A 57,671-nucleotide genomic window follows, 5' to 3' on the forward strand; every position below is an offset into this window, starting at 1 on the left:
CCGGTTGCTTTGCCAAGGCGTTTTGCTTTTTCAAGTACCGTTTCAACATGGTCGCCGTTTGGGTTGATGCCAATCACCTCCGAAGCTGTGTAGATCCCTGTAGCCAGCATAGTGGCTGAACATGCAGAATCGACAACAATCGCATCTTCGGGATGGGTTAAAGATGAGCCAATTACCCCTTCTTCAGCGAGTTTATATAATGCAGTGGTTTTACCTTTGTAGATAGAGTGAGGCGCATTATTTGCGTATGTCTCTAACAATCCAACTTGCTGTGGGCCCATACCGTCTCCAATCATTAGGATAACGTTTTTGATTTCTGCCGATACGACAGAGAAGGAAACCGTAGAAGTTACCGCTGCTAAAACGAGAGGTTTGAAGATGTGCTTCATTATATATTCCTGAGTTATAAAGGCGGAGTAAGTTAAGCATTGAGATGTGGTATTTTTGTTACAGTCACAAAAAATTCATATTTTATTGAGTTTATTTATCCTTTGAGATGATTAAATATGAACATGTCTCGCGCTATATGACTGAAATATCACAGAAACGAGCATCTAGAGGTTGCTAGGGTATAATTACTCAGGATAAGGGAGGTGGCTGGGCGGAATCTTTAAAATATTTATCGTTATAATAAATATTTTTTGTTGTACTCATTCCGATCTCTAACTTAATCTCAACTATAGTATTACAGGTAAAAGTAATAGCAATTAGGTGCTCATTGTCCACATCAATCAGATGCGATAATGGGTCTCCTTGAAAAACAATGTTGTTATCTATTTATTTAGAAGCGACGTGTTTTATATGTGTAACAGTTATTCTTGATTTATTCAGGTACTAAAAATGGCTAAATGGGAACAGTGGTTAGGTAACGGCTCTCAATCAAAAGAGAAATTTAAAACCAAAAATCATGATGATTTTTTCGATGTTTCTACCTCAGGCAAAAACAAGAAGCGTAGGAAGAGTCATAAACAGCGTTCTGATTACAATGAAATGGACGACTACATCATGATGTGACAGCTTTTCTCACTCATCCGTCATTTAAACCGTCAACAAATCAATCCAATGAAGGAGGAGAGTGGTTATAAGACCCCTCTTCCTTATTTAGTTTTGATAGCATGACAGCTTTGAGTGCTTGTTTAAGGCCACATAAGTGGCCTTTGCTATAATATCTGTAAAGAATGCCACACGTAGTATTCTTGCTTAATGACCAGATTGTCATCCCGGTTGGTATTATGCAGTTCTGAGGCTATTTAATTGAATGCATCATGTAATCGAGAACCGGGTCATCTTTGCGCTTTATATCTAATGCTTTAGGCAAAAAATCTGGTTTGTGTAAAATCTCGCGGGCAATAAGTTCATCCAGCAGTGGTTTGAATTCAAAGCTAGTCTTGCCGAGAAAAAGTGCGGTTAAATCTTCATTGTGGTGACAATTCAATGCATCGCGCAATCCCTTCAGGTAGAGATAGTCTTTAGTGAATCCACCCCCACGATAAGCACGAGCCGCGACAGTAAAGGCGTTGTCATCACTGAGTTTGTAGTCGTGCTTTAGTGTATGGAACGTTTCACCAAACGTTTCACCCTTCACCATCATATTGACGGCAATGACCCGTAAGGCCAGCGTTTTTAATCGCGACAGCGAGAAGCTCCCTGACAGGTGCTCGCATAATATAGCCAACCCTTCTTGGGTATGGGTATTTCCCGGAAACCCTAATTTTAATATTTGTAGCGGCTGCTTTTCGGCATTGATACTTGTTACCATGTGCACCCCCATCTCATGATGGATCAAGGCATTAAGGTCTTTTCTACCAAACATAACGTTAGTATTAACCTTGAGCGTCTTGCCACTCACCATGGCCCGGGCGATGAGTTTGTTAGAGCCGATCACTTTGCAGCTAAATCCATACTCATCAGCAGCCTGACGGAATTCAGCCATTACCTCTGACGGCGTGAGGTCATACGGTTCCAGTTCCTCATATTCTGCGGCATGCATGATAAACTTGGCATTGGCAATATCTTGGTCATCCGGCTGGCCATAATAACGCAGCGAATTATACAAAAACTCTTCATGGCCAATACTGGTTAATAAATCAATACGTACCGCCAATTGATCGATGACTTTTCGATACAGTTTTTGGATGTCGGCATCGCGGATGTCGTCAACCGGCAAGCGGTAGAGCTTTTCCCTGAACAGGTAAGGATCGATATCCAACTGTCGGTATGTAAAATGCGGCTGGTATGTGTACGGTTTGGTTAAAAAGCGCCGCTTTTCCTGACGTAAGTTAGTCGGGTTGATGTAATTGAGTGTATTGAGGCCTTTGGCTAAGCTGTACAGCTGCCGATCGACTTTACGCACTTCCGAGGGCAGTTTTGAAGACAGAATATGACCGCGGGTAATTTTTTTTGCACCAGATGTATTACGTAAGGTGAACGCAGCGTGTTCGCTGATCACCGTTTTCAGGCCTTCCTTCAGCTTTTCGATCACCAAGGGATAGCTTTCACCTCTGGCTTCATCCATATAGATCTTTTTGATTTCCAAAGGCAGAATCAAAGTCTTGGTGAAATGCTGTTTGATAAATGTGGCCTGATAGCCCATCCCCTGAAATACGTCATTTTCACTGGCGATCACTTCCAGGTTAGGCAACGCTATACCGCCAAGGCGGGAAATGAAGTCGTTAATCGCCTTATGCCAGCGACGGGTATTGACCTGTTTGGTACCAACATTGAAGGTCGGGGCCAGTTTTTCAATACGCTGATAGTTGTAAGAGTGGAGATCGTACAACAGACAAATCCCAAACTCTTTTTCCAGTGTCTCGACCATGCACTTGATAATGCGGTAGTAGCGGGCGTGTTTACGCTCACTATGAACCCGTTCGAGGGTGCTGAGCGGTGAAGTCCAAACCTCTTTGCCCCATGCCTGTTCATAGACGCAATTATTCGGGGCACGATTTAAATCGTACTCATAGCGAGAGTCTTCGCCCTGAAAAACGATCGGCAATGAAGAGATAAAATCGCCCGTGTGGGGATCTTCCTCAAAGTAGCGTTCGCTTTCTGTTAATGCACACTTTGCCGCAAGGTCATCGCGCAAGCGATGACCGTGGTGAATAGCAGTCGCAACATACGGCTGATATTCAGTAATGCGAATAGTAAGGCTGCCATCGTCAAGCTGGGCTTCAAACGGAACCAGGTTCTGGATTTTATCCAGAACCTCCTGCTCAGTAAGCGTCAGCATCTTCGATCACTTTACGGAATTCGTTTTTACGACTGATCACCAACTCTTTGGCGTTGACGACACTTTCTGTAAAATCGATTACTTGGCGCTGCAACTTGGTACGGTTAAGGCGGTTGATACGGGTAATGCCACCTGGGCTTAAGACGTTTACTTCTATCAATTTACCATTGATCACATCCAGGCCGACAAAGTACAGGCCGTCACGCACCAGTTTAGGTCCGATATGCTTACAAAGGCGTTTTTCCTGCTTGGATAAGATGTGTTTAACTTCCTTGCCACCGGCGTGGATGTTAGATCGCACATCACCTTCGGCCGGTACACGACGCATGGCACCAATTGGCTCACCGTTGAGCATCATAATGCGCACATCGCCTTGTTCTGCGCCTTCAACATAGTCCTGAAGAATCACATAGTTCTTTTCGTCGCCGATATAAAAATCAAGGAGCGATTTCACGCTGGACTGGGCGCTTTTTTCTACCAGGATAACACCACTACCACCGTAGCCGTTGAGCGGCTTCATGATCATACGCTCATTCGTATTCTCGGCTAGTACCCGCTCTAGGTAATCACGGTTTTTGGACACGTAGGTGGCCGGAATAAATTCGTTGTGTGGATCGTGCAGCGACGCGGTATAGAGCTTATTGTTGGCAACGCGTAAGCCATCGATATCATTCATGATAAAGACGTCACCACGAACCGAATCAAGGAAGTTCAGCGCCATAGTATCTAACGGTGGATTTGCACGCATAAAAATGACATCAAATCCGGCCAGTGGCAGCTGCGCTTTTCTGAACTCAACATGGCGGTAGAAACTTGGAATGTTATTTGAGATTGGATCTGACGATTTTTTTATGACCTTACAAAAAGCGATTGCCGAGCTGTCACGCATCGTCAGATTGTTAGGCGTTGTAATTGCTACAGTATGTCCACGGCTGACCGCTTCATGGATCATGCGCAGAGTAGAGTCAGATTCTGGCTCTACTCTGTCCCATGGGTACATTACAAAGCAAAATTTCATAGAGGTATTCCAAGCATTAGTTGAGGTGTGGCCCGATGATTAACTCGGTCCTTAAATAAATCAGACATAGTGTGATCATGTCTGTTTATGTGATGTCTTACATTCAGAATGGTTTGTCAGGGTATTTATACCTCGTCAAACTCTATGTCTGATTCGCCGTAGCTTTCGTTGCTATTGCGCTGGGTGTTACATAAAGTATAGGTTATTGACTTATTTTGTGTTTTGTTCAGGTATTTAAGCCAGCATCTTGCATAATGGGAAGTCACTTCCTGTTGACCTGTGATCTCTTTGACGAAATTCACTTCTGATTCTTCAAGCGGTGTGATCTGCCTTTCGTACAGGGCTTTCATGGTCCGGCCAAAATTTTCCAGTATGTCGGCTTCATTGATAGTGAAATCTCCACTTCGGTTGAATCCCCGAGGGAAATTTTTATCGTCGTAAAATTTACCTTCGCTTCTCATTTGTGCCATTCCTATAAATATTTTGCAGATATTTAATCCAAACTGTATTTTGTGTAAAACAAAAACTTTTCGCGTTAACGATAAAAAAAATTTATCAGCCGATTGAAGTGCCGCGCTGTATGATGTCGTTAGCTTTTATCTTCTTAATTTCGAGAGAAAATTTTGGATACTGAACTACTCAAGACCTTTCTGGAAGTGACAAAAACCCGTCATTTTGGCCGTGCAGCAGAGAATTTATACCTGACTCAGTCAGCCGTGAGTTTTCGTATCCGGCAGCTCGAATCACAACTCGGAAACCCCCTGCTCACGCGCCAACGCGGTAATGTTCAGCTAACCGGAGCGGGTGAACGCCTGCTGCCTTATGCGGAAGCCATTTTACAAACTTGGGGCAGGGCTAAGCATGATGTCGCGCTGACGGAAAACTACAACATCCAAATTGCCATCGGAGCATCTTCATTGTTTTGGGAGTTTGACGGAATCTCCGATTGGATAAACCGCATTTACGGTGCGGTACCGGGGCTGGCTTTGCGTTTGGAGTCGGTACCACGGCATGACTTATCAAAGTCGCTGCTGGAAAAAAATATCGATCTTTTTATTACCAGTGAGCCACCAAAAGTTGAGAACTTCAATGTATTGAAAGTTCGTGATTTCCAACTGCAGTTGATCACTCATCGTCCGAATTGCAATATGGATGATCTGCGTGACATGCCTCTTGTGTACCTGGATTGGGGGACCCGTTTCGCGATTGAACACGGTCGAGTGGCCGAATTGCAACGCACTCCGATTTTGCACACCCACTCTTCCCGCATGGCACTGGAGTATATTATTGCCAATGGCGGTGTAGGTTACCTGCCGGCTCCCGTGGTCAGCCAGAGAGTGGAAGATGGCGAGCTGTATCTGGTGCAAGGCGCTCCTCTCATGGAGCAGGCTTTATATCTGGTTTGGCGTGAAGATAATGAAAAGCAAGAGTTGATTAAAGATATACTGGAAGTGCCACTGAAAATGGTTGCGGCAAGTGTGTAAGAGGCATTTACTAACGGCTGAAGCGTTGATATTGCGGCTGATAATACCGGTAATATTGCCATCCGACCCAGAGTACTAAGCCGGTTGCTACGGTGATCTCAAAGATCCCCAGCTTTTCCAGCCAAGCCCATTGCGGGTAGTCGATGACCAGCCAAGTGGTCAGGTGGTCAATTGAGACGGCGCTGATCACTGAAGGAAATGTAACGGCCGCGAGTGATGGCTGAAATTTTTGTTTGAGCAGATCCAAATAGCACAGATAGACCAGAATCGTCATGGTAATACCCACACCCGCCAAGGCGCCGGTCAAAATAGGATCGGGTTGTTCAATATTCAGCAGATAAGCGGTTAATGACAGATTGACCGGGGCAGCCATGATAGCCAGGGTTGGTCTGGCCGGGCGGGGTAAGCGACCGGCAAAACAGAGCCGGTACAACACAACAGGCAGCATAATAAAGTAGATAGTAATGCAGATTTCTGTCATCGCCAGAGCAAAATCGGTGTGCCCTAACTGGGGCCCTGCAAAGGAACCACTGATCGCGCCGACCGGATACAGAAACCAACTCGGATACAAGTGGATTAGCCGAAATTTTTGCAATTGAAAGCCGAAGAACAGTACCAGCATAGCAAAATGTAAAAATAGTGCCGGGTACCAAAGTAGACGTGCGCTTTCAACATGGATGGAAGAAAGGTAATCAGACAGAACCAGCAGAGTCATGGTCATCGGAGCCATCAGACTACCATACAGCGGATGCCGTAAATCCTGAATAAACAGCTGAGGGTTAAAGGTATATTTCAGAACAACAGGAATGAGTAAACAGAGACCAATTAAGGCACAAGCACCGCGAATGGCACTCGCGCTATCCGGTAAGAAAAGTGACCATGCCAATCCCATTCCGGTGACTGCGAGCGCCAATGCCGCTTGTGCTGTGGGAATCGTTCGAAAAGCATTACCTATTGCTGCCATTAACCTTGTGCCTCCTCGTTACCGGTCGAAATTCAACCAGAAGCTTACACTATAAAGGCAATGCAATGCTCTTGGAGAGTTCAAAAAATAATAAGATTGGGCGTTGTAAGGATGGAAAAACATTAATAGGCGTAAGTTAATGAATCTGATAGGCATGTTGATTGAATTTGAATTGCGCTGGTATTTATGTGAACTGGCAACAAGAAAATAATTTGCGAAAATCGAAAAGTAAGACCATATTTAATATGAAGCCTGTGTTGAGTAATTATTAATGCTTTAGATTCTCGGAGGAACAGAGCCGTATTCGTTATGCTCTAGAATGCAGGTTTCGGGTTGCCGCTGATATCGAGTCAACGAGCGACTTGTGACAAGTAAATGTAAAAGCGTCTAAGTGAATACTTAAATGTTAACAATTTGGTTAGTGTCACCATAAATATTGTTTTAAATATTTTTTCTTCGCCAGAACAGAAGAGTTCGATGAATCCTATTGAATGGTATCGAACACGGCAAACTCAACGTAATGAGTGGCGAAGTTCCAATAGACCGTAATAACCTTGTGTGTGCTGAGTAAGTAGACAAAGGTAGGTAAAGATACAAAATCAAGCCGCACTGCAATGGTGCGGCTTTCTTTGTTATAAGTGTTTTATTTAATCTGCAATGATATAGCTTTTTTATTATTCACAATCATGGGTAAAAATGCAGCCTAGTGCTTTTTGTCATACCGGCATTCGCATGGGACATGCTATGTGGAACAAGAATTTTCATGGATTTCATTTCCGTCCTCGGAGATAGTGCAATATTCTTATTTTATATATTGAAAATATTATCTTGTTGTTTTTTAATGTATAAGTTGGTTTATCCACAAAAACAGTGGGTAACTCACTGCAAGCAGATTCACCGTATTGGGCGAAATTTAATCTATCCGGTGTCTCCGTCTGAACTATTCATCTGAAGGCATTGCTGAATAAATCAGAATGGTTAAGCATCTTGAGGTTACTTCGGTATATCTCTTTGTCTCTAATGGTGTTGGTATTTATGATTTCATTTTAGTGGGTCATTTTAAGGTAAAAGAATAAAGAGTGCGTGATTTCAAGGAACAGGTGGTTTGAGGGGAGAAAGCTATAATGTTTAAGTGGCATAGGAAATAGTCATACTTTAAGTATGGTTACCGAGCCTGACGGCTTATGTACGGATATAACGAAAGAAAGTATGTTAAAAATAAACCAGCGGTATTTATGAGTTGAACTGCGGTGTTCATTGTCGAGAAAATGACCATTTCCGTCAATATTTCGACAGTATTTGCGCCAATTCATCATTCGTTGCTCTTATTATTTCCCCGACATTGTTATTGATATTAATTCGAGTGCAGTTCAGTAGTGTGAATAACGATCTTTTTGTTCAGAAGAGCCATTTTTATTAATACCACTCAAACCTGCAACAGGATTTCATCATAATGAGAGCTTACGCACTGATATATTTATGATTTTAGTTAATCATAAATAAATGCTATTTCTGCAATTTTTCAATGAGTGGGCATGACCATCCAACAAGTAATTAATTTTAATGATGCACTACTGTCCAAACTTGAGGCTCATTTTGGTATCACTCGGCACATTAAAGATGGCGGTTATATTTTACCTGATGGCCGTTTATTGAATTTGCAACGATCTGACATGGAGAACCGCCAGTTTCACCGGGCAGTAGCGGCATTAATGCCTCAAGAGATGGTTGGGATTATTGATGAAATCACCATTGTTAATCTCATGGCATCGACCGGGGCAATCCGTTATGAATCGCGAGGGCGGGTGCATGTTGCGGTAAAACCGACTCAGTTACAGCGGCGTAAGTTGTTCGATATAATGAAATACAGTGTACATAGTTACCGTGTGTTAGTGTCTGATCTAAATGGTGCCACGATCGGCGATCAAACTTTTCAGTCGCCTCATGCTCACGAACTGCTGAATTTTTTTAATCGTTGTTTCAGTGGTGAGCAGAAACAATATCGTGATGATGAGTTTTGCCTTCGCGAAGAGCTGGATGATTACACCTTTACGTTCCGTCCGGAACAGCGCCAGATTGGCCGTTATCAATCAAGCACAAAGACATTCATTATTTTGCCCGAATTCGAAGGATCGCTTGCCATGTTCAAACAGCAAGTTGAAAAGCGACAAAGACAAGAAAGTTTTGTTGAATAAGGGATTAAGAGGCCGTTTACTTTCTTGTCTGTTTTTGCTTAATACGTTCGACATGGATGATCAATGTATCAACTGTTTCCTTCAATAAATCAAGCTCGTCAATAGTCAGATCATTCAATTGTTCGAGGTTGTATTCGATGGTATCAATTATCCTTTTATGAGGTCGCTGCATCGGCCTCATGAAATAGGTGGTAACCGTTGCAACGATAGCCCCAAAGAACAACGTTGAACCAATAACAATCCATAATCCACCGATGAACTGAGCCATACTCGATATCGGTGTATCCGCTATTCCTGCAGTGGTAAATGCAGCGACGCACCAATACAGCGCATCTCCATAGGTACGGATAGAGGAGCCTTCACTGTTCAATTCTGAAAAGTACACCGCACCAGAAAAAATGAGCCATAGCACAATCAATAGCACTAACATTTCCGAGAAAGGGGTGTGAACCGAGATATCTGTCATAAACCGTTTTAATCGCGTCGGTGGCTTTGATCTTTTCATCGTTCATCACCTTAAATAGGAAGAGGGATCGTAAGTGCTATCTCTTGAAAGGCTAACCAAGCAGTCTCTGGCGGGGCACTGCGTTCGTCATGATTTATCCCCTAGCTAGATTATTATGGCCCCAATCAGAAAGATCTGCTTTCAATTTTTCAATAACTTAAAGAGTCGGAATACCTCCTCTGTTCACAAACTAAATTCATCAGCAGTAATCAGCAAGTAACCAGCAGTTTTTGGCTAGTTATCTTGCTGTCCGCCATCCAAAATAGACACCAACAAGCGGCTTTTTATTGTTTGTCTGAACGAGATGACGGCGATAGATAAACAATAAAGGTTAAGAGTAATATCAATAAAAATCAGATGGATAAGTTCGACGGATGTTTTTTCTTCGGTCGAAGTCTATCCGTTTTTATCAGTATATTGTGATCTTGTATAAGGGATAAAAATGCTTACTGGATATTGGTCTGTCGATGTGTTTATTATTGCCAATCTGTTGCTATGGGGGATTGTGGCCATCATTTTTGGCTATCAACATACAACGGGCGGTGGAATGCTCAATGACCAATCAAATAATAACGATCGAAGAGGTGAGTCATGAATACCAAAACATTAGGTTATAGCACCATGATTGTATCGGCAGCCCTCATGGGTTGTGTCGGATTGTTTGCCCGTAATATCAACACCAGCGGCGATGTTATCGCCTTTACCCGAATGACTGTCGGTGCGATTTGTGTCTTTGCCCTGATGTTCCATCAGCAAAAAACCATGCAGATCAAGTCAACTAAACTAACGCCGTCAGTTATTGCCAGCGGCGCTTGTTTAGGGCTTTGCTTGGCGGCATATGTTTCATCGACGCAGTATACAACACTGGCCAATGCGGTATTCCTCATTTATACCGGCCCGGTATTCTCAACCATACTGGCGGCTATTTTCCTGAAGGAAAAAATATCGAAACTCACTGCTGGCTTATTAACCGCAGTTTTTATCGGCTGTTTATTCATTATCGGTATCATTAACTATGATTCGACAAATGGTCTGACCGTGTCACTCTCCTTTTCAAAAGAGAATTTTATCGGTGATATGTTAGGTTTGGCATCCGGAGTTGGCTACGGCCTGTATTTGTTCTTCAGCCGCTACCGTACTGATGTCGGCTCTGATTCTCGTTCGTTCTATAACTTCTTATTTGGCGCGATTGCCATTGCACTTTGTTTTACCGTTAACCCGCCGTCACTTGCAAAGATGGATACCAGCTCTTGGGTGTGGTTGATCTCGATGGGTATTTTCATTGGCTTTGGCGCGCTGTCACTTCTTACTATTGCCGCTAAGCACCTTAAAGCCGCTGAACTTGCTTGTGTCTCTTATTTTGAAACCGTTGTGGGGGCGGGTATCGGTATCAGCATGTTTGGCGAATCGCTTACGGCGTTGCAAACGCTGGGAGGAGTGCTTGTCATCGGCGGTGGTATGGGTGAAATTGTGCTATCGATGGCGAAAAAGCACAGCACTGCAAAACAAGCTAAAGCCACCAGCCAACAATAACCACGGAGGTTACGATGGCCATCTTATTAAACTGGGCGCTGCTAATTGCCACTGTGATCATCATGATCGGCTTAGCACTGTACAGTAACAAGATTGTGCATTCGAGTAAGGGTGAAGGTGGTTTTCTATTGGCAGCCAACAGTTTGGGGCCCTTCATTGGAGGGGCCACCATCGTGGCGACAGGCTTTTCCGGCTGGGGATTTATGGGCTCGCCAGGTGTGGCCTATAAATACGGAGCGATCGAGCTGCTTGGAAATTTCTTTTTTGCCCCTGCAATGGTTTTTGCTGTTCTGTTCTGTGCCCGTTTCCTGCATCAAAAAGCGCAGGAGATAGGTAGCTTAACGCTACCGGAATACGTTGCTTACAGCCATGATGGGCCAGACTCGGTTAAGCGGATCACCCAGGCCTTCGTGGCGGTAATTACCATCATACTGTTGTTGGTCTTTCTGGTCGGTCAAATCAAAGCATTAGGGCTTTTGGCGGGTCCCTGGCTTGGTATCGATCACAATACGGCATCACTGTTAATGATTGCAATCATTGTGGTTTATACCTCAATTGGCGGGTTAGCGGCGGTCGCATTTACCGATGCTTTTATGGTTGTCGGGATGTGCATTTCGGCACTGGTCATTGTCTGGGCAATTTTTTCTGATATGCCTGTTTACGAGCTATTAGATAACCTGAATGCGATTGATCCCGATTTGCTGGCTCCAAGCGATTCCGGGCCTTATGGATCGTCGGTCTGGCACGTGTTGATGGTATTGCCCTACGCGTTTATTTACAGTGCGACTTTACCATATATGTCTGTTCGTTTTATGGCCTTATCATCCAAAACCAAATTACACCATATTGCGGCTTACATGACCCCGATGGCTTGCTTACTGAGTTTGGTACCCATAGCAGGGCTTTATACCCGGGTTAAAGTGCCGGGGCTGGAAAATCCAGACCAGGCAATGCCGACATTTTTAACCACGTTTCTGTCGCCAACTGTCTCAGCAGTGGTGACGTTATTTATCCTCTTTGCGATGAAATCAACCACCAACTCGGTATTGCATTCTATCGCCGGCTCGGTTTCTCATGATCTGCGTCAGGCTATCTGGCCCAATTGTAAGCTCTCCGGTAAATCTCTGTTGTATCTGAACCGTTTAGCTGTTTGGGTCTTGGGCGGGGTGGGGTTCGTTATTATGTTATATGCGCCACCGTTTATGCTATCTATGCTGGCTATTTTAGGTTCAGGCACCCTGATGGCGGCGTTGGTTGCTCCGACACTATTGGCTCACTTTATTCCTTCTAATATCTATGCCGCATTATTCTCTATAGTGATTGGTTTCGTGACGGGATGTACGCTTTTCCTTCGTTTTGATCTTGGCTGGGTTGAAGCGCCAATGTACGCATCAATATTGGCGTGTTTTTCATACTGGCTGATTGCCAAAGCATTTCAACTTCATGCTATAGGGCACAATGTTATCTCACGCTAATTTAAATAAAAATGAATGAGTGAAAAATAAAGGCTGGTCATTTTAAATGCCAGCCTTTATTAATAGGAGCGTGATGTGCTCAATAGTTCATCATGAAATATATGGGTAATCGTTATTCGTATTGGTCAGTTGGTTTTGTAATTGTCCTTCAACAGAGCGATGCTGGCCAATATTATGCCGCATATCGATATGACTGGAACGATACTCCTTGGGGGTTAACTTGAGTAGACATTTGAATTTAGAATTAAAGTTAGATAAAGAAGAAAAGCCCACTTCTGCACCAATATGAGCAATACTCCAGTCAGTGACGACCAAATAGCGTGCTGCCTGCCGCACCCGTTGTTCAATAATATATTGGCGGAAAGTGATCCCCATATTGGCATGGAAAAAACGGGAGAAGGTACTTTCGGCCATATGTAATTGTTCGGCAACGATTGAAACAGATAAAGGCTCAGCTAAATTATTAGCAATATACTTCAATGCAATCTGAACCCGATCTTCGATTCTCTGACTATTCTTTATCTCAAAACTGTCGGCGAGAAAACTCATTGTGGGTTGTACATGAGACAACTTATGAAGCAAGCTCAGCAGGTTCAGTACCTGTGAAAATTCAAACGTATTCTCCAGCATTTTCAAAAAGGTATAGATGTTTGAACTTGCAGGTATATCAAACAACATACCGCTACGTGATTGATCTAACATTTTTTTAATGTTGCTAAATTGCACACTGTCGACAAATGTCTGTCCTAGCGCATTCAACCGAAAGTGGAGCTCATCACAGCCATGCTCAGCCCCCTCTTCGAGCGAGCCTAAGACTATACGGAAAGGATTAAACGGCGCGAGTAACACGAGTTGCCCGGGCTTAAGACTATAGTGTGATGTACCTAAGTGCAGCGTACATTCACAATGGCGTGGCCAGACCAGAATGTAATCTGCTGCAAAAATCATATGCTCTGTTTCTTCTACCTCTTGAATATCAAACATAAGAAATTCAGGTGTATTGGCCTTAACGCGCTGATACATATTCTCTCCCTCGATCTACCTCCTTACATCGTCGCTGTAGACCAGGATAAAAACCACATTGAAAATTTAGAAACGTGATATCAAACCACATAAACGCCATCGATAGTATGCTTGTGTGACATATGTGAGTTGTACTTTTTGTCTCGATAGCAGGGCAGAGATCACATTTTATAAGCATCAATAATTATCTATTTATTATGACGATAAACGAAAGCATAAATCAGCCATTTGTCAGCATTAAATGACTATATTTCATCACACTAAGGCGGCATATTATAACCATTGAAGAGCAAAAATATTCCAGGCTCATCAAGCATAAAGATTAAATCCATATTGTATTTATATGTAGGTATCAAACATCTAATTATTAATTAAAAATTAGAAAGAATTAAAAACAGCCATCAGACTGCTTATATTTTATTGGGAGATGGTTATTAATGTACCTATTTAATTATTCATGTTAATTCTCTTGGAGATTATAAAATGAGTGTTTCCAACGATCTATATCCAAATGCTTCAGCGCCTCTTGAAAGAAAAGATAGTGGTGTTCCCTATGTTCGTCCTGGCCTCCATGTTGAATCTTATAATGACTTCGATCCTCTACGTCATGTCATTGTTGGTATTGCCGATAACCAGCATATTCCAGAGGCATGCCCGGCAAGTAATGAAAAAATCCCTGCGGACTCTCCGATGCGTGGAGGGAAAGCTGGGCGCCGGACTCAAGAGTCGATTGATCGTGCTAATGAATGTTTAAACGGCTTTGCCAAGCAACTGGAAGATCGTGGAATTATTGTCGACCGTCCGGGAGCAGTTGATTGGCATCAGCGCATTACGACGCCAGATTTCACCATCAGCTCTGGCTTTGGCGTTATGCCGCCACGAGACTGCTTGTTAACCATGGGTAAAAGCATACTGATGGCGCCGATGAGTTTCCGTAGCCGTTATTTTGAATATCTCGCTTATGTTGATTTACTGCGCGAATATTTCGAATCTGATCCTGAATGCTTAATTGAACAAGCGCCACGTCCTCGTCTTTCTGATGATAGCTTCCGGATGGATTATGTTGCCGCTTATGAACATCTTTCCGATGCAGAAACCATGGCACGTTCGCTGCGTAAAGAATACAGTACCAAAGAGACTGATATTCTTTTTGATGCCGCTGATATCATGCGCTTAGGTAAAGATATCTTTGTTCAGCATGGACTGACAACGAACTTAGCCGGTATTCGCTGGATCAAACGTCGTTATGAACCTCAGGGTTATCGTGTTCACACTTTGAGCTTTGAAGATAACCACCCAATCCATATTGACGCAACATTCTGCCCGCTTCGTCCGGGACTTATGTTGCTTAACCCCAATCGCCCATTATTCAAAGGCCAGCGTGAGATCTTTGAAAAGAATGACTGGGAAATTGTTGAAGCGGTTAACCCTGCGTGGGATAACCCACCGCCGCTATGTTACTCAAGCACATGGCTGTCAATGAATACTCTGATCCTTGACCATAAAACCGTGTGTGTCGAAGCATCGGAAAAAGCCCAGCAAGAGCAGTTTGATAAGCTTGGTTTTGAGGTTGTTCCGGTTGATTTGCGTGACGCTTATGCCTTTGGCGGCGGCTTACATTGTGCAACGGCTGATGTATGGCGTGAGGGTACGTGTGAAGATTACTTCCCGAATCAATTTGCAGGCGCGCACGATATCAGCCACTGGGAATACTAACGAATTATAAAGCGTCTCCTTTAGGGTATTCTATTGGATGGGAATAATCCTAAATATCGACAGAATCCGGGATCACTATTGATCCCGGATTTTTATTTATTTTGTGTCTGCCAGGTGGTGGAGTGACGCTGTCACTTTTTGAGGCTCTGATGCCTGAAACCTGCCAGTTAGAACAGCATACAGATCACAGCCAGATCGGCACGTAAAACGGAACGATGATCAAGGTGTAAGGTCGAATTGTAATTCTGTGTGCATCGCAGCATGTAAGGCGATACGGTGCACCCATTAAACCAGTGCAGAAATAGAGAATTACCTCCCTACTCTTGGATAGGCAACAAACCTATGCCGACTTTTACTATTAAAGCGTAAAGTAATTGTACTTAAGTTCACCGAGATTAGCGGATGATACTTGCGAGGTTAATTGCTTGAAATCGGCAATGATCAGCTTCAGAGCGGCTAAAACCCTATAAAGGTGTAACGCTTGTTCCGCGGTCAAAGAAACCAGTAATACGGAATCTGTATTAATATTCTGCATGCTTTTGTGCAAGTGTAACTGCAACTGCTCTAATTTCTTCTCCAGCGGTTGAAGATGGTCAATATCACCGCTACGTTCCAGTATCTCTGACAAGCCCATAATCGTGTCAGCAAGTAGTTTGGTCATTTGGGGACCTGCGCCCTGTGATAACCACTTCGTATAGCCATCCTGAAGAGAAATCAGTCGTAAAGTAATGGTATAGAGTTTGGGTATGATCGGAGCAACCTGATCTTTATCAAGCGCTGGATACCTTGACCAATCAATCCGCGTTACCGCTTGATCTGCCAGCATCACTGAGCGGAGCGGGCTCTGACCAAGCAAGAGTTGACCACAAACGCGGGTTAATAAGTTCCCTTTTTTTGCACGCAGGCTCAGCCGGCGTAGTTGCCAGGTGAACAGATGGTGTAACAGCTTTATATGGCGGAGAAATACCCGCTCCGGCAAGCTGGAAAACAATCCGTGGTTGAAGAAATAAATCACCAACATGGCCACGCCGATCAAAAACAAGAGCAGCAGAGTGCCTTGAATATCATATACAGGCTGTAATTTGAGCGCCCCCATTGTTATAACGATCAAGAGCTGTGACCCAAGCATCCGGGACAACACCTGCTGAGGCTGATAAAACCAATACCAAATTGCAAAACAATTCAGAAAATAAAAAGCGCCCAGCTGCCACACCTCGGTAAAGTAGGGCATCACGAAGACAAACTGCAGCAAAATAACGCAGGACCAGCCGATGATGCTAAATGTGATAGCTTTAATATCACAAAAGGGCATTGATACCACCACACTCGCTAAGATAACGCCCAGCATGACAATCATCGAACCACCCGTCATCGGGATCAATAACCACAAGCCAATAAAAACCCAGATCATAACCCATGCTTTGAAAGCCTGACACAGACGTTCACAGTCCAGCGAACCACGCCACGAGGACGCCTTCGGCATGACGGCGACATCCAAAGAGTTAAGCGCCAAAGCCGCAGACAAGGTGAGCAACATATCGCGGCTCAATAGCTCTAAATCATTCAGTACCTGCTCCAGTTGCAACACTGCGCCATGCTGTTGGGGATCCTCCACCATTTCCTTTTGCAAAGTGATGATCATGGGATCCGGATTATCATTCTGTCCAGTTCCCCGGAGCGCCGCTTCTGCACTCATAAAGCGTTGTTTAATTCTAGCCAGCAGGGCCTGAATATCCTGCTGGCTAGGGGTGACCACCGACGGATCCAGCAACTCACAGGCCTCGGACAGGTGCCCGCAAAGAAGTGCCCACTCACGGGTTTGTGTCAAGAAACCGTTCCAGGTCTTGGCCTCGCTCGCGATGTGGTAACTGTCGACCATCGCTGCCGGAAGCAGATCCTCAAGCCGGGTCAAAAACTTCAACCCGTCACCAAATCCAAGCCCCTGTAAAAGCATATCTTTTCCAGCTAAAGCTTCAGCCGTTTTAGCTATCTTATTCTGCTGATCAGTAAAGAAATTCAACAATGTTGCATGTAATCCCTGTCGGCTGGATGTCGGCCAAACCAGACTGAAGACCAAGGTAAAACAGATGATCCCCAGAACCGTCTCCTGCAAACGCAGCACTGCTACCGTAAATGTCAGCTCCCCCGACAGTTTTCCCATGACCACTATCAGGGTGCACACAGTCAGAGCCATCGACCAGATATACCCCGTACGGGGGTTAGCCTGCAGATAGACACACAATGCGGCGAAGAAGGTAAAGCTAAGCAGAAACGGTAGTTGCTGCTGGGCAAAGAAACCGACAAACAGAAAAGCAGATATAACCCCGATCAGCGTCCCAACCAATCGATGGCGCCCTTTGCGCAGCGAGTGGCCGGTTGTTTCCGTCACCGACATCACAATAACCGCGATTCCGGCCCAGTATGGCTTATCCCAACCCAGCCACAAGGCACTCACCATCGCCAAGGTTAATGCCAGGGCAACTTTCAGCGGTAGTTTACTGCGGTTGCTAATCATTGTTCCTCCTTGTTTACGGTTGCTCGGTACGAGGATGCTTGATGATCATCACCGAAGCTGAAGTGCCGACCCTAAGCTGCACATTCTCTGGTATCGCATCAAGCTTGATCCGTACCGGGATCCGTTGTGCCAGGCGGATCCATTGAAAGGTCGGACTGACATTTGGCAACAGATCGACGCCGGTACTACCGTCTTTATGTGCAATGCCATACCCAATGCTCTCCACCCGGCCCTTTAGCGGTTGGTCCGGATATGCCATCAAGGTCACCACCGCCAGCTCGCCCGGGCTGACATCATGGATATCGGTCTCTTTAAAAAAGCCTTCGATCCAAAAGCTATCTCGGTCGACCAACGCCAAAGATGGCTGATTGGCTACAACCTGACTGCCGTTACGCAGTGTTAAGTTTGTCACAAATCCATCCGTCGGTGCCTTCACTTCGGTAAACGCCAGATTAAGAGCAACCTGCTCGACGGTGGCACGGGCAACCATCACTCCCGCTTCTGCGGCTTCCACCGCCTTGTTAACATTGATCAAGGTCGATATCGATACCGCTCCAGAACCGCGTTTATGCAGCGCCTGCTGGCGTCGGGCTTCATCCTGTACTTTGGTCAATCCAACCTGGGCCTGCACCAAACTGGCTTTAGCCTGGTTAAGGGCAACCTGATAGGTCCGCGGATCTATTTCGAACAACGTCTCACCTGCTGAAACCGCCGAATTGTCCTTTACTTGCAGCGAAACAATCGGACCCGTCACCCGAGGCGTGATTTGGATAACCTGCGCCCGGACCTGTCCGTCTCGGGTCCAGGGATTTTCGAGGTAATGCTGGTACTTCCAGCCAATAGCAGACAGGGCGGCCAAAACAAGAACCGCCGTCAGGAAAAAGCGTTTTAACACAGGCATACTCACAACAGACAATTATGAAGGAATGAAAAAGATGCTAATTAGCACGGTATAAATCACGGTCAGCGATAACTCGACCAGAGGCGGAATAACAAAAAAACGGTGCCAGCGTAATTTGTTCATCAGGCGGACAGTGAGTGACGTTAAAACCAAGCCGATCAATGCGGCGACCAGCAGCGGTGGAACATAGAGATCGCTCAGGGCAATCTCTCGCGGGGCAGCAGACAAAAAAGTGTTCATATTCACCAAATCAGTTCAACAGCTCATATTCACCACCGGTGATTAATTATTACCCAGCCAGCATAGTGAATATAAAGTGTGATGATACTCACGGATTTACAGGTAATAAATAGGTAGAAACGATACACTATCAAAACTGACAGTTTCGAATAAAGTACGTTATAGGTCTTACACAACGACCAGAGTAAACAGAGGACAGGATGGATCGACTAACCAGTATTGAGGTTTTTGTACGTGCCGTAGAATGCGGCTCGTTTGTCTCTGTCGCTGAAGAGAAAAATCTCAGCGCCCAGATGGTCGGTAAGCATGTCAGGGGACTTGAAACTTTGTTGGGTACCAAGTTACTGAATAAATCTACCCGGCACCAAAGCCTTACCCCGGCTGGCGAACAATATTATCGCCGGTGCAAGAACATTCTGGCGGAACTGCACGCCGCAGAGGAGGACATCCACCGTACCCTGAATGAACCCTGCGGTAAATTAACCGTCGCATCAGGTGTCAATTTTGGTATCAGCAGACTTGCCCCGATAATGGCAAGATTCCACAATGACTACCCCAAAATGAACATCGATGTGTGCCTGAGCAATCATTCCATTGATTTGCTTAAAGATGGCTATGACATTATTTTTCTTGATCATAACCAGGTGAGTGACTCTCTTATCGCGAAAAAGATAAGAAGCTACTCCATGGTTGTCTGCGCTTCTCCTCGTTATCTTGAACGCTTCGGTATACCGCAACACCCCAAAGAATTGGTCGATCACCAGTGCCTGCAAAGCAGTTCGAGCAAACACACCCAGCAATGGCAATTTATTGATGGCGATACATTTTACTCCCCAGCGATTTCATCACGACTAATGATCAACAGCGGACAAGCCATGCTCAATGCTGCCCTGGAGGACGCCGGTATTACTCTGCAACCCATTTTTCAAGTTGCCGACGCTTTAAAAAACGGCCAGTTAGTCCAAATATTGGCGCAGTATCCGCTGCAGAAGATCGACCTATACATGATCTATCCTCCTCATCTACGCAATACCGCCCGATTAAATGCACTACTAAAATATTTTGAAGAAACATGACGGCCTCGTTGTAAAGTTATACTGAAATTCAACCAACGTAAGCGTGAGGATATAACAATGTATAAAATGATGAGGTATGGAACGGTAAGACCAACCGATTTAGAATCTGACTCTGCTTAAAGTGTGAAAACAAAACCTGATACTTAGGATGGCAAAGCCTAATGAATAATTCACGATTAAAGGTTATGTCCACCGAGAGGAGTGCCGGGTCTATTGGGCTGTCCATTAAATGACCGAACAGTGCCTACTCTTTCCCCTTGGCAATTTCAAAACACTCTTCTCCGTGTTTCTTGATCAGGTTCACGATATCTTGATCGAGTTTTCCACTGCTGGTTAACTCATCAAGAATATCAATCACCTTGTTTAATGGCATTCCATCCCGGTATGGCCTGTCTTGTACCAACGCCTGAAAGACATCTGCAACAGCAATAATTCGTGCTTCAACACTTAAATCTTGTTTATTAGGATGAAATGGATAGCCAATACCGTTAAGTCCCTCATGGTGGAATGCAGCCCAACAGGCAATTTCATCAAGTCCCTTGATATGTCGAAGAATTTCATATGTCTCATAGCTGTGCTGGTTCATAATTGAGCGTTCAATATCACTTAAAGGCCCGGGCTTATCAAGTATATGGTCTGGAATATGGAGCTTTCCAAGATCGTGCAATAAGCCTGCGATTTCAATTTTTTCGCATTGTTCGCTAAATAACCCAATCGTTACTGCAAGATAGCGCGCTAAACTGGCAACCCTTCTTGAGTGCTGGGCGGTAAATGGACTTTTCTGGTCGACGATATAAGCCATAATCAATGAAAGTTGTTTAAGCTGAACAATATTTAATGACTGACTGCTCTCAAATTGCCCCATATCCCATGCATACCGTGTGATATGACGATTTTCTAATGCAATCCAAAAAGCCTCGGACTTGCATATCTGACGAAAAGCGCTAACAATTGACCGATCAAAATATGTTCCTTCATGCTGAGTAATGGATCGAACGATATCCTCCCTGGCAAGTAATATATCTGTCTCGTAATGAGTTGCAGCCAGCACATCAATACGATCGGAGAGAAAAATAAGGTTAGCCATGCGAGAATCGTGCGGACTCACATCGAGCTTCTTCAGTTCTTCCCACGGTGTGTGGTGGTAAAGAATCGGTATGGCAAATGTTGAAAGTGGCTCGAAATCCTTCAGCAAAGCGTAGCCAATTTCACAGTGTTTATGCGCACCGCTCCAGTCAAAATGATTGACAAGTTGAGAGTGCATTTGCTCGGTAGATACGCCGCAGTCATGCAGTAAACCAAGATCAAATGAAAACTGTATAGCTTGTTCACTAAAACCAAGCTGTTTTCCCAGTTGACTCGCAATATAACCAACACGCTTTCCGTGATTTGTATCGTTCATTCCCACAAGAGAGACAGCAGTCTCGATCGCCAGAATCATTTGCCGAAGATTGATTTGTAATTTTGAGAATGTACTCATGCATCACCCCTGATTTAATTGCTTTTTAAAAAACATTAAACGTTCCATGCTGATTATTTTACAAGAGAGGATCGAAGGTCATTTTTTAAAGACGTATAAAATCAGTTACTTATTGGGGGGCGTTTCTGGTTACAACCGACCTTCGGTATGCAAAGCCCACAGCTTAAGATCAGACTAGCAACATATGTATGCAGTTTTATTGAAATGGTTCACGTTATGTGAATGCTGTTGCATTTGTTGTGCTGATTAAACCTCTAGCCTGAAGGTGTTATTGAGCGTCGACACGTAGTAATAGTCGTCTACATAATTCGCGATTAATACCAACTAACGAGAAAGTATGAATACTGAGCTGTCTTAATGTTTTTCATAAAAAGACATCAGTAATGATGTGAAAATCTAACGTTGTGCTAGAGTTTTTAAAAAAGAAACAGAATGATGTTTAAATAATAGGTCATCAATACAAGGGCTTATTGGGCATGAAATGTTTCGGCACTGAGCGCTATTCAACGTAATGGTTAGCAAACGCTCTCAATTTAACCTGTTATCCTCTGATACTGTTGACTTAGCTTGTTGCTATGCCTCAGCTAACGCTCCGGTGGTAGACCCAGGCCAAACAGAACGTTCAAGAGCAAGCCCATCAACTGGCAATACCCTGAGCGTTGCACCACTATTGGTTCCGGCTATTAAACAAGTGATTCGAAAAATAGCATCGTCAGATATTTGATCTGAAAAACAGTCTCAAAAATTACTGTCGATCAACGTGACTTGGGCAGTTATTTTTACCAATTCGCCACAAAGTGGATAACAGACAATGGCTTTGACCCAAACGCCCTTAGAAAAAGGCTTTGAAAAACTATACACACCGTTTCAAAAGTTTATTCACGATCAAACTACGTCGAGTATTATTCTTATTTTGTGCTTTATAGCTGCGCTCGTCATTTCTAATTCGCCACTGCTTCAAAGCTATGAATCATTTACTAAAATATCTGCCGGATTTATTTTTGGTGATCGATCTTTTCATATGGATCTGAAGCATTGGGTAAATGAAGGGCTAATGACCTATTTCTTTTTTTTGATTGGAATGGAAATCAAGCGAGAAATATTAGTGGGTGACATTAGAACTACCCAGCAGTTAACCCCAATTTTGGCAGCGGCGATAGGTGGCATGTTGCTACCAGCCAGTATTTACTATTTGTTTAATCTATCAAATGAATTCTCTCATGGATGGGGAGTTCCTATGGCCACAGATACAGCACTCTCCCTTGGTATTTTAGCTTTAATTGGTAAGCGGATACCTGCAGTGACGGCCATATTTTTTACTTTATTTGCCATTATTGATGATTTGGGGGCCATTTTAGTCATCGCTTTCTTTTATTCTGAATCAATTAACACCGGCAACATAATAATAAGCATAATGCTACTTATGACATTGGTTCTTTGTAATTTATTTGGTATCCGGAAGCCGAGTATCTATTTCTTTGGTGGTGTTGTGATTTGGGCCGTTATGCTTGATTCTGGCATACATGCCACCATATCCGGGATACTTGTTGCTGCAACCATTCCGGCACGGTCTAAACACGAGCCAAGTTGGTTTATACATCGTGTTCATCGACTACTTCGCAGATATGAACACATTGAATATGAAAAAGATAATAATACCCCAGTGTTAGGCGAGCCTGAGCAGCATGATGTAGTAGAAAGAGTAAAAGAGGCCGCGGAAAAAGCGACAACGCCCTTAAAGCGATGGGAGAATGTATTAGAGCAGCCTGTAGCGTTATTCATCCTGCCTTTATTTGCGTTTTTTAATGCGGGCGTACCCGTTAGTTCAGACTTATTAGTCGGTGCCGTTACCGAACCCTTTGCGCTTGGCATATTGTTTGGCCTTGTTATTGGTAAAGGTGTCGGTATCCCATTATTTTGTTGGATAGCGGTTCAGTTGAAGTTAGGGCAGCTGCCAGCAGGAATGAATATGCAACACGTTATCGGTGTTGGTTTATTGGGTGGGGTGGGGTTCACTATGTCAATATTCATCAGCGGGCTAGAATTTGAAAATAACCTGCAAGCATTACTGACATCGAAAATGGCAATAATGCTCGCTTCTTGTATTGCAGGGTTAGGTGGCTACTTATGGCTTCGCTTTCAATCCTCCTCCAAAATTTCAGACGTTGCCAAGTAGATAAAGTGAAGGTGGCGCTCATACTGGGTAAGTGCATCGGCAATGATCTGTTCCTTGCTGTAACCGAGAACATCATATTGCTGGCCGCCTTGCAGCAGGTAGACTTCTGCCCGGTAATACTCTTCGTGCTTTTCATCGGCATAAGTTGGAACCGCAAAACGGCGCAACCGAATGCCATAGGAAAAATTTTCGACATCACTTTTATTAATAGTCAGACGAACCCCGTTTTCTTTTACCGCAACCTGGGTCGTTAATCCTTCTTTGTCCATCTGCTGAGCCAATTCTGTCAGAGCAGGAACCGCTACCCGCTGAATAAAGCTATTTGCCTCATTAATACGCGGATAATTGAGTAACGCAAAAAGCCTGGATTGCCAGTTGACACTTGTCTGAGTATATTGCAGCGACGTATTATGGTTTTGTACGCTGTTTTGTAACATCTGGTCATTTTTGATCGCCACAAACAAGCTATAGCAAAATGCCAGCATAATCAGCATAAAAGGAAATGCGGTAGCAATGGTCAATGTCTGCAAAGCGGAAAGGCCGCCAGCGGCCAGTAAGGTAGCAGCAACGATCCCTTCCAGAGAAGCCCAGAACATACGCTGCCATACCGGGGGATGCTCCGAGCCTCCAGAGGTTAGAGTATCGATGACAAATGACCCGGAATCAGAGGAACTGACAAAGAAAGTGATGATCAGCATCACGGCAAGCGCTGAAAGAACTGAAGAGAACGGCATATGTTCAAAAAATACAAATAAGGCCACCGAAACATCATCGTTCACAGCATCCGCTAGATATTGACCGGCATTAGTACTGATTTCATGAATTGCCGTATTGCCAAAAACGGTCATCCACAGAAAAGTAAAGCCGGCCGGTATAAACAAGACTCCTACAATAAACTGACGAATGGTACGGCCTCGTGAAACCCGAGCGATAAACATGCCAACAAAAGGAGACCAGGACATCCACCACCCCCAGTAGAGCAAAGTCCAACCGCCTATCCAGTCTTCTTTCGGATCATAGGCATACAAATTAAAGGTGTTATTAACAATTTCGCTCAAGTAACTCCCTGTATTTTGCACGAAAGTTTGCAAAATAAAGACAGACGGCCCAACCAATAACACGAAAATAAGCAGTGTAACCGCCAGTGTCATGTTGATATTTGAGAGGCGCTTAATACCGCCTTCCAACCCCAGGAGCAAAGAAATCATGGCAAATAGAGTAATAATCGCAATCAGCCCGATTTGGACGCCAACCGTCTGAGGTAAATCAAACAAATAGTGAAAACCAGCATTAACCTGTACTACCCCAAAGCCCAGAGAGGTGGCGACACCAAACAAAGTGCCAAGTACGGCAAAGGTATCGACCGCATGGCCCAGCACACCGTAAATTTTGTCTCCGATGATGGGATAAAGGGCTGAACGAGGCAGCAGTGGCAACCCATGCCGGTACGAAAAATACGAAAGAGCCAAGGCGACAACGGCATAAATTGCCCAGGCATGGAGTCCCCAGTGAAAGAACGTGATCCGCATGGCTTGCCGGGCAGCCTCAATACTTCCCGGCTCTCCAATCGGCGGCGATAAAAAATGCATGACAGGCTCGGCAACCCCGAAGAACATCAGGCCTATCCCCATTCCGGCAGAAAATAACATGGCAAACCACGAGCGATTAGAGTAATCGGGGGTGGAATGATCCGGTCCGAGCTTAATGTCGCCAAGGCGACTAAACATAATGGACACCGAGAAAATGAGGAATATGGCGGCAGATAAGATATAAAACCAGCTAGCTTTGGTAACGAGCCAGTGTTGGATCCCCTTGAAAAACTGCTCAGTGGCCGCCGGGAAGATCGCAGCGGTTATCACAATGATAAGAGACAGCGCCAGCGAAGGGAAAAAGACAGCTTTGTTTAAATCGGATTTAACATCCATAGCTATGTACCTATTCGTTATCTTATCGAAATAGCTGGTCTTAACTGGATTGTTTGTTATTCAAATATAGAAGCTAACCAAGAAATGAGTAGATGATTCGATTTTTTTGCTGGATTTTTCCAAAATGATTTGAACCCAATTGCCCAGGCCGCCGTTCATGGAGAGAGCGACACGGTATCCAAATCAACCATCTGCTCACACTCACTATTCCCCGCAACAACGTTATCTCATCATGTCATTCAGCGTCATTGCAGCGATAGTAGCAGGGCGATTACCAAAGCCATTGCCAATTGAGATCGTCTGGCAATGGCTTACCAGCTTTACTAACCAATCGGCCAGATATTTACAGTACGAAACGTCTGGTGGCGTATTCGACAGCACAATAACAACATTAAAATCAATGGCTTTAGGCGGTTCGACGGAATATTATCAATATTAACTCTTGATATATTCGTCGTAAGACGTAATAATCATACGCTAATTGTTTAGACCACTAAGGAATATGGGCGCAAAATGATTACGACAGCACCTTGGATTGTCAGCTCGGCAACATTGACCAAGGATGAATACAAATGGGTCTTTAGAGCACCAAACATCGGCGATGGTGACCAGGTGCATAAGCTTATCGCTGCATGTTCGCCGTTGGATGTGAACTCGTCTTATTGCAACTTTTTGCAATCTACTCACTTTAGGCAAACCTGCATCATTGCAGAATGCAATGACGAAATAGCCGGTTTTATATCCAGCTACCTAAAGCCTGAAAACAATCGTGAACTGTTTGTTTGGCAGGTTGCCGTAGCCCCTAAATATAGGGGGAAAGGGCTTGCATTTCATATGCTAAAAGAACTTCTAATGCGCGATAGCCTGGAACAAGTGAAGGCGGTCGAAACAACCATCACAAAAGACAATCAAGGCTCATGGAGCCTGTTTAAGAAACTGGACAAGGCCAATGATAGCCAAGGGTCAGTGACAACTTTTCTGGACGAGCATAAACACTTTAAGGGCAAACACGATACCGAATACCTGTATCGCATCCCTCTTAGTAACACTCATTAATTCACTAAAAACATGGTCCCCCAATGGATATCTTCAAAAAGCAAGAATCAAACGTACAATCTTATGCAAATAACTTCCCCGTTGTTTTTTCATCTGCAAAAGGGTGTTGGCTACATACCGAAGATGATAAACGTTACCTCGACTTTCTGGCTGGCGCAGGTTCGTTGAACTACGGTCATAACAATGCAGTACTGAAACAGGATCTACTTGATTACATCGATAGCGATGGGATCACTCACGGGCTGGATATGCACTCACAGGCCAAAGCGGAGTTTTTAACCGCACTCCGTAATCATATATTCGAACCCCGAAAGCTTGATTACAAAGTGCAGTTCACCGGCCCTACCGGCACCAATGCTGTTGAAGCGGCAATGAAGCTTGCTCGTAAAGTAACCGGCCGTACGAACATCGTTACGTTTACCAACGGCTTTCACGGTTGTACCGCCGGTGCTCTGGCGGCAACGGGAAACCAGCACCACCGCAGCGGAGCGGGTATGCCTCTGACAGGCACATCTCGTCTTCCGTACGAAGGCTACGCTGGGGTTGATGGCCTGACTCTGTTTGAAACCATGTTAAACGATAACTCAAGTGGGTTAGACAAGCCTGCAGCCGTATTAGTTGAAACGGTGCAAGGTGAAGGCGGCCTGAATGTCGCATCCAATAACTGGCTGAAACGACTGAGCGCAATTTGTCAGCAGTACGAAATCCTGCTGATAGTTGACGATATTCAAGCTGGGTGCGGCCGTACCGGCACATTTTTTAGTTTTGAACCGGCGGGGATCAAACCAGACATCGTGACCCTGTCCAAGTCTATTAGTGGTTATGGGCTGCCAATGGCATTGGTGCTATTAAAACCAGAACTCGATATATGGCAGCCAGGCGAACATAACGGAACTTTCCGTGGAAATAACCATGCCTTTGTGACAGCCACAAAAGCAATTACGGCTTACTGGGCAAACCATGACTTTGAAGAGCATATTGCGCAGCGCGCAAATCAGGTCCACAAAGCGATTAAACGTGCCATGCACCGTTACCCTTCATTGTTTGTCCGCGGGAAAGGCCGAGGCATGATGCAAGGTGTCGAGTGCAAGAGCGGCGCAATTTCATCTGCCATCGCCAGAATATGTTTCGAAAAAGGGATGGTTATTGAGACCGCAGGCCCAGATAACGAAGTCGTTAAATTCTTCTGTCCACTGACTATTAGTGAGTCCGAGCTTGAGCAAGGATTGCATATTTTCGACCAGGCAGCAGATATCGTCGCCACTAAACTGATGAAGAAAGCGTCTTAAGGATTTTAAGCATGATTGTAAGAACTCTGGAAGAGTGTCAAAACAGTGAACGCCGTGTCGTGTCGGACAGCTGGGAAAGTATCCGCATGCTGTTAAAAGACGACAAGATGGGGTTTTCATTCCACATCACCACTATTTATGAAGATACGGAAACCCATATCCATTACCAGAACCATTTAGAATCGGTTTACTGTATTTCCGGCGAAGGTGAGATCGAAGTGATCGGCGATAAAACCTACCCGATTAAGCCAGGTACATTGTATATCTTAGATAACAACGATGAGCATTACTTACGTGCCTATAAAAATAAAGAGATGGTAATGGCCTGTGTGTTTAATCCGCCGATTACCGGTGCCGAGATCCATGACGAGAATGGAGTGTATCCGTTAGTGGAATAATCCTCTTATCAAGGGCAGTCAATGCCCTTTTCCCCCACGGATTTAATACAACGAGTAAAGGATTCCCTCATGAGTTATACCGTAGAGAAGATCGGCGGTACATCAATGTCAGCATTCGATGCTGTCTTAGATAATATAATGCTGCGCCCCGCCTCTCCCTATAATCGAGTTTTTGTGGTATCGGCTTACAGCGGTATCACCGATGCGCTGCTAGAGTGCAAGCGCACCGGCAAGCCCGGCATTTACCAGTATATCGCCAAGCGTGATGAAACATGGCGAAAAGCTGTCGCCGATTTAGAAATGCGAATGATACTTGTCAACGGAAATATGTTTGCCGACCCTGTTAATCGCCGGCGTGCCGATACGTTTATCCGTTCACGAATCACAGACGCCATCAGCTGTATCACTAACATTATGGAAACCTGCCAGTATGGCCAGTTCTCTTTGCGCCATTACTTGCCGCAAATCAGAGAATTTTTATCATCGCTCGGTGAGGCACACAGCGCCTATAACACGGCCCTGAAATTAAAAACCCTGGGCATTAATGCCAAGTTTGTTGATTTGTCCGGTTGGGATGACAAGAGCTATGGCAGCCTGGATGACGTCATCAAACATGCATTTGCCGATATTGATGTGACTCAAGAACTGCCTATCGTGACTGGCTACGCCTATTGTGATGAAGGGCTGATGAAAACCTACGATCGCGGTTACAGCGAAATCACCTTTAGTCGTATCGCATGTTTAACTCACGCAGATCAGGCCATCATCCATAAGGAATATCACCTAAGCAGTGCCGATCCGCGCATTGTCGGTCCTGAAAAGGTCTTCCCGATGGGGCACACCAACTTTGACGTTGCCGATCAATTGGCCAACTTGGGCATGGAGGCGATCCACCCTAATGCAGCATCTGGGCTACGTCAAAATAACATTGAAATACGGATCAAAAACACTTTTGAACCTGAACACCCGGGCACACTTATTTCACAAGACTACCAGCCTGAAGCTGAAATGGTGGAAATCATTGCCGGTAAAAGCAAGGTCTTCGCTCTGCACATTTTTGATCAGGCGATGGTTGGTAAGGCCGATAATGTCAGCTATGAAATGATGGAAATTATTTCTGACGCCAGGGTGAAATTAATTGGTAAAGAAATGAACGCCAACTCCATTACTTACTATTTAAGTGGTGGGACAGAAAGCTTGAACAAATTGCTCTATAGGGCAGAAAAACGCTATCCAAATTCAACCATTACCGGCTGTATGGTTGCACTGATTTCAATTGTTGGTGCCTTTATCAATACCAACACCGCGTTAAGCAAGGGCATACTCGCCTTAACAGAGAAGCAGATTTCACCAATAGCGGCACACTCTTCCATGCGTAATGTGAATGTCCAGTTTGTGGTAGAAGACAAACACTACAAGGCGGCGATATGTGCACTTCACTCCGAGTTTATCAGCCGGGCTGAAACGCTGACAAAAAAGGCCGGTTAGAGTCAGTGCATCATGCTCCTTTTCTGAAAGCGAGCGGCTAAAATCGACCGGAAAATTCCCTCAAGTCTTATGCTCCGCTCGTAAATGGGCGTTTTCTGGTTCACTTTACGGCATTAACCTTTGTAAGCTATCGAGGCAGATCTCAGATTGATAATCAACGCCCTTAAGATCAAAGCCGTTCAGTTGCATAAAGTCTGATTTATAGCCCTGATAATCGCCGAGCTGGGCAAAATTATCATGGTTTATTTGTGCCATCAGTGCATCAACCTCGCGCTGCACATCGTCACTGAGCTCCCGGTCATCGATACGGATCAGGCGCTGACAATCAACCGGCACGGTATGTTCTGTGCCGTATAACCGTTCAGCAAACAGCCGCTGCATCTGTTCGATACAGCCTTCATGCAAGCCTTTTTCTTTCATCACTTTAAACAGTGCCAGAATGTAAGGCGAAAATGCAGGAATAAAGACGCTGGCTTTGGTAACCAGCGCTTTACATACCGAGACGTGGGCACTGCCGCCAATGGCTGCCAGCTTGTCATTCAGGGTATTGCTGGTGGCATGTAAGTGCATTTTTGCCCGTCCCAGTGTTCCCTGATGGTAGATAGGGTAGGTACTTTTTGCCCCGATATAGGAATACGCCACGGTCTTACACCCTTCGGCAAGCACACCCGCCTCAGACAACATGTCAATCCAGCTGGCCCAGTCTTCACCGCCCATCACTTTTTCTGTGGCTTCAATTTCCTGCTCAAGCGCTGATTCGATGGTCATTTGTTCCATCTTATCGGTTTCAAGATTGATCGTCGGCCCGGTAACGGGCTCGCCGATAGCTTTAATGGAAGACCGCCACATTTCGCCGGTTTCAGGGTTGGGGCGCACGCCTGTTGCCAGGCTGTAGACCACTAAATCGAGCTGGCCGCCGAATTCGGTTTTGATGTAATCAATCACTTGCTGTCGGGTTTGCGGAGAAAATGCATCGCCGATAACGTTTTTACCGATCAGGCCCGCTTTTTCCGCTTCTTGGCGGAAGAAGATATTGTTGTACCAGCCGGCACTGCCTATGCCTTTGTCGCTGGGACCCCGCTCGAATGAAACACCGATGGTATCTGCGTGCGCCCCACCAAAGGCAAGGGCGATACGCGAGGCTAACCCATAGCCGGATGATGCACCTAAGATCAGGACTTTCTTCGGCCCGTTATCAATGGGCGCGACCGATTTTACGTAGTCGATTTGATTGCGAACGGCTTGCTGACAGCCTACTGGATGGGCTGAACGGGCAACGACCCCTTTAATAACGGGTTTAATGATCAATGGGATCTCCTCAGATGCGACCAGCGGTAATGGTCTGGCTAAATATTCACCACGACATTAAACCAATATTCGTGAAGATTTGTTTTGATGCCAGATAAAGAAAGCCCCGTTTCGGGGCTTCTGGTTTTTGTTCCGGTAAAACGCTTTAGCAGATAAGCGCTAAGTTAACGTCAGCCCTGCCAGCGCTTGAATATCAGTGAGGTGTTGATCCCACCAAAGGCAAAGTTATTGCTCATAATGTACTGGCAATCTAACTCGCGGCCTAGTCCTGAAATGTAGTCGAGGTTGCCACAGCGTTCATCAATGTGCTCCAGATTCAGGGTCGGGTTAAACCAGCCGCTGTTCATCATTTCCAAACTTAACCACGCTTCAATCGCACCGCAGGCACCTAACGTATGGCCGAAGTAGCTTTTTAGCGAGCTGATCGGCGCTTTATTGCCGAAGATGTTGGCCGTGGCATTGCTTTCAGCAATATCGCCTTTTTCCGTTGCGGTACCATGGGCTGAGATGTAGTCGATGGCATCAGCTGAAAGCTTGGCATCTTTCAGTGCCATTTCCATACAGATCTGCATTGTATCCATTTGAGGCTGGGTGACATGGGCTGCATCGCAGTTGGTAGCAAAGCCGACAAGCTCTGCATAAATCTTCGCCCCGCGGGCAACAGCATGTTCGTACTCTTCCAGTACTAATGTACCTGCACCTTCACCAATCACCAGGCCATCACGTTCAGCATCGTATGGGCGGGGAGTGGACTTCGGCACATCGTTTTTCAAGCTGGTTGCAAATAGCGTATCAAAGACCGCGGATTCAGTCGGGCATAGCTCTTCTGCCCCGCCAGCAACCATGACGGTCTGGTAGCCATGCTTAATGGCTTCATAAGCATAGCCAATGGCCTGGCTGCCAGATGTACAGGCACTGCTGGTCGGGATCACCCGGCCGCGCAAACCGAAGAACAAACCGACATTCACCGCGGTGGTGTGTGGCATCATCTGGACATAAGTGGTCGCGGTGATCGCTTTGGTGGTCTTTTCATTTAGCATCACCCCGAAGGCACCGATTGCCGCGGTACTGCCCGTTGATGAACCGTAGGCAATACCGGTCTGGCCGTTGGTCAGCACGTCGTTATCGATCAAGCCGCTTTGGATCAGGGCATTTTCAGTTGCAAGAGTGGAAAGCTTGGAAACCCGGCCCATTGAGCGGATCTTTTTACGGGTATAGTGCTTGGGCAACGTGAAGTCTGCGATGGGGGCGGCCAGCTTGGTATTTAAACCGTCATACTGCTCATAGTCCGTCATGTACACGGTGGCATTCTCACATGCACGGAGTTTAGGCTCAACGCTTGTCCAGTCATTACCGAAAGCGGTAACACCAGACATACCTGTAACAACAACGCGGCGGGTCATACAAGACCTCCGTTTACAGAAATAACTTGGCGGGTGACATAAGCGGCGATATCAGACATCAGATAACTGACCAGCCCTGCGACTTCTTCTGGTTCCCCCATACGTCGAAGTGGCACCAGAGGTAACGCTTGTTCTTTTACGTGCTCTTCGACCATGCCGGTATCAATCAGCCCCGGTGCGACACAGTTAACGGTGATTTTGCGTTTTGCCAGTTCGAGAGCCAGTGATTTGGTTGCACCTATCACGCCGGCTTTGGCGGCACTATAATTGGTTTGACCGCGGTTCCCCATAATGCCAGACGCTGAAGCGATGGTGATAATACGGCCACCTTTGCGTTTTTGTACCATCGGCATGACACACGGGTGAAGCACGTTATAGAAGCTGTCGAGGTTAGTGCTGATCACGCCATCCCACTCTTCTTCTGTCATGGCTGGGAAGGCGGTATCCCGGGTTATTCCCGCATTGTTGATCACGCCATAATAGGCGCCATGTTCGGCTATATCGGCTTCCAGACGTTCTCGGCACTGGTTGCGATCACAGATATCAAACTGAATTAGATGACCGGAACCACCCGCTTGTTCAATTTCGGCCAATGTGGCCTCTGCGCCTGATTTATCACTCATATAATGGACGGCAATACTAAAGCCATCTTTAGCCAGCTGAGTTGCAATGGCACGTCCGATGCCTTTGCTCGCACCTGTAACTAACACGTGTCGGATCATGAGTGGTTCCTATTGTTCTGAAAACTGCCTAACATTTTATCTAATTTCTCTTGAGGTGGTACGAAGGCATTCAGCTGGCTGGATGCCAGTTCTTGGCCCTGACATTCAATACGGCAGCTAAATACCGCCATGCCATTGCTTTCCATTAAGCGCTCGGCATAAATGTCGAGTATATCGCCTTCCTTAAACGCGCTGCAGCTAGTTTGATAGCGACGGCTGCCAAGTAAAAAACCGATGGGCGAGGCTTCGCCTTGTCGCCAGGCATGATAGCCTGACCAGCCGGCAACAGACTGTGCCATAAACTCAATGCCGACATAACCCGGAATGGTTCGGCTATCTGGATTGAAGAAAATACAGTGTTCACTGATGGTGACCTGGCAATGGACATGTTCTTCGCCGACGTCGATAAGCTCGTCAACCAACACCATCGGCGTATCGTGTGGAAGCAGTTGATGGAGGTGGGGAATACTAGTCATGGACATACCCAAAGATCAGGCTGATGTTATTGCCGCCAAAGGCAAAAGAATTGCTTAAAACTGCCTGTTTCGTCAGTTTTGTCTTGGGTTGAACCAGATTCACCGGCGCTAAGGTATCGGCAATCTGAGCGTCATTGATCTGCGCGGGCAGATCGAGATTGTAGCGCAGAATATGCCAGCAAATGGCGGCTTCTACTGCACTGGCTGCCCCCAGCGTGTGGCCTGTGAAAGGTTTGGTTGAACTGACAGGCGTATGCGGGCCGAATACCCGGTGAATGGCTTTGGCCTCCATTTCATCGTTAAGCGGCGTTGCGGTGCCATGGGCATTAACATAGCCGATATCTTGCGGCGTTAACCCCGCATCTGCTAATGCTTTTCGCATCGCTTCTTCTGCCCCGTTGCCTTCCGGGTGAGGGGCTGAAATATGGTGCGCATCGGAACTGTCGCCGGCACCTAATAACGCAAGCGGGGTGTCACTATTGCCGGTTTGTTGTGGCTTATCAGCATCAAGAGGTTGCAGTTCGGCGGAAAGAGACAGCAGCATGAAGGCAGCTGCCTCGCCAATATTGATGCCATCGCGGTTTTTGCTAAAAGGGTTGCACAAGGTGCTGGAAAGCGCCTCTAAACCATGAAATCCGTTGAGTGTCAGACGGCATAACGAATCAGCACCGCCGACGATCACGGCATCGACAATACCGGCTTGAAGCAGCCGTTTGGCTGACAAAAATACCCGGCCGCTGGACGAGCAAGCGGTAGAAAGGGTGTAGACCGGCCCCGTGAGGGCAAAGTAATCGGCAATAAATTCGCTCGTATTGCCAACTTCCTGTTGGTAGTAATGAAAATCTTCAGGAAAGCTACCGTCTTTAATATTGGCTGTGAGCGCTTGTTCGCCGTCAGCAATGCCAGAAGTGCTGGTACCGACAATAACGGCAATACGATCATGGCCATATTGGGCAATGGCTTGTTCAATGGGCTCGGCAATTTGCAGCAGTGCCGATAATGCCAGGCGGTTATTAAACGTATCCTGCTGTTTGCAGCGTGACGGAATAGCGGGTAGTTCACTGGCCACTTTCCCCACCACCGTCTCTGTTCCGTCATTGAGCCACCCTGAGACAGGGATCATGTCAGGTGAACGCCCCTGTTGCAGACGAGCATGTACCTCCTTGGCATTGAGGCCTAATGCAGAATTAAAACCACACCCGTGGATATAAACCGGGCAGGGGCCGTGTTTCAAGAGTCTGTTGATTTTCGATATTTTTATGGTCATCGCGAATAATCGAACTTATTTTAATGGGCTGTAATGTAATGTTTTAATCGTAATGGTGTATCCCAACGGGTAATGGGTAAACACGATGTCACCAGCGAGATGCGGGGTTGCTTTATAGTCAACATCAGCGACCACATTACCTCTATCATCAATCAGCTGACGATGCTGTGATATTTCTATCAATTGCCAGCCGATGGTTTGCAATGGGTTGTGCCAGGCGTCAGCCGGCCACAGGGTGAGCATCAGATTGAACAGTACCTGCTCCGGTTGCGGCAGCGTGTCGCCAAGCCCCGGTAGTACGCTGGCTTCGATGGTCTGATTTTCATAAGTCAGGCTGAGAATACGTGAGCCCCAGGATGAAAAACCGGCAAGCGCAATTTTTTGATGATCGACTTGCAGCTGCACGGGAAGCTGGTGGCTCTGTCCGGCCCATTGCGCAGTAATGAGCTGGCTGGCTGTTAATGTTTGGCCAAGGGCTGCGGGGGCAGGCAGGGTGACATAAGTATCAGGGGCGATATTGACCTGATTGGCCAGGGGCTCAGGCTTGCTGGCACAACCACTGAGCACCGTCATCAAAAAAAACAGAATGCAGGCTTTTATTAACGGTACTGGCTTTATTAACCGAACCGACGTTAATAACCGTATGCTCCGGGGCATGAGCCTCATCCATCTACCTCATCTGTGTGGCTAACCAGCTGTGGCATGGAAAGCGGGGCAAGTAACCAGGCGACCATGATACCTGTTAGTACGGTGATCCCAAAACTGTGGATTGCCTGAGTCGCGCTCAATGCCAGCAAGCCGAAAGAGAGCAGGGTGGTTGCTGCCGACAGGCTGATGGCCAATAGCGTACTTTTGGGCTGGGTCTGTTCAGCAAAGAACACGGTATAGTCGATACCGATACCTAAGATCAGGATCAACGCAAGCAGATTGAACAGGTTTAGCGGTACCCCTGTTATGGCGGTCACCGCAATGCCGACACAGCCGGCGACAACCGGCGGAATAATCAGCAAGATTGCTTGTTTTAGCCCATAGCGCCATGCGAGCAAGGCCAGAATAGCCCCGGTGGCGGCCACTAACAGTTCAGTGACCCGTATCCGGTATTCACCAAACAATGAAGAGACTTCGTCGGCTTTATCGAGATAACTGAGCGCCGGATCCTGAGCTGAAAATTGTTGTATCGCTTGCGGATCTCTGACGCCGCTTAACAGAATAATGGCTGCCTGCTGACCGCTGAGTTTACCCAGCCACATAAAGCGCAGTGGCGCTGATACCGGTGATGCCAGAAATTCATTAACCGTCAATGGACTGAAGTCATGATCAAGTTTTATATTCGTGTTGAGTTTAAGTTGCTGAGTCAGCGCCGCCCCCTGTTGCTGGTAGAGCTGGCGGATCAGCCGGAAATTATCTTGTTGTGCCTGTTCCGAGGGTAAGTACTGACTAATGCTCTGATAGCCTGCTAAAGCGGCCTGTTTGAGAGATGTGCTTGTTCCGATCATAGTATCGAGCTGATCGGTTACCAGGTTTAGCTGCGCTAATAACGCCTGCTCGTCGGTTGCTTTGACCAGCAGCATCTGCTGGCTATGACTGATGCCGGTGATGGTCTTAATGGTTTCTTCCTGCTGCTTAAGTGCGGCAGGAAGGGCCTGTAGCTGGCGAATATCATCGTTATAGCTGGTATGGTAAATACCGACTAACGAGGCGAGTAGCAAGACCGATGGCAGAGCAATACGGACCGCGGGCTTTTGCCACATTGCCAGCCATGCCGTCATCAATGGCGTCATTGGCAAGATCCGAGGCTGACTCGGATTACGAGCGAGGATCGGGTACCAACATACCACTGTGGCATAAGCGGCGGCTAAGCCGAATGCCGAAAATAATGACAGTTGCTGCAAGCCGGGAAACGGTGCAATCAACATGCCTAAATAGCCAATCAAACTGGTGATCAGGCCCAGAGTGATGGCAACAAAAATATGCTTCAGCCCTCGCCGCGCATCCCAGTGACTGCCTTCGGCTAACCGATCGGTCAGGAAGTGGAACGCATAATCAATCGAGACCCCGATCAGGCTGGCACCAAACACTAAGCTGAACAGATGTACCTTGCCGAAAATCGCTACGGTAAGCACAAAAGCCGCTAACAGCCCGCAGGAAATTGAAAGCAGGGCCAGTACCAGTGGCAGCGGGCTGCGATAGACCACCAATAGCAATACGACAATGCCGAGCAGTGAACCAATACCGATGGTGCTGATTTCACTCTTGGCACTTTCTGTACCGTGTGCGGCATAGAAAATCACCCCGGTATGGAGGATATCAACAGCAAACTGCTGGCGGATTTGATCTTCGAGTGCGGCTAATTCGGGGAGTTGCTGTTGTAATCCCAGATTATAGGCCGAGCCTGCCAGATCGGCGGTGATCAGGGCATAGTCCCGGTCTTGGTCGCTTGATGTTAAGAACCCGTCAGTCAGCTTGAAGCTGCCAGACTGGGCGGTCAGTTGGGCTAAAAAATCCCGGAACAACAGGAAGGGGTCGCTTTTCAGCTCGTTGCCGGTGACACCCGAAAAAGGATTGTAAAGCGCGTGGATCACGCGTTGGACTTGTTGTTCGGGTACTTCTCGTAAGCGTGTTTTTTGCTCTGATGTTAATAACTGAAAGCGCTTCGGAAAGTAAAGCTGGCCCCAGGCTTGTTGCAGATTCTGACTCAGTTTGCCCGTGACGTCACTGAACATGCCGAGGGTTGAGAGCTGGGTTGAGAATTGCTCGGCGGCAGAGATCAGCTGTGTTTTATCTTTACTGCCGATCAGAAAGATGACTTTGTTGCTCATGCTATCGGCAACCTGATCGAAAGCTTGCTGTGCTATCGGATCTTTCCGGTTCTCAGGCAGCAACGCCAGAATATTGGTTTCAATCGGCGTATGGCGGCTGGCTGTTAGCTGGTATCCCAAGGCACCAGCCAGTAACAGTACAATCAACAGCCAAACGGCGGCAAGTTTAGAATTGGAAGGCACGTTGTTCTTCTGCGGTTAGTTCAGCGGGTACAGCACGTTGGTTAGAAAACGTAATGTCGGTGATATCACCACGAATTTCAGTCAGTGTCAGGTTATTGATATAATCTTGCCCATTAATGGTGATCGTTTTAAAAACGGCATTCAATGGGGCAGATTTGGGAGTAAGCACTAACTGCCACTGATTTGCTTTGGTGGAGGTTTTGGCATTATCGGTTAACACCATGTCGAACTGATCTGTCAGCTGGCTGGTATCACCTTTGAACAGCGAGAGAAATACGTGGCTGAAATAGAATACCATCGGGTTTTCACTGGCTGAAATAACCTGGGCTGGCTGATCTGCGACCTGCTGGCTTAATTTATCTTGGGTCAGGATCAGCGATACCGGAAAAGGCACAGTCTGTTGCCACAATAACCCCTGCTTTTCAGCCAGCAGAAACTGGCCTTGTGAAGTCAGCGGCTGATTGAACATTTCCATTTTGCGGGTTTGTTCAAAGTCACCGCGCACAATGGGCTGGTGAGAGAGCTGTTGCTGCAGCTCAGGCAATGAAATTGCCTGAGCTGAAACACTTGCCATGACGGTGAGACTAAAGCAGAGAGTCGCACCGAGAAATCGCCCCCACTGTTTGATTATCGGCTTAGTTATTAACAGCATGCCATGTCTCTATTTTGTCAGTGAATACTGTCGGTGACACAAAGCACATCTCACCATTGTCGATATTGACAGCGACCTGCATGGTGTGTGCTTTGGTCATACGCTGCCCGGTATCGGCATCATAGATCACGTAATCGACTCGGAGCCGGTTTTCCCACTCGGTCAGAGAAGCAGAAATACGGATCCGGTGATTGTACGGAATTGGCTTGACGTACTTTACCCGGGTATCAATGATTGGCCACATATAGCCGGAGTCCATCATCTCCCGGTAACTGTAATCAATCTTTTCCATCAATATTCGACGTGCTTCTTCAAAGAAGCGGAAGTAATTGCCGTGATAGACCACGCCCATAGGGTCAGCATCCTGAAAGGACGTGACCATAGTGACTTCAGCGCTTAAGTGAGTCACATTTTTTGTCATTTATACAGTTCCCAGTGTTGCTGCTGAATTTTTGCGATGAAGCGCCGCAAATCACTTTCCAGCGGGCGGTCTTCTATAACAGGGTCAAAGTCTTGCAATACCGCGTCTGTTATTGCCTTCAGCGCCGGGCTGAAGTGGTTTTCATCCAGTTCATTATGGCGCTTGCGGAGCTCTAACGCCTGCGATGCTGCCAGTAGCGACGCGGCGGTTACCTGCTCTGTCAGCTGCAACACGCGCAGACAGTCGCGGGAGGCAATGGTCCCCATGCTGACTTTGTCCTGGTTGTGGCATTCGGTCGAGCGTGAGAATACGCTGGCAGGCATGGTGTGTTTCAGCGCTTCTGCCGTCCACGCCGAGACACCAATCTGGACCGCTTTAAAGCCGTGATTAATAGGCTTTCGTTCACCTTCTGCACCGGTGAGATTGAACGGCAGGCCGTTATTAAATTTATAATCCATGAGCTGAGCCATCTGGCGATCCAGCAGATCGGCGATGTTCGCCACGGCTGTTTTCAGGGTATCCATCGCCATTGCGATATGGCCGCCGTAGAAATGACCGCCATGCAGTACGCGTTCGTTGTCGCCGTCGATAATGGGGTTATCGTTAGCACTGTTGAGTTCATTTTCGATCATCTGACGCAGCCATGGCAGAGTGTCTTGCAGCACGCCGATAACATGCGGCGCGCAGCGCAATGAGTAACGGTCTTGCAGGCGGTCACTGTTTCGTGGCGGACGATCAGCCTGGAGATCAGAGCGTAACCAGCTGGCAATTTGCTGCTGGCCCGGATGGGGTTTCACTGCAAACAGTGCTTCATCAAAATGAAAGTCGTTGCCGTGCATGCCGACAGAGACCATTGCCGTGATTTTGGTTGCTAGCTGTGCCAGATATTCTGCCCGTTTATAGGCAATACAAGCTAACGCAGTCATCACGGCAGTCCCGTTCATCAAGGCCAGACCTTCTTTGGGTTTCAGCTTGATGGGCTTGATCCCAAGTTCGGCGAAGACGTCAGCGGTCGGGCGGATCTCACCCTGATAGATAACTTCACGTTCACCAATTAACACTGCCGCCAAATAAGACAGAGGGGTCAAATCACCGCTGGCCCCGACAGAGCCTTCCTGAGGAATGCGCGGTGAGATGTCATGGTTGATCAGGGTAACAATCTGATTAAGCAGATCATGGCTGACGCCGGAAACGCCCTGTGCCAGAGAACATAACCGGGTTGCCAGTACGGCACGGGCTTGCTGGTGGTCAAGATTTTCGCCCAGTCCGCAGCCGTGGAAACGGGTCAGGTGAAGTGGCAGTTCATCAACCAGATTCGGCGGAATGGCGACGGTACAAGAATCACCGTAGCCTGTTGTTACACCGTATATAACGCCCTCTTCCTTGAGCAGGCGCTCAAGAAAGGCGACGCCACGATCAATTTTTGCTGTAAATTCAACCGAGCTGTTCATTTCAGCCAGGCTGCCATTGGCAACGGAAAGTACATCTTCAATGGTCAGGCGCTCTGCGCCGAATTGGATCTTTTCTTGGGGCTTATTTGTCATTATTTTTTTCACTTAACTGCCAGAAATTAAAGAAGTTATACCACTGTAGTGGCGCCATCATCGTATAGTGTTCGAGACGGCGGGCATACTGGCTAACGACCGTTTTTAGAGCCTCTTCACGTTGCCCTCTTGGCAGTTTGACTTGTTCGCAAAAGGGTTCGAAATAGATATCAAAATGCGGTGTTTTCTTATTCTCATCGCGCAGACCAAATAAGAGGTAAACCGGTGATTTCAAAACCGCAGCCAGAATGAATGGCCCTTGCGGAAACGGGGCTGGCTGGCCAAGAAAATCGGCCCAGACGACGCGTTGCTCTTTAGTGGCAGAGGTGCGATCGCCAACAATGACAATCCATTCTCCTTGCGCTAACTTTTGTTCCAGCAAAATGGCGGTATCCGGACCCAACTGGCTAACCTGGATCAGGTTGATCTCAGATTTTGGATTGACCGCTTTCATGACCGCGTTAAAGCGCTCGGCATGTTCGGTGAAAACCAGCGCGTTAATTTTCAGGCTCTCATGACGGCGACTCAGTGCCCGGCACAGTTCCAGATTGCCAAGATGAGAGCCGATGATCACGCTCCCCCTATCTTGATGAACAAGATCCTCAAAATGTTCAAAGCCATGCAGGGTCAGGTTTTTTTCGGAAAAATCTCCCCGCCATGCCGCTAATTTGTCCAGCACGGTATGGCCAAAAGAGAGCAGATGCTGGTAGCTGCTAAGCTTTCCTGGCAATGCGCTTCCTTGTCGTCTGGCGTGGGTGGTTAATTTGTCCAGGTATAATTCGGATGTCTTACGTGCGGATTTTCCGGTCAGGTAGTAGTAGGCGATGACCGGTTTCAGCAATAAGTTAAATGCGGATCGTCCCAGCAGTGAATAGACCGCCAGCAGGGTTTGAATGCCGATAATGGTGCCTCGCTCGGCATGCGAAGACCAATGTTGCTGCTGGCTTGACCGACGTTTTAATAGCTTAGGGATACGCGGTAACATGCCAAAGAACAATCGGGTGTGCATGGCACTGATTTTCACGTTGTCCCATAACGCATCGAAGTGGGAAATCCCTCCTTCGGGATAAATGACTTTCGTGTCAATAAAGCGAATGTCGCACTCATCCCAGTACATACGAACCATGATTTCAGTATCAAAATCCATCCTTTTACCGGTCTGATTGCGATCCAATATTTTTATCGTGCGACCGATAGGGTAAGCACGAAAGCCACACATACTGTCTTTGATCGTAAAAGAGAGCGTTTCAATCCAGACCCAGATGTGGGTTGCATAGCGGCCATATAAGCGGGACTTTGGAACTGATTCGTCATATACGGGCTGACCCGAAATTAACGCCGTTGGATGGGCTTGCGCCTCTGCAATCAGCTTGGGCAGTGCGTCTAAGTTGTGTTGGCCATCCGCATCAATCTGAATGGCATGGCTGAAGCTTTGCTTAAATGCCTGATAAATACCCGCAATGACCGCACCGCCTTTGCCCTGGTTTTCTGGCAGGGTGATGACACTGACATGCTCGCGCTGTTGTTGTTCGGCAAGAATCGCTTTGGTTTGTTCATTACTGCCATCATCAACAATAATCACCGGCAAGTTGTAACTTGCCAGTGAATCTAATACTGCCGGCACGGTTTTGCCGTGGTTATAACAGGGGATCAGAAAGCAGGGGTGGAACGTCGTCATCACTCTGTATCCAATTTGATTCGTCCTGACGAGTGGGAGCCGCTTGCGGACGAGTAAGTAAACTGCAGTTTCTGTTTTTCTTCAGACCAGCTCAGGCTCAGTTCGACAATACTGTCGGGTAAAATGGGGTTCTGAAATTTAATCACTTCCATCCCGGCAAAATTGGGGTGGGCATTTAAGAGGGTCTGGCCGTAAAATAACGCCCAGTCAATTTGAGTGACGCCCGGCAGTAATGGGTGTGACGGGAAATGGCCCTGAAAATCTAAAATATCGGCATCGACTTTCAATGTCAGTACAGCACGGTCATCCGTGATGTGCTGAGCGATAATAGTGGGTTTACGTTTGGTCATTATAGTACCGGCTTTCTCTTAAATGTCTTTGGATTGTTGTTTGAACAGCAGTTCCAAGTCCCTGATCAGTCGTTTACCCTGGGTGTTAAGCGGGATTTCATCAACGACTCGATAGCGACGGGGGATACCGACAGGTTCCAGCCATAGCCTTAATTCCTGTCTCAGCGTCAACCAGAACTTGCCTTTACCCATCTCTGATAGGGTTGCGTGACCTTGCTCGCTCAGGGTGATGACGGCTGCCAGAATCAGGCGATTGGTTTCTTGCAGCGGAAAAACGGCTGCTTCTTCAATCCATTCCAGCTGGCACAAGCGACGTTCGACTTCTGTTAACGAGATCCGCTTTTCTTCAATTTTAACCACCCTGTCAGCGCGGCCTTTTAGTATAAACTGATCATCCGCTAGCAGCTCGCATTGATCGCTGGTTTGATACCAGCTTTGTGGATCAACAAACGGTGAGCGCAAACGCAAACATCCCTCGGCATTTAATGCCATCTCGATAGAGGAGAATCGTTGCCATGGGGTTGCTGGTTCCCGCTGCTGTCGATAGCCGATACCGCCGGTTTCGGTACTGCCAAATACTTCAAACGGCAGTTGCTCAAATAATTGCAAACTCTGCTGGGCAGCACTTGGTGGTAATGGGCCCCCGGATGAAAAAATGGCGCGATAGGCGGTGGTTGCCTGATCATCCGTCAGTCGTTTCAACAGGGCTGGACTACTGATTAAGGTACTGTTCTGACTGGCATGTGCCATGACTTGCTCTGGATAGATCAGGTCAAATCGTTCAAATCGCCGACCGGCACAGAGCGGCCATAATACCCGGAACAGCAAGCCGTAAATATGTTGGTGCGAAACGGTACTGGCAACGATTGAGTCTGACAGTAGCTCGCCCCAGGTTGTCTCCAGCTGGGCGATTTCAGCATCGAGCAAATCGAGGGTTTTCTCAATCGCTTTCGGGGTACCGCTAGAGCCTGAGGTAAACAGAGTTAACCGAATGTCACTCAAAGGTAATGGCGAAAAACGGGTGGAATTGGTTATCTCTGCAGCAGATGACGCCGGTAGCTTAAACGCGGCTTTATCGAAGTTATGCTGAAATACGCCATCATGCAAAACTGCATCGAAGTGGGTTGATAGTTCAGCTAATGCGGCAGGTTGATGGTTGCCGGGCAAAATAAGATGGCGCCTGGCGTGCGCTGCCGCCATAAAGGCAACGGCAAAATAGTAGCTGTCATCAAAGCAGATAGCCCAACGCTGGTGCTTGCTGGATGTCAGTTGTTGAGTCAGTTGGCTGACATCATGATAAAACCGTGACCAGGAGACGATATCAGCCTGTGCAATTGCCACTGGCTGAGAGTCGGGCCGGGGAGAGGCCATCAGGTTTGCTAATGATTTGGAGGTCATGACTTTTTTTGCATCCATTGGCGAATAAACCATTCCGAGATAAACAGACAGCCTGCCAGAATATAACTGATCAAGCCGTTATACAGAGTCCATGTCGCTAATGGCATAAAGCAGGTGGCTAACGCTACCGAACCATTGAATAAAAAAAATCCGCACCAAACCTTGGTGACCGTTCGGGTGTAACGTACGCCACTTTCAGGTAAGTCCGGTTCTTGTAACCGTGCCAGACGTTCAATCAGGGTTTCTTGCTGCCATAAGCTGGATGCGAACAAACCGAGCATCAGCGTATTGACTATCACCGGGTAAAAGGTGAACCAGCCTTCTTGTCGAAACAGGCCGCCAAGTAACGTCAAAACAATCCCGGCCCCACCACTGAGCCAGGCGATATATTTGAATTCGCGCAGACGAGTTTGGTTTCCCGCGATGATCCGCAGCAAAAACAACACCGCCAGCAGTCCGGCTACCGTTCCCAGCCCCCATTGGCTAAGCCCGTAATAAACTGCTAGCGGGTAAGCAAGTAATGCAGTCGCTGACAGCACCGTCAGCAGACGCATTATTCAGCCTTCAGAAGATTAACAACCGCATCGACAATATCGTCGACGGTACGGACAGATTTAAACTCTTCTGGTTTGATTTTTTTTCCGGTCTGATTTTGCAGATGAACGACAAGATCCACAGCGTCAATGCTGTCTAGATCAAGCTCTTGATAAAGCTGTGCTTCAGGTTTGATGGCGTCAGCATCAAGTTCGAATAACTCCACTAATGCATCACGTACGAGTTCAAAAATTTGGTTACGATTTACTTCTGTCATAATGGTTACGCTTTGTTTGCCGTTAGGCTTTGTTCTGTGAGATGTATTTTGCCAGATTTGCCACGGAAGCAAAGTGTTGACGCGTATTCGTGTCATCGGCATCGATCACAACGTGATAGGTTTTCTTAATTGCGAGCCCTAATTCTAACGCATCGATTGAGTCCAGGCCTAAACCGTCACCGAATAGTGGTGCATTGGTTTCGATATCATCAACCGTGATATCTTCGAGGTTCAGTGCTTCAATGATGAGCATTTTTAGTTCAGTTTGTAATTGGTCCACAGTGGCCTACCTGTCTTTAATCGTATTTATGCCTTCATCAGAAGGCGGAAAAATAACATCCGCAAGGTGGCGATTTAATTGCCTGGCCGCTGATGTTGATGAACTGGTTTCGCGGAGAATAGAAGCAATGTCTATTTTCTCCTTCACGTCTATGCGAAAAAAGGGTTTGGTATCCGGTACCTGATACCATTTTTTCTCTTTGGTTAAAAAGCTGGGCTTAACGGTAATATGGACCACGCGTACATCTGTTTGGGTTCTGACCGCTATTTGTGCCGCCCCTCGCTGAAGTTTCGAGGCCTGGCCCGGCGTTGTACGCGTACCTTCCGGAAAAACTAATAAGACATTGCCACTTTTAAGCCTTACGCTGCAGTCTTCCAGTAAGCTCTCAGGATCGCGATTTGGAATATAACCTGCTGCTTTTACAATCCCTTTCATAAATGGATTGTGCCATATAGCCGCTTTAACTAAACAGTCGCATTGCGGTAAACGCGACGCAATTAACACGTAGTCAATCAAACTCGGGTGATTGGCGACAATTAAGCAGTTGCGATCTTGTTGCAGTACTTCCTCGCCGATAAATTTGTAGTCAATGGCTCCCCAGAACCGCATCGTCTGGCAAAAGAACGCGAAAGAGTGACGAATGATTGATTGCACTTTCAATTCTCGCTGTGCCTGATTTTTTGTTGATATTGTTATCAGAGGAAAGATGATAAACGTCAGGCAAAGAGCCCCAAGGCCGAACAATGAAAAACAGAGACCGGTTGCAAATACGCGCCAGATTTTATTGATGCGTTGAGACAGAGATAAAGATTGGTCCGCCACGAATTAACGCTTCCAATGCCAATGCGTTCGCCGCGCAGCTATCGACCATGTGTTGTTATTGCTCAGTAAATTAGCAATGACACCAAGAGATTGCGGCATCTGTTCTTCCGGTGACGGCGCTTCTGATAACGGCTTTTCAGAAAAGGGGGCTTGTGGTGAACCAGTGACAGTCTGACTTGATACTGGCTCCCAGGATAGTTGGTAATCACCACCACCGGTTAACACCATCCCCAGTGCGTACCTCTGGTAGTGGCCCACGTCAAATTGCTGATACGGGCTTGGGAGTGGCTCATCAAAATCGACAACCAGCACGCGATGATTCGGGTATTCGGCTAAATAGGCGGCAGCGTCAATCAATGCGGAATGTAAGGTGTTTTCGCCAGCACCAATTGAGGCGACCGGAATCGCCTTTCGGGTTGCAATGGTAAATAAACCTGCAGCCGTATTATGGACGGATTGCGAAAATGCGGTGGGAGAGGCATCTTCTCCATTAAGGATATCCTGCAGCAGTTTGACCGTTCTGGTCAGTTCACCATGTCGGCTCGAAAAAACAATGTAATCAATGTCCTGATCAGGTATTTGTTGGATCAGGGAGATCGCTGTTTGCATAGCAAGCTTGCTCAATGAGCTCATACGACGGCGCATCATCGCCGGGATCAGGGTGCTGGGAACCGGCACGGGAGTTTCTGGCCAGATCTGATGATTGTCTGCCCAGGTCGCCCATGCTGCCGGATCGATTAAGCCTGGAGAAAGTGCCTGCCAGTTAATGATGTTAAAATGTACACTGTTCATTGGGGGGATTGTATACTTCCTGCTTTCTCGGTTCCATCATTAAAAGTAAAGTTTGCCGTCAGATGGTTACGAGAAGAGTATATGATTGTTTATTGTTCAGGCAACGACTCTTTCGCGGCCTACTCATCGAATAAGGAAACCCCATGAAACTCATAAAAGGGCTGGTGGTCGCAGCTATGTTTGTTACGCTAGTGGGTTGTAGTCGAGTGCAACCGCTCCTTAATGTAGAGAATACCCCAGTTGTATTTAACCTTCAAAGCTCTCACGTAAAACAAGCTATTATAGAGGCTGGCATTGGCCGAGGATGGGTCATGCGGGAAACAACGCCGGGGAAAATCCGAGGTGAATATCAGGCGAGATCACATCGAGCGATCATTGATATTACCTATAATGCGAAAACTTACTCAATCGAATACGCTGATTCGGACAACCTCAAGTATGAGGACGGGAAAATTCACCGTAATTACAACCGGTGGATAAATAATCTTGATGTGGATATTAAGAAGAAGCTGGCGATGCTGGCTCAGTAAAATCCATTTTTTAACAACAATATTAGTTAGGCTTATTTTGTGACTTTATATCAACGCGACCCATTTAATGCACTTGATGCAAAAACGGAAGCTCAAAAACTGGCGTTTGCGCCAATTGTGTTTCATACCGCAAGAACATTGCGTGATTTAGGCATTTTGGCTGCTATTGATGAGGCGGGTCAAGACGGCCTAAATGCTCAGCAAATTGCCGCGCAAACAGAGGTTTCCGAATACGGTGTTAAAGTGCTGCTGGATATGGCCCTGAGTGCACATATTGTCACCTGGAATAAACCTAACTATGTTTTAGCAAAGCTGGGGCATTACTTGCAACATGATGGCATGACTCAGGCGAATATGGACTTCACTGCAGATGTTTGTTACGCCGCGATGATGCACCTGACCGAAGCGATTAAAGAAGGCACGCCAGCAGGTCTCAAAGAGCTGGGCGACTGGGCAACGATTTATGAAGGCTTATCGCAGTTACCTGAAAAAGCCAAAGAGAGCTGGTTCAATTTTGATCATTTCTATTCAGATCGTTCCTTTCCTGTTTTGCTAAATCGTGTCTTTGCCCGTAAACCAAAACGTCTTTTTGATATTGGCGGCAATACCGGTAAATGGGCACTGCAGTGTTGTAATTATGACCCCGACGTTGAAGTGACTATCATTGATCTGCCGCAGCAAATTGAAATGGCACTGGAAAATGCCAAACAACAGGGTTTTTCCGATCGTATCAAAGGTCACCCAACCAATATGCTGGATCCATCTCAACCTTTGCCGAATGGCGCAGATGTGTGGTGGATGAGCCAGTTTCTTGATTGCTTCTCGCCAATGGAAATTCTCAGTATTTTACGCCGAGTTCGCCAGGCAATGTCACCCGATGCCACGGTGTATATTCTGGAACTGTTTTGGGATGCCCAGCGTTACGACGCTGCTGCCTACAGCCTGAATGCGACATCACTGTATTTTACCTGTTTAGCTAACGGCAACAGCCGTTTCTATCGCAGTGACGATTTCCTTGAAATTGTCGCTGAAGCGGGTTTTGACGTCGCGACCCGGACCGATGATATTGGCTTGGGCCACACGTTACTCGAGCTGAAACCTTCTCTTCCATCGAAGTAGCGGGCAAATGATGAGTCAATGAGCACGCCATCGATATGTACTGGATGGCAAAGCGATTGTGCAATTGACGAGATTGAGTGACTATTAGCGCTGCCACTAAAAGGTGTGGCAGTACGAAAGAAAGATGTAAGGTAAAGGCATGTCGAAAAAGTTCTACGTTGTATGGGTGGGTCGGGAAACAGGTGTATTCACGAGCTGGCCGTATACCAAAAAGCAGGTTGATAAGTATCCTCAGGCAAAATACAAATCCTTTCCCTCTCAGCAGGAAGCTGAAGCGGCTTATGCTGCAGGATGGAGTTCTGCGGGTAAAAGCGTGGTGAAAAAGCCGGCCAGTGCAGCAGGTAAGGCTCCTGCGACATTGAAAACCACCGGTGTGAAATCGGCAGAGCAGGATAATGCATCATCCCAACATTTTGACGTCAAAATATACTGCGATGGTGGCTGCGATCCGAATCCAGGCAAAGCAGGGTCGGGCGTGGCGGTGTATCGCGACGGAAGTTTAGCCGAGCTGTGGTACGGGCTGTATAACCCTCAGGGAACCAATAACTCAGCAGAGCTGAACGCGTTATATCAATCATTGCAGATAGCGAAAAAAGCGATTGATAATGGCAAAACGGTTCAAATTCTCTGTGATTCACAATACTCCATAAACTGTATTACTAACTGGGCATTTAGTTGGCAGAAAAAGGGGTGGAAGAGGAGAACGGAAGGAGATATAAAAAATCTTGAAATTATTCAGCAGGCTCATGAGCTCTATAAAGAAATAAGCGATGACGTGGTTGTCTCTCATGTCAAGGCGCACATCGGGATCGAAGGTAACGAGTTGGCAGACCGCATGTCAATCTTTGGCATCGACCAGCAAGAAGTCCGTTTCAGCCAGTATTCAGGCCCCCTGGATATACAGAACATTCTTGCGCTGAGAGCGGGCTAACGGCTGCAATAAGACCTAATACCAATCGGTACCAAGGTGCTGATTGGTCTATTCAAAATACGAGGTTCAGGGCTCCCTCTGGCCATTTTTAGTCCGCCAGAAAATAGATGTTTATGCCATAATCGCTTATTGGGCGGTTTTTGATTTAGTCATCCAATCGTTTTGTGATAGACATACGTTTCCTAACTGTAACCTTATGTAATAATTATGAATAATAATTAACTAAAAACGTACCAGAACGTATTTGAAGAGTATGGACATCACGTGAATATATTATCGAGTTTTAAGGGCCGTATTATCGCGGTCGTTGTCTTATTATTAACCGCTTCATTAGCTATTTCGACTTCCCTTTCCTATCGCCAGCTTTCAGCGTCAATTCTGAGTAATGTTGATGAATATTCAATGCTCAAAATTGAGAGCTCATCTGATAAAATTACCGACTGGTTTCATACCATTAAAGAAGGCCTTATCGCAACAGCACCGGACTTCGCGACTGATCGCGGTGATTTGCAACTTACCCTGATGGTTAAGCAAATCGCGAACGCGACAAAAGCATCAGATATTGTTGTGGGATTTGAAGATGGCCGCTCTTATGGTGCCAAAAGTGGTATGCGCAGCGTATTTATCTACGATCCGCGTACTCGTGGTTGGTATAAGTCTGCCAAGCAGAAGCGCAGCACGGTAATCACCGGTATTTATACCGGGGCATCATCGGGCAACCTGATGGTCAGCATCGCTGAACCTTTCTTCGATGGAGGCAAGTTCCGCGGTGTTTTACTTGCCGATATCGAGTTGAGCCTGCTTACCGATGTGGTTAATCAGTCCCCTTTCCCCGGTGCTATGACTGGTTTATATGACAGCCAGGGTACAACGATTGCGGCAACCAACGAAGTCTATGAGCCCGGTAAAACCAAACTTTCTGACTTTCCCGAACTTGCTGAACTCGAGCGCAAGGTGCTTGCCTCGGATAGCGGAATTTTCAATTACCGCTTCGGTGGTGTTGACAAGATAGCTTACTTCCAGACCATTGAGCTTGATAAAGAGGCTCGTTGGCACCTGCTTGTGGGTATCGACAAGTCAGTGGCTTACGCTAAAGTCGATGAAGCCTTGAAGACCGCCTTATTCACTGCCGGGTTACTGATCCTCTTTGCTTCGGCGATTATTTTGGTAGTACTGAATCGGTTGTATCGTCCAATTCTTGCGTTGAAAAGCACGGTGGTTGATTTATCGCAGGGCAATGGCGATCTCACCCGGCGCCTTGATGTGAATACCAAAGATGATCTGGGCCAAATCGCCGAGGCGGTAAATACTTTTATCGGCAATTTGCAAGCGATGATGCTGGAAGTATCCCAATCATCCCGGCATATTTCAGAAGGTATCGAGCAACTTAAGACACAGACCGAGCTGAACGATACCGTTTTGGCTTCTCACGCTTTAGAAACAGATCAGGTCGTCACCGCTGTAAATGAAATGAGCTCAACGGCAGACAGTGTCGCGCAAAGTGCTTCACAATCGGCGGCATTTACGCAAGATACCAGTGATGAAGCCGAGGAATCTAAACGAGTGGTTGACGGTGCCGTAAGCAGCGTGGCGGCCTTGGTTGATGAAGTTGACGCCATGGCACTCAATATTCAGACCATGAGTGAAGATGCTCAAAAAATCGGTTCTGTCCTTAGCGTTATTGGCGAAATTGCCGATCAGACCAACTTACTGGCTTTGAATGCTGCTATCGAAGCAGCGCGTGCCGGAGAGCAGGGGCGGGGGTTTGCGGTTGTTGCTGACGAGGTACGAGCACTGGCTGCCAGAACGCAGCAGAGTACATCTGAAATCAACGAAATGCTCACTAAGTTACATAAGGGCACAAGTTCAGTCGTCACCGCGATGGATGATACTAAGCGGCGTTGCCAACAAACGGCTGATACGACCTCCAACGTTAACGATAGCCTGGACACGATGGCGACATCTGTGGTCAAAATTAATGATCTCGGGATTCAGATTGCCACGGCTGCAGAGGAGCAGAGTACGGTTACAGAAGAGATCAACCGCAACATGATGACAATCCAGGACATGGTTGGTCAGCTGACCGAAAATGGAGCCCAAACCATGGACAGCACACGCAACCTCGCGAGCAGTAACGAACAGCTGGCGGCGATTGTCAGTCAATTTAAGCTTAAGTAAGTCATTTAATTCCTTAGCTTAAACATGTATTCAAGGCCAGCGTTGGAACGCTGGCTTTTTTTCGCCGGTAGAAAACCGAAATAATCGAAAACCTAACAAGAGTGGTCATTGAATGAGCAGTGTGTGGACTACACTAATACGATTGGTTTAATGACAACAGGCACTTAAAAGGATAATAAGATGACCAGCAGAATAAAAATGATATTGGCAGGATTACTGTTTGTCTCCGGTTCAGTTCTGGCGCTGCAGGGTGAGTCAGTGAGTTACCAGGTAAACGGGCAAAATTATGAGGGATACTATATATCACCGGCTAAAGATGCTCCGTTGATATTGATGGTTCATGACTGGGACGGATTAACTGACTACGAAATAAAGCGTGCCGAGATGCTGGTTGAAGAAGGATACGCTGTATTTGCCGTTGATTTGTTTGGTGCCGGGATCAGGCCGACAAAAGTTGAAGACAAGCGCCAGCATACCGGCGAACTCTATAAAGACAGGCAGAAAATGCGCGACTTGCTTAATGGCGGACTAAAAGCAGCAGAAGCCAAGGGAGCGCAAACCGATGACGTTGTTGCCATGGGATATTGCTTTGGTGGTGCCGCCGTTTTAGAACTTGCCCGTTCCGGTGCAGATATGAAAGGTTTTGTCACTTTTCATGGTGGGCTGAAAACCCCGCAAGATCAGGATTATGCCAAAACGAAAGGAAGTGTGCTGGTCATGCACGGCGCGGCAGATCAGGCTATTTCAATGGAAGACTTTGCCGCTCTGTCGAAAGCGTTAGAAGCGAGTCAGGTTAGTCACGAAATGATTGTTTACAGCGGCGCACCTCACGCCTTTACGGTGTTCGATTCTCCCAATTATCGTGAAGAGGCAGATCATAAATCATGGCATCGTTTTCTGGCGTATTTGAATGAATTGAAGTAGTTAATCAGGTTTTTAAACGTTATGGTATAGGCAAAGCCAACAGCGAAAGATATTGCATGATTGAAGAAGTAACCGATAGCGATATTCCTGAGATAATTGTGCTAATCGATAACGCTATCAAGACTTGTATCGATGTACCTCATGCCATTGCCGATGATCTGGTCAACCATTGTGCGGATAATGTTTTGTGGTGGAAGGATAATAAGCAAAGTGCCGCACATTTTCTGTATCGTCTCGATGGCAGGATAGTCGGTGTCGTGTTGGTCAAAAATCACTGGAATCTGGCCAACTTGTTTGTCGATCCGGATTATCATGCCAGAGGGATAGGCAGAGACTTGGTTTTAAAAGCGCTGTCTGCCTGTAAGAATCGATCTGCAAAAGGCCGGGTAAAGCTTTCTTCATCAAACCATGCTGCGGGTTTCTATCATCGCGTGGGCTTTGAGCAGATAGGTGACGCCAAACCTTTACCCGGTGGTTGTATTCCATTTGAGTACCGTTTTTAAGGGAGTTTAAGGTATGTTATGTGTCACAACACCCGATATTTCAGCCCGCGAGATCAAAGAAACGCTCGGCGTGGTTACGGGCAATATCGTGCAATCGAAGCATGTCGGACGAGATATTATGGCCGGTTTTAAAACCATCTTTGGTGGTGAGATCAGAGGCTATACCGAAATGCTGACAGAAGCTCGGGAAGAAGCGCTGAACCGAGCGATTGCCGAAGCTGAATCTTTGGGCGCTGACGCGATTGTCAACCTGCGCTTTACTACCAGCGCCATCATGGAAGGCGCATCAGAAATTCTGGCTTATGGTACAGCGGTAAAACTACGCTAACGGTGTAATAAATGTGATACGTGCAAAGTCATATGCTTTCAGCGACAGTGCATCTGAAATGAGACCTGCCGAACAGGCAGTAAGAAATATTCACGCACTGTTACAGCGAAAATAGGTATGAATCAAAGCCTCCGTTAATCGGGGGCTTTGTTTTGAATATCTTCTGCTTGCTTACCCATTAAAGGCTTGGTTCTGTCGCATCTTGGAATTGGAATGTAGAAACACCTATCCCCAGATATAATCAGACCGCCAGTGAGTAAAATGGCTCCCTATCAGACATATCTCCAGCATTTTTGATCTGACCTTTGCGAAGCATCTTCCATAACTCAACAACGGCGATACTCGATAGACTTGAATCCGAGCGCGGTACCGCATCTTCCATTTCACCGCACGGTGGCTTTGCTCCACGATATTGTTGAGGTACTTCACTTGGAGCACCTCAATAAACCCGCCGATTATGCCAGCAAACCAAATCTGCCAATTCAAGCTACCTAACGCGGCGGCGTTATTACCACTCTTGTCGATGACCACCCTCTCTGGTAAGCCATGTCGTCCTATCGCCTTATCAAAGAAGCTTCTGGCGGCGGCTTCATCCCGTTTTTCAGTCAACATGAAATCGATTGTGTCACCGTACTTATCGACAGCCCGATAGAGGTAGTACCAAGATGCGACAGAACCGGAATGAGTATTACTCGTAAAAAAGGCAAAAAACGAAAGCTGAGCCGTTTCTTTTTTTCATGTTTTCATGTTGGTATTTATTTGTGTCATCGTAAGCCTACGAAAGGTTGGCAGCTTGGGATGAGATCAAAAAAGAAGCGATGTTGCATGGCTTTCTTTCAAAATGAAAGCCGATGTATTTTTGATTTGAAGGAAATAATAAGTTAAATTGTGACTTGTATGGCTATTATTTATTAGCTTTAACGTATGATGTTTTTTCGTTTTTTGTATTTCTAATCTTGCGAGTGCAAGATATCGTAAATCAGGATGGCAATACCGAAAGATTGTGAAAGAGATCGCAAGATTTTAATTTTCGGGTTGTTGCTTTGTTTTTTGGGTGTAAGCTTAATTCGAAATCAATCGAAAGTGATGGTTGGTTTCGCGAGGAGACTAAACAAGATGAAAAGTGCTGTCGAAAGACGGATGGAAATCGTCAATGTGGTTAACCAAGATGGTAAAGCACGTGTCGAGGACCTAGCTGATCGATTTAGTGTCTCCAGTGTCACCATTCGCAGTGACCTCAGTTTTTTGGAAAAAAATGGTTATGTTGTTCGTTCTCATGGCGCTGCAATTCCAAACACAGGGGTAATAGCAGAGCTGACTGTTCATGAAAAGCGCCGTCAAAACGCTGGCATTAAATCTTTACTTGGACAAGCTGCTGCTCAACTGATTGAAAGTGGTGACACAGTCATTCTGGATTCAGGTACTACTACTCGCGAAATCGCGTCCAACCTCAAAAATGTTGAGGATGTAGTAGTAATGACCAATGGTCTGGATGTGGCTATGGAGTTGTCGTCGGCTTCTGGAGTAGAAGTATTGATGACAGGTGGTGTACTTCGTAAGAATGCGCTCTCTTTTTCCGGCTCGCAAGCTGAAAACAGTTTAAAGAATTATCGCTTTGACAAAGTTTTCTTAGGTGTAGACGGTTTTGACTTACGATCAGGAATTACAACACACAATGAACAGGAAGCCAGTTTAAACCGGCTGATGTGTGAAATTTCTGAACAAGTTATAGCAGTTGCTGATTCAAGTAAATTTGGTAAACACAGCTGCCACATGATTCGCGAATTCGGTCATATTGATACTTTAGTGACTGATTCTGATATTCCAGAAGAATATGCTCAAGGCCTTCGGGATATGCGAGTCAATCTTGTTATCGTAGATACAAAGAGATAGCTCTTACAATAGTACTACTAACTCCATAGTTACATATCAAATGTTGATTGTGGAGTTAGTACATGAACACCCTTCTAGATATTGTTAAACGTCATAAAGCAGGTGGCTGCAATGGCATTTATTCTGTTTGCTCTGCGCATCCATTAGTAATTGAAGCATCTCTTCTTCAGGCGTTAAGCGATAATTCTTTTCTGCTGATTGAAGCAACTTCCAATCAGGTTGATCAATTTGGAGGTTATACCGGTATGACACCGGTTAATTTCCGAAATTTTGTTTTTGATCTGGCGGAATCACTTTACTTCCCAATAGAAAAATTAATTTTAGGTGGTGATCACCTTGGACCTAATCGTTGGCAAGATCTTCCGGCTGCTGAAGCAATGGCTAAAGCTGATGATCTTATCGCCGCTTATGTTGCAGCTGGGTTTAAGAAAATTCACCTCGACTGCAGTATGTCTTGCGCTGGTGATCCGGTGCCGCTTTCCGATGAAGTTGTAGCAGAGCGTGCAGCTCGATTAGCTAAAGTGTCGGAAAGTACAGCAGTAAATACATTTGGTCGCAGTGATGTTGTCTATGTGATAGGTACTGAAGTACCAGTTCCAGGTGGTGCGGCAGAAGAGTTAGAGGAATTGGACGTTACCTCTCCTGATGCGGCCAGAAAAACTATCCATTGTCATCAGGAAGCGTTTGTTAAAGCAGGTATTTCTACTTGCTGGGAACGGGTTATCGGCTTAGTTGTACAACCTGGCGTTGAATTTGATCACACTGGGGTTATTGATTATTGCTCAGAAAAAGCCGAGACATTAAGTCGTGTTGTTGATGATTACGACCATCTGATATTTGAGGCACACTCAACAGATTATCAAACAGAAAATGCTTATCAGAGTTTAGTTAATGACCATTTCGCGATTTTAAAAGTAGGGCCAGCTCTTACGTTTGCGATGCGAGAAGGTTTATTTAATTTATGTGCGATTGAAGAAGAGAGCATTGCAAAAGCACATTGTTCAAATCTTAAAGATCATATTGAACAGCAGATGTGTGAAGCTCCTGAATATTGGAATAAATATTATCATGGTGATGCGCATCAACAACGTTTCGCCCGTTGTTACAGCTTCAGTGATCGTATTCGTTATTACTGGCCAGATAAAAATATAAATACTGCACAGAGTAAATTGTTTGAAAACTTATCACGATCAGGGATCCCATTACCGTTATTAAGTCAATATTTGCCTGAGCAATTCCATGCCGTACGTAATGGTGAATTAGACGCTACGCCTAAAGCATTCGTTATCGACAAAATTCGTCAGGTTCTTCGTGTTTATGCGAAGGCTTGTAAGTTTGGACAAAATTAAGGAACACATTATGAGCCAGTATTTAGGCCTTGCGAAAAATAAACTTGAACCATTGAGTGCGTTCTGGACTGCAAAAGAGATTGAACAACAACCAGCATGTTGGCGAAAAACACACGCTATTATTCAAGAGTGTCAGCCTGCAATTAATGTATTTATGGAGCTGGTTTTAGCTCAGAAGGATCTGCGTATTGTGATGACAGGTGCTGGAACTTCTGCTTTTGCTGGTTGTGCATTAGCACCTGAACTTTCAAAAATCACTGGCCGTCGCGTAGAAGCTGTTGCAACAACTGATCTTGTTTCAAATCCAGGTCAGTATTTTGCTGAGGATCTTCCAACACTACTTGTATCGTTTGCCCGATCAGGAAACAGTCCAGAAAGTTTAGCCGCAGTCGAATTAGCAAATCAGTGTCTGACTAACTGCTATCACTTGGTAGTAACCTGCAACAGCGAAGGTCACCTTTATAAAGGCAGTGTAAATGATAGCAAGTCATTTGCCTTGTTAATGCCTGAAGAAACAAATGATAAATCTTTTGCGATGACATCAAGCTTTTCTTCGATGATGTTAGCTGTTTTTTCGGTATTTATGCTGGAAAAAGATTTATCGAAAGAAATCGAAAGCATTTGTAAGTGTTCTGAGGCGTTGATCAAAGAAATTAATATAAATATAAGTAATAATGCAAGCCATAACATTGACCGGGTTATTTATTTGGGAAGCGGTGGTTTGCAAGGATTAGCAAAAGAATCGGCATTGAAGTTACTTGAACTAACCGCTGGTGAAGTAGTGGCTTGCTTTGATTCACCGTTGGGCTTTCGTCATGGTCCAAAATCTATTGTTAATAATAAAACCATGATTGTGGTTTTCATTTCCAATAACGCATACACCCGTAAATATGACCTCGATCTGTTGAACGAACTGCGTCGCGATAATATCGCTAGCAAGGTGATAGCAATTACAGCTCAGCTTGACGATCAGGTGACAAACGGTGATTTCTGGCATGTTCCAGGAATGGAAACCGCCGCTGATGTTGAACTGTTATTTCCTTATGTTCTTTTTGCTCAAATCTATGCGTTCCATCGTTCTTTAGCTTTGGGCTATACCCCTGACAACCCTTGTCCAACAGGCGAAGTAAATCGCGTTGTCCAAGGTGTCACTATCCATAACTTTAATAATTAAGAAGAGGTAGAACTCTGATGACTGCACCAAATATTGTCTGGACGCGTATTGATGAGCGTCTTTTACATGGCCAAATTCGCATTACCTGGGGTAAGCACACTGAAGCAAATCTTATTTTAGTTGCAAATGA

At 46.2% G+C, this 57,671-nt stretch carries 55 protein-coding genes and 1 pseudogene (2 of these 56 cut by a window edge); 25 read left to right on the forward strand and 31 right to left on the reverse strand.

Features of this window, described 5'->3' with window-relative positions; all coding sequences use genetic code 11:
- Positions 1-389: the start of an alkaline phosphatase gene (locus R3289_RS02945; RefSeq protein WP_318924000.1), read on the reverse strand. 1,180 nt of this gene lie to the left of the window's left edge; only the first 389 of its 1,569 coding nucleotides appear in the window; its start codon is at positions 387-389; its stop codon lies off the left edge, out of view.
- 451 nt (positions 390-840) lie between these two features.
- Here R3289_RS02945 and R3289_RS02950 point away from each other — a divergent pair, with 451 nt between their 5' ends.
- Positions 841-1,014, forward strand: a complete 174-nt coding sequence (locus R3289_RS02950) for a hypothetical protein (protein ID WP_170107701.1) — start codon at positions 841-843, stop codon at positions 1,012-1,014.
- A gap of 232 nt (positions 1,015-1,246) precedes the next feature.
- On the opposite strand, the gene R3289_RS02955 is transcribed toward R3289_RS02950, so the two are convergent.
- The 3 genes from R3289_RS02955 to maoP all read right to left on the reverse strand — a co-directional run bounded on the left by R3289_RS02955 (position 1,247) and on the right by maoP (position 4,708).
- Entirely contained in the window at positions 1,247-3,229 is a 1,983-nt protein-coding gene (locus R3289_RS02955; RefSeq protein ID WP_318924001.1) for a flavohemoglobin expression-modulating QEGLA motif protein, read from the reverse strand.
- A complete protein-coding gene (gshB, locus tag R3289_RS02960; RefSeq protein WP_318924002.1) occupies positions 3,213-4,247 on the reverse strand; it encodes a glutathione synthase in 1,035 nt (344 codons plus the stop codon). The genes R3289_RS02955 and gshB overlap by 17 nt, the downstream gene beginning before the upstream one ends.
- 125 nt (positions 4,248-4,372) lie before the next feature.
- Complete coding sequence (gene maoP, locus R3289_RS02965) at positions 4,373-4,708, reverse strand: DUF413 domain-containing protein (RefSeq protein WP_318924003.1); 336 nt, start codon at positions 4,706-4,708, stop codon at positions 4,373-4,375.
- Positions 4,709-4,870: 162 nt separating this feature from the next.
- On the opposite strand from maoP, the gene hdfR reads away from it, so the two are divergent.
- Positions 4,871-5,731: an HTH-type transcriptional regulator HdfR gene (gene hdfR, locus R3289_RS02970; protein ID WP_318924004.1), complete on the forward strand. Its 861-nt coding sequence runs from the start codon at positions 4,871-4,873 to the stop codon at positions 5,729-5,731.
- Positions 5,732-5,741: 10 nt separating this feature from the next.
- Here the strand turns inward: hdfR and R3289_RS02975 are convergent, their stop codons facing one another.
- On the reverse strand, positions 5,742-6,695 hold the full coding sequence (locus R3289_RS02975; protein WP_318924005.1) for a TDT family transporter: 954 nt from the start codon (positions 6,693-6,695) through the stop codon (positions 5,742-5,744).
- Positions 6,696-8,230: 1,535 nt separating this feature from the next.
- Between R3289_RS02975 and R3289_RS02980 the strand changes: the two genes are divergently transcribed.
- Positions 8,231-8,890, forward strand: coding sequence for a hypothetical protein (locus R3289_RS02980; RefSeq protein WP_318924006.1), 660 nt, complete (start codon positions 8,231-8,233; stop codon positions 8,888-8,890).
- A 16-nt stretch (positions 8,891-8,906) separates the two neighbouring features.
- Here R3289_RS02980 and R3289_RS02985 read toward each other — a convergent pair whose 3' ends face one another.
- Positions 8,907-9,395: an ion channel gene (locus R3289_RS02985; protein WP_318924007.1), complete on the reverse strand. Its 489-nt coding sequence runs from the start codon at positions 9,393-9,395 to the stop codon at positions 8,907-8,909.
- Between the two features lie 442 nt (positions 9,396-9,837).
- On the opposite strand from R3289_RS02985, the gene R3289_RS02990 reads away from it, so the two are divergent.
- The 3 genes from R3289_RS02990 to R3289_RS03000 are packed head-to-tail and all read left to right on the forward strand — an operon-like array spanning position 9,838 to position 12,403.
- Positions 9,838-9,990 (forward strand): hypothetical protein, encoded by a 153-nt coding sequence (locus tag R3289_RS02990; RefSeq protein ID WP_318924008.1) that lies wholly within the window; start codon positions 9,838-9,840, stop codon positions 9,988-9,990.
- Positions 9,987-10,928 (forward strand): DMT family transporter, encoded by a 942-nt coding sequence (locus R3289_RS02995; RefSeq protein ID WP_318924009.1) that lies wholly within the window; start codon positions 9,987-9,989, stop codon positions 10,926-10,928. Before R3289_RS02990 ends, R3289_RS02995 begins: the two co-directional genes overlap by 4 nt.
- Positions 10,929-10,942: 14 nt before the next feature.
- Positions 10,943-12,403 (forward strand): sodium:solute symporter family protein, encoded by a 1,461-nt coding sequence (locus R3289_RS03000; protein ID WP_318924010.1) that lies wholly within the window; start codon positions 10,943-10,945, stop codon positions 12,401-12,403.
- A gap of 90 nt (positions 12,404-12,493) precedes the next feature.
- Here R3289_RS03000 and R3289_RS03005 read toward each other — a convergent pair whose 3' ends face one another.
- Entirely contained in the window at positions 12,494-13,426 is a 933-nt protein-coding gene (locus R3289_RS03005) for an AraC family transcriptional regulator (RefSeq protein ID WP_318924011.1), read from the reverse strand.
- 483 nt (positions 13,427-13,909) lie between these two features.
- On the opposite strand from R3289_RS03005, the gene R3289_RS03010 reads away from it, so the two are divergent.
- Entirely contained in the window at positions 13,910-15,142 is a 1,233-nt protein-coding gene (locus tag R3289_RS03010; protein WP_318924012.1) for a serine/threonine protein kinase, read from the forward strand.
- Positions 15,143-15,500: 358 nt separating this feature from the next.
- Here the strand turns inward: R3289_RS03010 and R3289_RS03015 are convergent, their stop codons facing one another.
- The 3 genes from R3289_RS03015 to R3289_RS03025 are packed head-to-tail and all read right to left on the reverse strand — an operon-like array spanning position 15,501 to position 18,798.
- The gene (locus R3289_RS03015) at positions 15,501-17,657 is read right to left on the reverse strand and encodes an FUSC family protein (protein WP_318924013.1); all 2,157 of its coding nucleotides are present in this window, start codon (positions 17,655-17,657) and stop codon (positions 15,501-15,503) included.
- Positions 17,658-17,670: 13 nt separating this feature from the next.
- Positions 17,671-18,552, reverse strand: coding sequence for an HlyD family secretion protein (locus R3289_RS03020; RefSeq protein ID WP_318924014.1), 882 nt, complete (start codon positions 18,550-18,552; stop codon positions 17,671-17,673).
- A gap of 21 nt (positions 18,553-18,573) precedes the next feature.
- Positions 18,574-18,798, reverse strand: a complete 225-nt coding sequence (locus tag R3289_RS03025; protein ID WP_318924015.1) for a DUF1656 domain-containing protein — start codon at positions 18,796-18,798, stop codon at positions 18,574-18,576.
- A 200-nt stretch (positions 18,799-18,998) separates the two neighbouring features.
- Here R3289_RS03025 and R3289_RS03030 point away from each other — a divergent pair, with 200 nt between their 5' ends.
- Positions 18,999-19,874, forward strand: a complete 876-nt coding sequence (locus R3289_RS03030; protein WP_318924016.1) for a LysR family transcriptional regulator — start codon at positions 18,999-19,001, stop codon at positions 19,872-19,874.
- A gap of 244 nt (positions 19,875-20,118) precedes the next feature.
- Here the strand turns inward: R3289_RS03030 and R3289_RS03035 are convergent, their stop codons facing one another.
- A complete protein-coding gene (locus R3289_RS03035; RefSeq protein WP_318924017.1) occupies positions 20,119-21,354 on the reverse strand; it encodes an HD-GYP domain-containing protein in 1,236 nt (411 codons plus the stop codon).
- 811 nt (positions 21,355-22,165) lie between these two features.
- Here R3289_RS03035 and nhaA point away from each other — a divergent pair.
- The gene (gene nhaA, locus R3289_RS03040) at positions 22,166-23,530 is read left to right on the forward strand and encodes a Na+/H+ antiporter NhaA (protein WP_318924018.1); all 1,365 of its coding nucleotides are present in this window, start codon (positions 22,166-22,168) and stop codon (positions 23,528-23,530) included.
- Here the strand turns inward: nhaA and R3289_RS03045 are convergent.
- The gene (locus R3289_RS03045; protein ID WP_318924019.1) at positions 23,494-25,455 is read right to left on the reverse strand and encodes a BCCT family transporter; all 1,962 of its coding nucleotides are present in this window, start codon (positions 25,453-25,455) and stop codon (positions 23,494-23,496) included. The two genes, nhaA and R3289_RS03045, sit on opposite strands and share 37 nt — an antisense overlap.
- 157 nt (positions 25,456-25,612) lie before the next feature.
- Here R3289_RS03045 and R3289_RS03050 point away from each other — a divergent pair, with 157 nt between their 5' ends.
- From R3289_RS03050 to R3289_RS03070, 5 genes are all read left to right on the forward strand, one after another.
- The gene (locus R3289_RS03050; protein ID WP_318924020.1) at positions 25,613-25,894 is read left to right on the forward strand and encodes a hypothetical protein; all 282 of its coding nucleotides are present in this window, start codon (positions 25,613-25,615) and stop codon (positions 25,892-25,894) included.
- A gap of 74 nt (positions 25,895-25,968) precedes the next feature.
- Complete coding sequence (gene ectA / locus R3289_RS03055; RefSeq protein ID WP_318924021.1) at positions 25,969-26,511, forward strand: diaminobutyrate acetyltransferase; 543 nt, start codon at positions 25,969-25,971, stop codon at positions 26,509-26,511.
- A 23-nt stretch (positions 26,512-26,534) separates the two neighbouring features.
- The gene (ectB, locus tag R3289_RS03060; protein ID WP_318924022.1) at positions 26,535-27,800 is read left to right on the forward strand and encodes a diaminobutyrate--2-oxoglutarate transaminase; all 1,266 of its coding nucleotides are present in this window, start codon (positions 26,535-26,537) and stop codon (positions 27,798-27,800) included.
- 11 nt (positions 27,801-27,811) lie between these two features.
- A complete protein-coding gene (locus R3289_RS03065; RefSeq protein ID WP_318924023.1) occupies positions 27,812-28,198 on the forward strand; it encodes an ectoine synthase in 387 nt (128 codons plus the stop codon).
- 69 nt (positions 28,199-28,267) lie between these two features.
- Complete coding sequence (locus R3289_RS03070) at positions 28,268-29,686, forward strand: aspartate kinase (RefSeq protein ID WP_318924024.1); 1,419 nt, start codon at positions 28,268-28,270, stop codon at positions 29,684-29,686.
- 105 nt (positions 29,687-29,791) lie between these two features.
- Here the strand turns inward: R3289_RS03070 and fabV are convergent, their stop codons facing one another.
- The 18 genes from fabV to R3289_RS03160 form a co-directional block, all read right to left on the reverse strand.
- Positions 29,792-30,994 (reverse strand): enoyl-ACP reductase FabV, encoded by a 1,203-nt coding sequence (gene fabV / locus R3289_RS03075; RefSeq protein WP_318924025.1) that lies wholly within the window; start codon positions 30,992-30,994, stop codon positions 29,792-29,794.
- 170 nt (positions 30,995-31,164) lie between these two features.
- Positions 31,165-32,397 (reverse strand): beta-ketoacyl-ACP synthase, encoded by a 1,233-nt coding sequence (locus tag R3289_RS03080; RefSeq protein ID WP_318924026.1) that lies wholly within the window; start codon positions 32,395-32,397, stop codon positions 31,165-31,167.
- Complete coding sequence (locus R3289_RS03085) at positions 32,394-33,119, reverse strand: 3-ketoacyl-ACP reductase FabG2 (protein ID WP_318924027.1); 726 nt, start codon at positions 33,117-33,119, stop codon at positions 32,394-32,396. The genes R3289_RS03080 and R3289_RS03085 overlap by 4 nt, the downstream gene beginning before the upstream one ends.
- Positions 33,116-33,595: a hotdog family protein gene (locus R3289_RS03090; protein ID WP_318924028.1), complete on the reverse strand. Its 480-nt coding sequence runs from the start codon at positions 33,593-33,595 to the stop codon at positions 33,116-33,118. The genes R3289_RS03085 and R3289_RS03090 overlap by 4 nt, the downstream gene beginning before the upstream one ends.
- Positions 33,588-34,862: a beta-ketoacyl-[acyl-carrier-protein] synthase family protein gene (locus R3289_RS03095; RefSeq protein ID WP_413466660.1), complete on the reverse strand. Its 1,275-nt coding sequence runs from the start codon at positions 34,860-34,862 to the stop codon at positions 33,588-33,590. The genes R3289_RS03090 and R3289_RS03095 overlap by 8 nt, the downstream gene beginning before the upstream one ends.
- A 15-nt stretch (positions 34,863-34,877) precedes the next feature.
- Positions 34,878-35,519: a DUF3261 domain-containing protein gene (locus R3289_RS03100; RefSeq protein ID WP_318924030.1), complete on the reverse strand. Its 642-nt coding sequence runs from the start codon at positions 35,517-35,519 to the stop codon at positions 34,878-34,880.
- 5 nt (positions 35,520-35,524) lie between these two features.
- On the reverse strand, positions 35,525-37,864 hold the full coding sequence (locus R3289_RS03105) for an MMPL family transporter (RefSeq protein WP_318924031.1): 2,340 nt from the start codon (positions 37,862-37,864) through the stop codon (positions 35,525-35,527).
- Positions 37,848-38,516: a LolA family protein gene (locus tag R3289_RS03110; RefSeq protein WP_413466661.1), complete on the reverse strand. Its 669-nt coding sequence runs from the start codon at positions 38,514-38,516 to the stop codon at positions 37,848-37,850. Before R3289_RS03110 ends, R3289_RS03105 begins: the two co-directional genes overlap by 17 nt.
- Positions 38,500-38,937: an acyl-CoA thioesterase gene (locus R3289_RS03115; RefSeq protein WP_318924032.1), complete on the reverse strand. Its 438-nt coding sequence runs from the start codon at positions 38,935-38,937 to the stop codon at positions 38,500-38,502. The genes R3289_RS03110 and R3289_RS03115 overlap by 17 nt, the downstream gene beginning before the upstream one ends.
- The gene (locus R3289_RS03120) at positions 38,934-40,481 is read right to left on the reverse strand and encodes an aromatic amino acid ammonia-lyase (RefSeq protein WP_318924033.1); all 1,548 of its coding nucleotides are present in this window, start codon (positions 40,479-40,481) and stop codon (positions 38,934-38,936) included. The genes R3289_RS03115 and R3289_RS03120 overlap by 4 nt, the downstream gene beginning before the upstream one ends.
- The gene (locus R3289_RS03125; RefSeq protein ID WP_318924034.1) at positions 40,471-42,159 is read right to left on the reverse strand and encodes a glycosyltransferase family 2 protein; all 1,689 of its coding nucleotides are present in this window, start codon (positions 42,157-42,159) and stop codon (positions 40,471-40,473) included. The genes R3289_RS03120 and R3289_RS03125 overlap by 11 nt, the downstream gene beginning before the upstream one ends.
- Entirely contained in the window at positions 42,159-42,509 is a 351-nt protein-coding gene (locus R3289_RS03130; protein ID WP_318924035.1) for a 3-hydroxyacyl-ACP dehydratase, read from the reverse strand. The genes R3289_RS03125 and R3289_RS03130 overlap by 1 nt, the downstream gene beginning before the upstream one ends.
- 18 nt (positions 42,510-42,527) lie before the next feature.
- Positions 42,528-43,925, reverse strand: coding sequence for an AMP-binding protein (locus R3289_RS03135; protein WP_318924036.1), 1,398 nt, complete (start codon positions 43,923-43,925; stop codon positions 42,528-42,530).
- The gene (locus R3289_RS03140; protein WP_413466672.1) at positions 43,904-44,464 is read right to left on the reverse strand and encodes a hypothetical protein; all 561 of its coding nucleotides are present in this window, start codon (positions 44,462-44,464) and stop codon (positions 43,904-43,906) included. The genes R3289_RS03135 and R3289_RS03140 overlap by 22 nt, the downstream gene beginning before the upstream one ends.
- Positions 44,461-44,718, reverse strand: coding sequence for an acyl carrier protein (locus R3289_RS03145; RefSeq protein ID WP_318924038.1), 258 nt, complete (start codon positions 44,716-44,718; stop codon positions 44,461-44,463). Before R3289_RS03145 ends, R3289_RS03140 begins: the two co-directional genes overlap by 4 nt.
- A 22-nt stretch (positions 44,719-44,740) precedes the next feature.
- Positions 44,741-44,998, reverse strand: a complete 258-nt coding sequence (locus R3289_RS03150; protein ID WP_318924039.1) for a phosphopantetheine-binding protein — start codon at positions 44,996-44,998, stop codon at positions 44,741-44,743.
- 6 nt (positions 44,999-45,004) lie between these two features.
- The gene (locus R3289_RS03155) at positions 45,005-45,820 is read right to left on the reverse strand and encodes a lysophospholipid acyltransferase family protein (protein WP_318924040.1); all 816 of its coding nucleotides are present in this window, start codon (positions 45,818-45,820) and stop codon (positions 45,005-45,007) included.
- A gap of 3 nt (positions 45,821-45,823) precedes the next feature.
- Positions 45,824-46,612 (reverse strand): beta-ketoacyl synthase chain length factor, encoded by a 789-nt coding sequence (locus R3289_RS03160; RefSeq protein WP_318924041.1) that lies wholly within the window; start codon positions 46,610-46,612, stop codon positions 45,824-45,826.
- 143 nt (positions 46,613-46,755) lie between these two features.
- Between R3289_RS03160 and R3289_RS03165 the strand changes: the two genes are divergently transcribed.
- From R3289_RS03165 to R3289_RS03195, 7 genes are all read left to right on the forward strand, one after another.
- Entirely contained in the window at positions 46,756-47,142 is a 387-nt protein-coding gene (locus tag R3289_RS03165; protein WP_318924042.1) for a hypothetical protein, read from the forward strand.
- Positions 47,143-47,181: 39 nt separating this feature from the next.
- The gene (locus tag R3289_RS03170) at positions 47,182-48,261 is read left to right on the forward strand and encodes a methyltransferase (RefSeq protein WP_318924043.1); all 1,080 of its coding nucleotides are present in this window, start codon (positions 47,182-47,184) and stop codon (positions 48,259-48,261) included.
- Between the two features lie 139 nt (positions 48,262-48,400).
- Positions 48,401-49,192, forward strand: coding sequence for a ribonuclease H family protein (locus R3289_RS03175; protein WP_318924044.1), 792 nt, complete (start codon positions 48,401-48,403; stop codon positions 49,190-49,192).
- 264 nt (positions 49,193-49,456) lie between these two features.
- Positions 49,457-51,370 carry a methyl-accepting chemotaxis protein gene (locus R3289_RS03180; protein ID WP_318924045.1) on the forward strand — a complete coding sequence of 638 codons (1,914 nt, stop codon included), beginning with the start codon at positions 49,457-49,459 and terminating at the stop codon, positions 51,368-51,370.
- Between the two features lie 180 nt (positions 51,371-51,550).
- The gene (locus tag R3289_RS03185) at positions 51,551-52,294 is read left to right on the forward strand and encodes a dienelactone hydrolase family protein (protein WP_318924046.1); all 744 of its coding nucleotides are present in this window, start codon (positions 51,551-51,553) and stop codon (positions 52,292-52,294) included.
- A 56-nt stretch (positions 52,295-52,350) separates the two neighbouring features.
- The gene (locus tag R3289_RS03190) at positions 52,351-52,797 is read left to right on the forward strand and encodes a GNAT family N-acetyltransferase (protein WP_318924047.1); all 447 of its coding nucleotides are present in this window, start codon (positions 52,351-52,353) and stop codon (positions 52,795-52,797) included.
- Between the two features lie 13 nt (positions 52,798-52,810).
- Positions 52,811-53,125, forward strand: a complete 315-nt coding sequence (locus R3289_RS03195) for a heavy metal-binding domain-containing protein (protein WP_318924048.1) — start codon at positions 52,811-52,813, stop codon at positions 53,123-53,125.
- A 372-nt stretch (positions 53,126-53,497) separates the two neighbouring features.
- Here R3289_RS03195 and R3289_RS03200 read toward each other — a convergent pair.
- Positions 53,498-53,788, reverse strand: a pseudogene (locus tag R3289_RS03200) (DDE-type integrase/transposase/recombinase); the annotation flags it as partial.
- A gap of 453 nt (positions 53,789-54,241) precedes the next feature.
- Between R3289_RS03200 and agaR the strand changes: the two are divergent.
- The 4 genes from agaR to R3289_RS03220 form a co-directional block, all read left to right on the forward strand.
- The gene (agaR, locus tag R3289_RS03205; protein ID WP_318924049.1) at positions 54,242-55,018 is read left to right on the forward strand and encodes a transcriptional repressor AgaR; all 777 of its coding nucleotides are present in this window, start codon (positions 54,242-54,244) and stop codon (positions 55,016-55,018) included.
- Positions 55,019-55,080: 62 nt separating this feature from the next.
- Complete coding sequence (kbaZ, locus tag R3289_RS03210; RefSeq protein ID WP_318924050.1) at positions 55,081-56,367, forward strand: tagatose-bisphosphate aldolase subunit KbaZ; 1,287 nt, start codon at positions 55,081-55,083, stop codon at positions 56,365-56,367.
- Between the two features lie 10 nt (positions 56,368-56,377).
- Positions 56,378-57,541 (forward strand): SIS domain-containing protein, encoded by a 1,164-nt coding sequence (locus R3289_RS03215; protein ID WP_318924051.1) that lies wholly within the window; start codon positions 56,378-56,380, stop codon positions 57,539-57,541.
- A 17-nt stretch (positions 57,542-57,558) separates the two neighbouring features.
- Positions 57,559-57,671, forward strand: partial view of a PTS system mannose/fructose/N-acetylgalactosamine-transporter subunit IIB gene (locus R3289_RS03220; RefSeq protein WP_318924052.1) — the start only. The gene runs 388 nt beyond the window's last position; the window shows 113 of its 501 coding nt (coding positions 1-113); its start codon is at positions 57,559-57,561; its stop codon lies off the right edge, out of view.

The organism is Photobacterium sp. (assembly GCF_033720175.1).
Lineage (GTDB): Bacteria > Pseudomonadota > Gammaproteobacteria > Enterobacterales > Vibrionaceae > Photobacterium.

Coding starts and splice junctions, on each gene's coding strand:
- R3289_RS03135 (WP_318924036.1), bottom strand. CDS start 43,925: ATGGATGCAAAAAAAGTCATGACCTCCAAATCATTAGCAAACCTGATG.
- R3289_RS02995 (WP_318924009.1), top strand. CDS start 9,987: ATGAATACCAAAACATTAGGTTATAGCACCATGATTGTATCGGCAGCC.
- R3289_RS03185 (WP_318924046.1), top strand. CDS start 51,551: ATGACCAGCAGAATAAAAATGATATTGGCAGGATTACTGTTTGTCTCC.
- R3289_RS03005 (WP_318924011.1), bottom strand. CDS start 13,426: ATGTATCAGCGCGTTAAGGCCAATACACCTGAATTTCTTATGTTTGAT.
- R3289_RS02990 (WP_318924008.1), top strand. CDS start 9,838: ATGCTTACTGGATATTGGTCTGTCGATGTGTTTATTATTGCCAATCTG.
- R3289_RS03165 (WP_318924042.1), top strand. CDS start 46,756: ATGAAACTCATAAAAGGGCTGGTGGTCGCAGCTATGTTTGTTACGCTA.
- maoP (WP_318924003.1), bottom strand. CDS start 4,708: ATGAGAAGCGAAGGTAAATTTTACGACGATAAAAATTTCCCTCGGGGA.
- R3289_RS03115 (WP_318924032.1), bottom strand. CDS start 38,937: ATGACAAAAAATGTGACTCACTTAAGCGCTGAAGTCACTATGGTCACG.
- R3289_RS03080 (WP_318924026.1), bottom strand. CDS start 32,397: ATGACCCGCCGCGTTGTTGTTACAGGTATGTCTGGTGTTACCGCTTTC.
- R3289_RS03125 (WP_318924034.1), bottom strand. CDS start 42,159: ATGACGACGTTCCACCCCTGCTTTCTGATCCCCTGTTATAACCACGGC.
- R3289_RS02955 (WP_318924001.1), bottom strand. CDS start 3,229: ATGCTGACGCTTACTGAGCAGGAGGTTCTGGATAAAATCCAGAACCTG.
- R3289_RS03195 (WP_318924048.1), top strand. CDS start 52,811: ATGTTATGTGTCACAACACCCGATATTTCAGCCCGCGAGATCAAAGAA.
- R3289_RS03065 (WP_318924023.1), top strand. CDS start 27,812: ATGATTGTAAGAACTCTGGAAGAGTGTCAAAACAGTGAACGCCGTGTC.
- R3289_RS03190 (WP_318924047.1), top strand. CDS start 52,351: ATGATTGAAGAAGTAACCGATAGCGATATTCCTGAGATAATTGTGCTA.
- R3289_RS03015 (WP_318924013.1), bottom strand. CDS start 17,657: ATGATTAGCAACCGCAGTAAACTACCGCTGAAAGTTGCCCTGGCATTA.
- R3289_RS03000 (WP_318924010.1), top strand. CDS start 10,943: ATGGCCATCTTATTAAACTGGGCGCTGCTAATTGCCACTGTGATCATC.
- R3289_RS03025 (WP_318924015.1), bottom strand. CDS start 18,798: ATGAACACTTTTTTGTCTGCTGCCCCGCGAGAGATTGCCCTGAGCGAT.
- ectA (WP_318924021.1), top strand. CDS start 25,969: ATGATTACGACAGCACCTTGGATTGTCAGCTCGGCAACATTGACCAAG.
- R3289_RS02980 (WP_318924006.1), top strand. CDS start 8,231: ATGACCATCCAACAAGTAATTAATTTTAATGATGCACTACTGTCCAAA.
- R3289_RS03050 (WP_318924020.1), top strand. CDS start 25,613: ATGGAGAGAGCGACACGGTATCCAAATCAACCATCTGCTCACACTCAC.
- R3289_RS03030 (WP_318924016.1), top strand. CDS start 18,999: ATGGATCGACTAACCAGTATTGAGGTTTTTGTACGTGCCGTAGAATGC.
- R3289_RS03215 (WP_318924051.1), top strand. CDS start 56,378: ATGAGCCAGTATTTAGGCCTTGCGAAAAATAAACTTGAACCATTGAGT.
- R3289_RS03160 (WP_318924041.1), bottom strand. CDS start 46,612: ATGAACAGTGTACATTTTAACATCATTAACTGGCAGGCACTTTCTCCA.
- nhaA (WP_318924018.1), top strand. CDS start 22,166: ATGGCTTTGACCCAAACGCCCTTAGAAAAAGGCTTTGAAAAACTATAC.
- R3289_RS03120 (WP_318924033.1), bottom strand. CDS start 40,481: ATGACAAATAAGCCCCAAGAAAAGATCCAATTCGGCGCAGAGCGCCTG.
- agaR (WP_318924049.1), top strand. CDS start 54,242: ATGAAAAGTGCTGTCGAAAGACGGATGGAAATCGTCAATGTGGTTAAC.
- R3289_RS03070 (WP_318924024.1), top strand. CDS start 28,268: ATGAGTTATACCGTAGAGAAGATCGGCGGTACATCAATGTCAGCATTC.
- R3289_RS03095 (WP_413466660.1), bottom strand. CDS start 34,862: ATGACCATAAAAATATCGAAAATCAACAGACTCTTGAAACACGGCCCC.
- R3289_RS03085 (WP_318924027.1), bottom strand. CDS start 33,119: ATGATCCGACACGTGTTAGTTACAGGTGCGAGCAAAGGCATCGGACGT.
- R3289_RS02985 (WP_318924007.1), bottom strand. CDS start 9,395: ATGAAAAGATCAAAGCCACCGACGCGATTAAAACGGTTTATGACAGAT.
- R3289_RS03035 (WP_318924017.1), bottom strand. CDS start 21,354: ATGAGTACATTCTCAAAATTACAAATCAATCTTCGGCAAATGATTCTG.
- R3289_RS03175 (WP_318924044.1), top strand. CDS start 48,401: ATGTCGAAAAAGTTCTACGTTGTATGGGTGGGTCGGGAAACAGGTGTA.
- ectB (WP_318924022.1), top strand. CDS start 26,535: ATGGATATCTTCAAAAAGCAAGAATCAAACGTACAATCTTATGCAAAT.
- R3289_RS03145 (WP_318924038.1), bottom strand. CDS start 44,718: ATGACAGAAGTAAATCGTAACCAAATTTTTGAACTCGTACGTGATGCA.
- R3289_RS03130 (WP_318924035.1), bottom strand. CDS start 42,509: ATGACCAAACGTAAACCCACTATTATCGCTCAGCACATCACGGATGAC.
- R3289_RS03045 (WP_318924019.1), bottom strand. CDS start 25,455: ATGGATGTTAAATCCGATTTAAACAAAGCTGTCTTTTTCCCTTCGCTG.
- R3289_RS03010 (WP_318924012.1), top strand. CDS start 13,910: ATGAGTGTTTCCAACGATCTATATCCAAATGCTTCAGCGCCTCTTGAA.
- R3289_RS02975 (WP_318924005.1), bottom strand. CDS start 6,695: ATGGCAGCAATAGGTAATGCTTTTCGAACGATTCCCACAGCACAAGCG.
- R3289_RS03100 (WP_318924030.1), bottom strand. CDS start 35,519: ATGCCCCGGAGCATACGGTTATTAACGTCGGTTCGGTTAATAAAGCCA.
- R3289_RS03110 (WP_413466661.1), bottom strand. CDS start 38,516: ATGCTGTTAATAACTAAGCCGATAATCAAACAGTGGGGGCGATTTCTC.
- gshB (WP_318924002.1), bottom strand. CDS start 4,247: ATGAAATTTTGCTTTGTAATGTACCCATGGGACAGAGTAGAGCCAGAA.
- R3289_RS02950 (WP_170107701.1), top strand. CDS start 841: ATGGCTAAATGGGAACAGTGGTTAGGTAACGGCTCTCAATCAAAAGAG.
- kbaZ (WP_318924050.1), top strand. CDS start 55,081: ATGAACACCCTTCTAGATATTGTTAAACGTCATAAAGCAGGTGGCTGC.
- R3289_RS03090 (WP_318924028.1), bottom strand. CDS start 33,595: ATGACTAGTATTCCCCACCTCCATCAACTGCTTCCACACGATACGCCG.